Below are 47482 nucleotides of genomic sequence, written 5' to 3' on the forward strand. Positions count from 1 at the left end.
CGGGGTCTTATACGACCGGGTCGACCAATACGGCGACCAAGATGAACCTGTCGATTCGAGAGACACCGCAGACGATTAGCGTCATTACCCGCCAGCGCATGGATGACCAGCAACTGCATACCATGAGCGAAGTGCTGACACAGGCCCCCGGAATTACCATGTCCCAGGACGGCGGCGAGCGCTTCAATATCTATTCACGCGGCAGCCAGATCAATACTTACCAGATTGATGGGGTGACCACGACGCAGGAAAACCAGACACGCACCATGCCTGGCACCTTGTTGGACATGGCCCTGTACGACCACGTGGAAATTGTGCGTGGTGCTACCGGCCTGATGACCGGTGCAGGCGACCCCAGCGGCGTAGTCAACGTCATTCACAAGCGCCCGACTGCGTATTTTCAATCCTACGTGCAAGGCACAATCGGCTCTTGGGACTACAACCGCCTCGAAGCAGACGTCTCCGGTCCGCTGATCGACAGCGGCAAGCTGCGTGGCCGCTTCGTGGCTGCCAAGCAGGACAACAACACCTTCATGGACTGGTACAGCCAGGATAAGAACATTGCCTATGGCGTCATCGAAGCCGATGTTACCGATACCACCTTGGTGCGTTTCGGCGTCGACTATCAGACCTACAAGGCCACTGGCGCCCCTGGCGTACCCTTGATGTACAACAATGGCCAGCAAACCAACTTCTCGCGCTCGACCAGCGCCGGGGCACGCTGGGCCTACGATGACTATGAAACCTTCAACTACACCATCAATGTCGAACAGCAGCTTGCCAACGATTGGCAGTTGAAAGTGGCCGCAAACTACATGGACGTAGACCGGGACGTCGGCGTAGCCTACTACGCAACCAACAGCCTGACCTCTAGCCTGGACCCGGCAACCAACCGTGCTAACGCTGAGCGAGGGAAATCGTGGGCTGACCAGACCCAAAAAGGGGTGGACGTGACCCTGCAAGGGCCATTTCAAGCGTTTGGACAGACCCACGAGCTGATAATCGGCTACAACTACCAGCAATATGACAACACGCACTTTTCCTACACCGGCGGCACCCAAGGTTTCGATTTCGATACGTGGGATAACGAACTGCCGAAACCGGCCAGCTACACGCCACTGCTGGACTTCAACATCAACTCACGGCAAAGCGGTTACTTTGCGGCAACACGCCTCAACTTCACCGATGATCTCCACGTGATCCTGGGGGCGCGCGGCAGCAACTACGAATACAACTATTACTCTAAGGTGCTCAATGCCATCCCCGAACGGGACCCTACCGTGTATGGAATGCGCGAACGTGGCGTGGTCACACCCTATGCCGGCATCGTCTACGACGTGACGCCTGAGCAATCGGTTTATGTCAGCTACACCGACATTTTCAAACCGCAATCGAACCGGGACATCGACAACAAACCACTGGATCCCGTGGAAGGCACCAACTACGAGGCCGGTTGGAAGGGTGAGTTCTTCGACCGCCGCCTCAATGCCAACGCCGCGATCTACTACATCAAGCGTGACAATCTGGGTGTTGCCACGGGCGAGACGATTCCAGGTACCAGCGACATCGCCTATAAAGCTGTCAGTGGTGCCGAAACCAAAGGTGTCGACCTGGAGCTTTCCGGCGAGGTACTGCCAGGCTGGAGCGTACAATCCAGCTACAGCTGGACCCGTACCGAAGACTCCGATGGCAACCGCCAGCTGACCCAGTTGCCCACAGACACGTTGCGTTTCTGGACTACCTACCGCCTGCCTGGCGAATGGGACAAGCTCACCGTCGGCGGTGGCGTCAACTGGAACTCGGGTACGTCACTGTACTTTAGCCGCTACCAGACTCGGGCTAAACAGGATGACTACTATGTGGCCAGCCTGATGGCACGCTACCAAGTCACCGATCACCTCAGCACCACCCTCAATATCAACAACCTGTTCGACGAAAAGTACTATGCGGGCTTTGCTGGCAACTACGGGCACTACGGTGCACCGCGTAACGCCATGTTGAACCTGCGCTACGATTTCTGATCCAGCGCCCCAAAAGCTCAAGCGCAAAGGGGCAACCGTCCGGAAGCTTTGACACCACCCCATGTCTATCCGGAAAATAGCCCCCTTGTCTTGAGGATCATCGGAAATGGCTCTGCTTGGGCGTTACAACAGTTTGCAAATCGTGAAACACGTGGACTTCGGTCTGTACCTGGACGGCGGCGCCGATGGCGAGATCCTGCTGCCCGGGCGCTATATCCCGAAAAACGCCGAGACCGAGGTCGATGACTGGCTGAACGTGTTCATCTACCTGGACAGCGAAGACCAGCTGATCGCCACCACCGAGAAGCCCAAGGTGCAGGTGGGCGAGTTCGCCAGCCTCAAGGTCAAGGACATCAACGGTGCCGGTATCTTCCTTGACTGGGGCCTGTCCAAGGACCTGCTGATGCCGTACTCGGAAGAGGCACGGCCGCTGAAGATCGGCGATTACTGCGTGGTGCACGTGTACCTCGACAAGCGCACCCGCCGCATCACCGCCACCTCGCGTCTGGACCGCTACCTCGACGTTACCCCGGCCGACTACAAGGTTGGCCAGCCGGTCGAGTTGCTGGTGGCCGGCGAAACGCCGATGGGCTTCAAGGCCATCATCAACAACCGCCACTGGGGTTTGATCCACAAGAACGAGGTGTTCAAGTTCCTGCGCTCGGGCATGCACGAGAAGGGCTTCATCAAGGAAGTGCGCCCGGACGGCAAGATCTCGCTGAGCCTGCAGCCGGTCGGCGCGGCCCTGGCAGACACCCTGCAAGAGCAGATCATGGCGCGCCTGGAGGCCGAAGGCGGGGTGTTGGGTGTGTGTGACAAGAGCGATCCTGCGTTGATCAGCAAGCTGTTCAACGTCAGTAAGGGCAACTTCAAGAAGGCCATTGGCGGGTTGTTCAAGCAGGGCCTGATCGTCATCCATGACGATCGGATCGAAAAGGCCTGATCAGGCCTGCACGAAGGTACGGAAGTCCAGCTGCTCGCCACCGGGACGGGTGTCGCGCAGCAGCGAGTCGCGGTCGGCGCTGAGGGCCAGGCTGATGGTCGAGCGGCGCTTGCCGGGGTTGCGCACTTCCATTTGCTCCTGGTGAGCTTTGAGGAAGTTGGTAGGCACCTTCAGGTGCTGCAGCTCATCGCTTTCCGGGTTGTGCAGTAGCAGGTTGACCCAGTCGGGCTGGCCCTTGCGCAGCAGCGCCACCGGCACTTCGAACCACCACAGGTTGCGCTTGCGGTCGAGGATGGCGAACAGGGTATTGCTGCTGGTCAGCACCGGCCGGGCCAGTGCTTCGTTGCGCCGGGCAATGGCGGCGGGTTTGTCGAGTTTCATGCAGGTTCCTGCGGGTTGACGCTATGAAGGCCTGCATTGTGAGGGGTGGCACCGGGCGGGGCAAGGCTTGTAACGTGCGGTGCGTATGCGGGCCCTTTCGCGGGCAAGCCTGCGAAAGGGCCGGTACTTCACCGGCGAACCGGCGGGCTCAATTCAGACGTTGCCCCATCGGCAGTGGTCACCGTCGCAGTAAAGCTGCGCAACTCGCCCATATTCTCCAACACCTGCGCAAACCGCGCCTCGCCCTGCGGGTCGCTGTTCACCAGCACGTCCCCAAGGTACTGCTGCGCCTCGGTGCCATCGGCCTCGGCATTGCCAAAGAACTCCACCCGCAGCAGGCTCGACGCCGGCCCCTGCACTTCTCCACGCAACACATTGCCTTCCAGCGCTAACAGCCGTGGTGCCTGCTGGTTATGGTTGGGTAGCGGCTGGCAAGGCTTGGGCTCGCCCTTGGCATCGCAGATGATCGCCTGGTCTTGCTTGGCAAGGTCGGCCCCCACCCCACGCGACCCCACATACAGCGCATGCGCCTGGGCCGGCACGCCAAACACGATGGCGCCGGTGCGCTGGTCGGGCACGCATGACCCGCCGGCCTCGCAGCGGCGGATGTCCTGGCTGTTACCCCAGATGCGGTTGGCGCTCAGGCGCGTGGCGGTAATGTCCGGCTCCGGGCGCAGGGCCACGCCGATGCGGTTGCCGTGGATCAGATTGCCGTCGAGGATGTTGCCCTCGCCGGTGACGCTGACACCGATCGAGTTACCGCTGAAGGTATTGGCCGCCAGGTAATTGCGCTTGCCCCAGTTGATCTGCAGGCCGTCGGAGTAGTTTTCGAACCGGTTGCGCACCACGCTGTTGTCGTTGCCCAGCAGAATCTCGATGCCTTGGGAGGGCTCAGGGTTGGCTGCGGTGGAGCGGAACAGGTTGTCGGCCACCAGGTTGAACGCCGCACCGCGGGTCAGCTCCAGGCCGTCGCCGTTGTCGATCAGCTGGTTGCGCAGCACCTTGTTGTTGTTCGTGGTGGTGGCGGTGGGGTTACCGGCGCCGTCGTCGCCGGTCAGCATGATGCCCGCGCCGCCCTTGTTGGCGACGATGCGGTTGTCTTCGATCACGTTGTAGCTTGCGCGGTTGACCAGGATGCCGATGCAGAAATTGCGCACTTCCAGGCCGCTCAGGTGCACGCCCTGGGTGTCACGCAGCACCAGCCCGGGGTTGGTGGTGGTGCGCACGTTGGTGCCGAACTGGCCGGGCAGGGCGCCGGGGCAGGTGTGTACGCCCTGGTCCTTGATGTAGGCCGAGCCGTCGATGGCGATGTATTGGCCGTTTTGTGCCCAGGGCAGGCCGGTGATACGTACCGGGCCTTTGATTTCCGGCAGTGCGCGGCTGGGGCGGATGACATAGGGCGGCTTGCCCACGGCCGCAATATCGATGCGGTAGTGACCTGGGTTCTGGTTGCTGGTTTCGATGGCCCAGCGCAGCGAGCCGGGTTGGCCGTCGTCGGCATAACGCTCGACACGCAGGGTTTCGGGGCTGGCCGGTGCGGCGGCCAGGGTGGGCAAGGGGAGCAGTGGCAGCAAGGCCACCAGCGCAGGCATCAAACGCATGGGTGTGGGTATCCGAAAACATTGTTCTTATCGAGTGTCCGCCTGCTTCGGGCGGACGTTTGCGGGGATTCTAGGGCAGCCGTACTGACTGCGCAGGGGCGCGGTGGCGATTGGGTGCGGTATTCGCCCGCAGATTTACCGCTCGGCTTATGGAAGGAAAATTCGTTGAAACTCCTGATGAAGGCGTTGGGTCCACCTACTGTCGACACGGTCCACGTGTCTCCATTTGCAGGAGTTTTGCCATGAGCGGTACCAAAGACAAAGCGAAAGGCCTGGCCAACGAAGCGATCGGCAACGTGAAGCAGGGAGTCGGCAAGGTGACCGACAACGACAAGCTGCGGGCCGAGGGCAAGGCACAGGAACTCAAAGGCGAGGCGCAGCAAATCAAGGGCAATGTGAAGGATGCGGTGAAAAAGCCTTGATTCGAGGTGGTTTGTGCCGCCCCCTTCGCGGGCAAGCCCGCAAAGGGGGCGGCACTGTCGTAAGCAAATTCTTCAATCATGGCCGGGAGCAGCACAGCAACGACAGGGTCTATTAGACTTGCCTGTTGTAATGATCAAGCGGCGAAAGGAGACGCTATGATTTTCCCCGACCTGCGCGGCCTGCCCCTGCACCGCGTGCTGGTACGCACCGTCAAGGAATTCCTCGACGACGAGATGTCCACCTATGCCTCAGCGCTGGCGTATCAGGCGCTGTTCTCGCTGTTCCCCTTCCTGTTGTTTCTGATTGCCCTGATCGGCTTTCTGCACTTGCCGGACTTCTTCTCCTGGCTGCGCTTGCAGTCGGAACTGGTGTTACCGCCCCAGGCGCTGGAGCAGGTCAACCCGGTAATCGACCAGCTGCAGCAGTCCAAGGGCGGGCTGTTGTCGGTAGGTATCGTGATTGCCTTGTGGACTGCCTCTGCCGGCGTGCGCTTGATGATGAGCGCCATGAACGCCGCCTACGACGTGCCTGAAGGCCGCCCGGTGTGGAAGCGCATCCCGCTGTCCATTTTCTACACCGTGGGCCTGGCCGGTATGCTGCTGGCGGCCGCGGCACTGATGGTGCTGGGCCCTCAGGTGATGGAGTGGATCGCTGCCCAGATCGGTATGCAGGAGTTCATCGTCACCCTGTGGACCATCCTGCGCTGGCCGGTGATCATCATCCTGTTGATGGTGGCGGTGGCGCTGATCTACTACGTGATGCCCGACGTGAAACAGAAGTTTCGCTTCATCACCCCAGGCTCGGTGCTGGCGGTGGTGGTGTGGATCGTGGCCTCACTGGGCTTTGCCTATTACGTGAAGACCTTTGCCGACTACAACGCCATGTACGGCAGCATTGGTGCAATCATCGTGCTGTTGCTGTATTTCTATATCTCGGCCGCCGTGCTGCTGCTCGGCGCCGAAATGAATGCGGTGATCGAGCACATGTCAGCCGAAGGCAAGAACCCGGGCGAAAAAGACTTCGACGGGGAAAAGCCCAAGGAAACCTTGACGGTACTGGGCCACGAGCACCCGAACCCGAGCGAGCCTCATACCGTCGAGCCGAACCCCCGATGATCCGTGACATTCTCAAGATGGGCGATGAACGCCTGCTGCGCATCGCCCCGCCAGTGCCTGAGCACATGCTCGGCACTGCCGAACTGCAGCAACTGATCGACGACATGTTCGAAACCATGCGCCATGTGGGCGGTGTGGGCCTGGCCGCGCCGCAGATCGGCATCGACCTGCAACTGGTGATTTTCGGCTTCGAGCGCAGCGAGCGTTACCCCGATGCCGAGGCGGTGCCGCAGACCATTTTGCTGAACCCGGTCATCACCCCGACCTCCAGCGAGGTCGAGGACGGTTGGGAAGGTTGCCTCTCGGTGCCCGGCCTGCGTGGCGTGGTGCCGCGCTTCAAGCATATCTGCTACGAAGGCATCGACCCCCAGGGCAACCCGATCAACCGCTTTGCCGACGGCTTCCATGCGCGGGTCGTGCAGCACGAGTGCGACCACTTGATTGGCCGACTGTACCCCTCGCGTATCCAGGACTTTGCCAAGTTTGGTTACACCGAGGTGCTGTTCCCTGGGCTTGAGGTCAGCGACGACTGACCCCGCTGCAAGGCGACAAGGCATTTGCTGCGCTGGTAGCGTTGCAGGCGGCCGGCCAAGGCTTCTGGCAGTTGTTGAGCCAGGTCGAAACCCAGGCGCTGATAGAAGGGGACAAGGTCGGGATGGCAGAACAGCCAGACAGGCCTGCGAGCCTGTACCAGCGCCGCCTCCACCAACCGTGCTGCCACCCCCTGACTGCGCTGCTGTGGGTCGACGAACAGGCCGGTCAGCCAGAAACCCTCACCCACCGCACTCAGGCTCAGCCCGGCAATGATGCCTGGGGCCCTTGCTACCCACAGTTCGGCGTCGCTTGCCGCGCGCATGCGTGAGCCGTGCTGGCGATAAAAGTGGTCCAGTAAACGGCGTTCTATGTCCGAAAGTTTCGAACAGGACATTTTTTCAGAAATGGCGAGCCCTACCCTGAAACGTGGCCAGAGGCTCTGGCCTGATGATTTGCGGCCACTTTGTCGCAGATTGTTGCAAAACCGGCAAGGGTGAATATCCGACTCTGGGGTTCAACTATTGCTGGCCGGGAGTAGAATTTTATTCGTCCCCCCTGGCAGTACGAAGCGGGATCGGTACTTCGTGCCATCTTCACCGTAGATGGCAACTTCTCCGCGCCGGATACGGCAATAGAAGTCAATCGATCAGCTTGAATGCTCAAAAGGCAAACCCACATGAAACCATTACTGATTCTTGCATTGGTCGGTATGTCCTCGTTCGCCCTTGCCGATGAGGTCACACCCGTCTCCAGCCAGCCTGTGGCCCAGCAGTACGACTACTCCATGAACCTGGACATCAAGCGGGTGATCAACTTGTCGACCATCCCCAATGTCTGCGAGGTGGTACCTGCGACCATGACTTACGAAGACCACCAGGGCCAGGTGCACACCATCCAGTACCGAGCCATGGGTGAGGGTTGCCAGCAGGGCTGATCGACAAATATCCATTCTACTAGGTGATGGCTCCATCGCCGGCAAGCCAGCTTGCCGGCGATGGAGCCATCACCTTTCAGAATTTTCTACAAGCCATGTCGATTCCTTCAGACATCGTTCGACAATAGGTGAAGGTACGCTCCACGCCGTGCCCAAACCCATTGTCCTGTCGGAGGAACCCCGATGAGCACCGCAGCCGAAACCGAGATCCGCCAACTGATCGAGCGCTGGATGCAGGCCGTGCGCGATCGCGACATCCCCAACATCACCGCCCCCTATGCCGATGACATTGTCGCCTTCGATGCCATCCAGTCCCTGCAATTCAAAGGCAAGGCCCCCTACACCGCGCACTGGGAAATGTGCATGAACATGTGCACGGGCCCCATGGTCTTCGAGCTTGCCGAACTCACCGTGCACGCCGCTGGCGACCTGGCCCTGGCCCATTGGCTAAACCGCTGCGGGCCGGGGGATGACGAAAGCCAGTGCGGCTTCATGCGCGCCACCGTGGGCTATCGTCGTCAAGGTGGCCAGTGGCAGGTGATCCACGAGCACTGGTCGGCACCGTTCGACATGGAAACGCAAAAAGCCCTGTTCGATCTCAAGCCCTGAGCCGTTATCGCCAAACGCACTTTGCCAATGCTCTGGAGGTGACCATGAAATACCTGTGCCTGGTCTATTGTGACGAGGGGTTGTTGCACAGCCTTCCCGACAGCCCGGAAGACGCCGAATGCATGGCTTACGCCGAAACCATTCACGGTTCTGGGCGCATGCTGGCGGCCGAGGCGTTGAAGCCGGTGCAAACGGCGACCACGGTGCGCGTGCGCAAGGGGCACATGAGCCTGACCGATGGCCCCTTCGCCGAAACCAAGGAGCAACTGGCCGGCTTTTACCTGGTGGAGGCCCGCGACCTCAACGAAGCACTGAATATCGCCAAGGGCATCCCTGCCGCGCGGGTTGGCAGTGTTGAGGTGCGCCCGGTGCGCGAACTGCAACCCTGATAGCCAAGGAGAACAACCAGCATGAGCCTTGCACCCACTGCGCAAGCGCAACACGAGTTGTCCATCAGCCGCCTGATCGACGCACCACCGGCCAAGGTATTCCGTGCCTGGACCGACCCCCAGTGGCTGATGCAGTGGTGGGGGCCGCACGGCATGACCACCCCGGAGTGCGAGATGCAGTTATGGGCCGGCGGCCTGTTTCGCACCCTGATGCGGGCCCCGGATGGCAGCGAGTACCCGAACCAGGGCGTATTTCTGGAAATTGCCGCGCCGCGCCGGTTGGTGTTCACCGATGCCTTCGGCCCCGGTTGGGTGCCGTCGGACAAGGCCTTCATGACTGCCGTGATCAGCTTTGACGAGGAACAAGGCAAAACTCGCTATACCGCCCGTGCCTGGCACTGGACTGCCGCTGACTGCCGTGCCCACGAGGAAATGGGCTTCCACCAGGGCTGGGGAGAAAGCCTGGACCGCCTGGTGGAGGTGGTGACCCAGCGGATGCCCGACTGATGACGGCACTGGCGCAGGTGCGCGCCGAAGTCGAGGCGGTGTACCGGCGTGAGTCGCGGCGCATCCTGGCGACGTTGATCCGCTTGCTGGGTGACTTCGACCTGGCCGAGGAGGCCATGCATGATGCCTTCTTCATCGCCGTCGAGCGCTGGCAGCGCGACGGCATACCCGATAACCCAAGGGCATGGCTGGTTTCCACCGGGCGCTTCAAAGCTATTGATGCGTTGCGCCGACGCGCCCGTTTCGACCGCTCCCAGGCAGACCTGAGCATGCTGCTCGAAGGCCAGGCGCAGGATCCCAGTGACGACGAACTGCTGGCCGATGACCGCCTGCGGCTGATCTTTACCTGCTGCCACCCGGCACTGTCGGCTGACGCCCAGGTGCCATTGACCCTGCGCGAAGTGTGCGACCTGACCACCGAGCAGATCGCCCGTGCCTTCCTGCAAAGCCCGGCCACCATTGCCCAGCGCATCGTCCGCGCCAAGGCCAAGATCCGCGAGGCCGGCATCCCTTATCAAGTGCCGGAACTGAACGAACTGCGCGAGCGCCTGGATAGCGTGTTACGGGTGATCTACCTGGTGTTCAACGAGGGCTATTCGGCGTCATCGGGCGAGGCACTGCTGCAGCAGGACCTCAGTGATGAAGCCATTCGCCTGGCGCGGTTGCTGGTGCAGTTGCTGCCCGACCCGGAAGCGGTCGGCCTGCTGGCCTTGATGTTGCTGCAGGCGTCCCGGCAGCAGGCACGTATCGATGCCCAGGGCAACCTGGTGGTGCTGGAACAGCAGGACCGCAGCCTGTGGGACCGGCCACGCATTGAAGAGGGCTGCGAACTGGTGCGCCAGGCCCTGCAGAGCCGGGCGTTTGGCGCCTATACCGTTCAGGCGGCGATTGCTGCCGTGCATGCCGAAGCGGCAACGGCTGAACAGACAGATTGGGCTGAGATCGTTGGGCTTTATGACGTGTTGCAGCGTCATTGGCCGTCGGCGGTGGTGGAGTTGAACCGGGCGGTGGCGCTGGCGAAGCGAGATGGGCCGGAGGTTGGCCTGCGGGTAGTCGAAGGGATTCTGGCGCGGGGTGAACTGCTGGACTATCACCTGGCGCATGCGGCGCGGGCCGAGCTGCATTATCAGCTGGGGCAAATGGAGGAGGCGCGTGCGGCCTGGCGGCAGGCACTGGCGTTGACCCGACAGGCGCCGGAGCGGCGGCATATCGAGCAGCGGTTGAAACTCATTGAATGATGTTGGCGATACCGGCCTCTTCGCGGGCTTGCCCGCGAAGAGGCCGGCATTGGCTAAATCAGTTTTCAGCTAGCCACGAAATTCGGCGGCGACACCAGTTCGACGGTCTGCTGCTTGCGCGGTGCCAGGATCTCGGCTTCACCCTGGACCACCAGCTCATCGTTCTGGTTGTACACATTGGTCGCGATGCGCACCTTGAACTTGGGCAACTTCTCGAGAATTTCCAGCCGCACGGTCAGGGTGTCGCCAATTTTCACCGGTTTCTGGAAGCTCATCTGCTGGCCCAGGTAGATGGTGCCAGGGCCAGGCAGGGTGCAGGCCACTGCAGCACTGATCAGCGCGCCGCTGAACATGCCATGGGCAATCCGCTCGCGGAACATGCTCTTTGCGGCGAACTCGGCATCCAGGTGAACCGGGTTGTGGTCACCGGACATCGCAGCGAACAGCTGGATGTCGCGTTCTTCGACGGACTTCTTGTACTCGGCTTTCTGGCCGACTTCGAGGGCTTCGTAAGGCGTGTTGGTGACCTGGGACATCGGTGCTTCCTTAAGCGTTGGGCGAGGGCGGCTATCATTCACTGCGCACAGGGCGGCCAAGGGCCAGCGCCTGTTCAAGCCAGCCGAGAATATCGGCGGTGACCTCGTCACGGTTGGTTTCGTTGAGTACTTCATGCCGCGCATCAGGATAGACGCGTAGCCGTACATGTCGATTGCCGGTCGCGCGCAGGGCGTCGGCCAGATGGGTAAGACGCTTGCCAGCACTGACCGGATCACATTCGCCACCAATTACCAGTATTGGCAGGTTGGGATCGATCTGCGCGAGGTTACTCGGCTGGCTGATCTGCGCCAACCCTTGCAGCAGGTCCAACCACAGCTGGTTGGTGCAGCGAAAGCCGCACAACGGGTCGTTGACGTACTGGTCGACCTCGCCGGGGTCGCGGCTGAGCCAGTCGAATGCTGTGCGGTTGGGCTTGAAGGCCTTGTTGAACGAACCAAACGACAACCACTCGATCAGTGCACTTTTACCCAACGGCCCTTGGCGCCAGGCCTCAAGCCGGGCAATCAGCCGTGCCACGCGGTACAGCGCCGACGGCTGGTAGTTGGAGCCGCTGAGGATCGCCCCGTGCAGGCTGCCACTGTGGTGCAACAGGTAGGCCTGGGCGATGTAGCTACCCATGCTGTGGCCAAGCAGGAACAGTGGCGTGCACGGGTATTGCTGGCCGATGTGCTGGGCCACGCGTCCGAGGTCGTTGACCACGGCATTCCAGCCATGATGGCGGGCGAACAGGCCGAGGCTGCCCTGTTCGGCGGTGCGCCCGTGGCCGCGTTGGTCGGCAGCGAACAGGGCAAAGCCGGCCTCACTCAGGGCATGCCCCAGGCGTTGGTAGCGCCCGGCATGCTCGGCCATGCCATGGGCCAGCAGCACCACGGCCTTTACTGGCGTGGCCGGCAGCCATTGGTGTACGTACAGGCTGCAGTGCTCGCTGGCGGGTAGCCAGAAGGCGTCGTGGGGCATGGCGGGTCCTTGTGCGCGCGGTTACCCGGACAGTGTATGCACAACCGGCCGGATTGCAGGAAGGGCACAAATAAGATTCACAATGTTAATGGCGGCACTTGGCGTATATGCCGCCTTGGGCTTACCTGCTAACGTCGGATCAACGCCTTTTTGCCAGCAGGCAATCGGGTAGAGGACAAAAGGACGCAGTGCAGGTCCAGGCAGAGGAACAATAATAAATGCAAGCCGAATTCTGGAATGACAAGCGCCCGGCGGGCGTGCCTTCCACCATCGACATCAACGCCTACGCCTCGGTCGTCGAGGTGTTCGAACGCTCCTGCAAGCGCTTTGCCGACCGCCCGGCGTTCAGCAATCTGGGCGTGACGCTGAGTTATGCCGAACTGGAGCGCCATTCGGCAGCCTTCACTGCCTGGTTGCAGCAGCACACCGACCTCAAGCCGGGTGACCGCATCGCGGTGCAGATGCCCAATGTGCTGCAGTACCCCATCGCCGTGTTCGGTGCCATGCGCGCCGGGCTGATCGTGGTCAACACCAACCCGCTGTACACCGAGCGCGAGATGCGCCACCAGTTCAAGGACAGCGGCGCCCGTGCGCTGGTGTACCTGAACATGTTCGGCAAGCGTGTGCAGGAAGTGCTGCCCGATACCGGTATCGAATACCTGATCGAGGCGAAGATGGGCGACCTGCTGCCCACCGCCAAGGGCTGGCTGGTCAACACCGTGGTCGACAAGCTGAAGAAGATGGTGCCGGCCTACAATTTGCCCCAGGCGGTGCCGTTCAAGCAGGTGCTGCGCGAGGGCCGTGGGCTGTCGCCCAAGCCCGTGCCGCTGAACCTCGACGACATCGCCGTGCTGCAGTACACCGGCGGCACCACCGGCCTGGCCAAGGGCGCCATGCTCACCCACGGCAACCTGGTGGCCAACATGCTGCAGGTGCTGGCGTGCTTCTCGCAGCACGGCCCCGATGGGCAGAAGCTGCTCAAGGACGGCCAGGAGGTGATGATCGCGCCCCTGCCGCTTTACCACATCTATGCCTTTACCGCGAACTGCATGTGCATGATGGTCACCGGCAACCACAACGTGCTGATTACCAACCCTCGGGATATTCCCGGCTTCATCAAGGAGCTGGGCAAGTGGCGATTCTCTGCGTTGCTGGGCCTCAACACCCTGTTTGTTGCGCTGATGGATCATCCTGGTTTCCGCCAGCTGGATTTCTCGGCGCTGAAAGTCACCAACTCCGGCGGTACGGCGCTGGTCAAGGCAACCGCCGAGCGCTGGGAAGCCCTTACCGGGTGCCGCATCGTCGAAGGCTACGGCCTGACCGAAACCTCGCCTGTGGCCAGCACCAACCCCTATGGTCAATTGGCGCGCCTGGGCACAGTGGGTATTCCGGTGGCGGGTACGGCATTCAAGGTCATTGATGATGACGGCAACGAAATGCCGCTGGGCGAGCGCGGCGAGTTGTGCATCAAGGGGCCACAGGTGATGAAGGGTTACTGGCAGCAGCCCGAGGCCACGGCCCAGGCCCTGGATGCCGAAGGCTGGTTCAAGACCGGTGACATCGCGGTGATCGACCCGGACGGCTTCACCCGCATCGTCGATCGCAAGAAGGACATGATCATCGTCTCGGGTTTCAACGTGTACCCCAACGAGATCGAGGACGTGGTGATGGGCCACCCCAAGGTCGCCAACTGTGCAGCCATCGGCGTGCCGGACGACCGCTCCGGCGAGGCGGTGAAGCTGTTCGTGGTGCCGCGCGAGGGCGGGCTGAGCGTGGATGAGCTCAAGGCCTACTGCAAGGCCAACTTCACCGGCTACAAAGTACCCAAGCACATCGTGCTGCGCGAGTCGTTGCCGATGACGCCGGTAGGCAAGATTCTGCGACGGGAGTTGCGCGACATCGCTTGAGGTAAGTGTTGGCTACTTTGCGAGCAAGCCCGCTCCTACGTCGGTCTTTGTAGGAGCGGGCTTGCCCGCGATTGCCTCGAACAGCTCTAACAGGCCAATTACAGCCTGATCTGCGACATTTTGGTTAAAAACTCTAAAAATGACCTGTATTGCTCATTGAGTCATTTTTGTGACCGCAAGGCCTGTTTTGGCCTCTAGGCGACCCCAGGCAAAGCTGTTACTCTCGGCCCGCTTTCAGATGATCCGGTTTGCAACGAACCGTCATCTCATATCAATAATAAGCGCATCGACGCGTGAATCGAACTTCGCTGTTGCTGAAGGAGTGGGCTTCCATGATCGAAAATTTTTGGAAGGATAAGTACCCAGCCGGGATTACGGCGGAAATCAATCCTGACGAATTCCCCAATATCCAGGCAGTACTCAAGCAATCCTGCCAACGCTTTGCCGACAAACCGGCCTTTAGCAACCTGGGCAAGACTATCACTTATGGCGAGTTGTATGCGCTGTCGGGGGCGTTTGCCGCCTGGCTGCAGCAGCATACCGACCTCAAGCCGGGTGACCGCATTGCCGTGCAACTGCCCAATGTCCTGCAATACCCGGTCGCGGTCTTCGGCGCCATGCGTGCCGGGCTGATCGTGGTCAATACCAACCCGCTGTATACCGCGCGGGAGATGGAACACCAGTTCAACGACTCCGGCGCCAAGGCCCTGGTGTGCCTGGCCAACATGGCCCACCTGGCCGAAAAGGTGGTACCCAAGACCCAGGTCAAACACGTCATCGTCACTGAAGTGGCCGACCTGCTGCCGCCGCTTAAGCGCCTGTTGATCAACAGCGTGATCAAGTACGTGAAGAAGATGGTGCCGGCCTACAGCCTGCCACAAGCCGTGCGCTTCAACGACGCCCTGGCGTTGGGCAAGGGCCAGCCGGTTACCGAGGCCAACCCGCAGGCCAACGATGTGGCCGTGCTGCAATACACCGGCGGTACGACCGGCGTGGCCAAAGGCGCCATGCTGACCCATCGCAACCTGGTGGCCAACATGCTGCAGTGCCGGGCGCTGATGGGCTCGAACCTGCACGAAGGCTGCGAGATCCTCATCACCCCGCTGCCGCTGTACCACATCTATGCCTTTACCTTCCATTGCATGGCGATGATGCTGATCGGCAACCACAACGTGCTGATCAGCAACCCGCGTGACCTGCCGGCCATGGTCAAGGAACTGGGCAAGTGGAAGTTCAGCGGTTTTGTCGGCCTCAACACACTGTTCGTTGCCCTGTGCAACAACGAGGCGTTCCGTGCCCTGGACTTCTCGGCGCTGAAAATCACCCTGTCGGGTGGTATGGCCCTGCAACTGAGCGTGGCCGAGCGCTGGAAGGCCGTTACTGGTTGCGCCATCTGCGAAGGTTACGGCATGACCGAAACCAGCCCGGTGGCGGCAGTGAACCCGGCGGAGGCCAACCAGGTGGGCACCATCGGTATTCCGGTGCCATCGACCCTGTGCAAGATCATCGACGACGCCGGCAACGAGCTACCGCTGGGCGAAGTGGGCGAGCTGTGTGTGAAGGGCCCGCAGGTGATGAAGGGCTACTGGCAGCGCGAAGACGCCACTGCCGAGATTCTCGACAGCGAAGGCTGGCTGAAGACCGGTGACATCGCCCTGATCCAGGCGGACGGTTACATGCGCATCGTCGACCGCAAGAAGGACATGATCCTGGTTTCTGGCTTCAACGTGTACCCCAACGAGCTGGAAGACGTGCTGGCGGCCCTGCCGGGCGTGCTGCAGTGTGCAGCCATTGGTGTGCCGGACGAGAAGTCGGGTGAAGTGATCAAGGTATTCATCGTGGTCAAGCCGGGCATGACCGTGACCAAGGAGCAGGTGATGGAGCACATGCGTGCCAACGTTACCGGCTACAAGGTGCCGCGCCAGATCGAGTTCCGCGACGCACTGCCGACCACCAACGTGGGCAAGATCCTGCGCCGCGAATTGCGCGATGAAGAACTGAAGAAGCAAGGCTTGAAGAAGATCGCCTGATCAGAAGCCTGCACGGCCAGTGTGGGAGCGGCGCAAGGCCGCTCTCACACTGGCCGAGATACTTCTAGAGAAGGTGAAATCAGCGCAGTTTTTCAAGCATCTGGTAGTACCACATCCCCGCCGCCAGCAGCGGGTTCCCCAACAAGTCCCCCATCGGCACCCGCACATGCTTGCACTGGGCAAAGGTGTCGAACTTCTCCAGCGTCCCGGTCAACGCCTCGGCCATGATCTCGCCCATGATGTGGCTGGTGGCAATGCCATGCCCTGAATAACCCTGGCAATACCACACGTTGTCCGACAGCTTGCCCAACTGCGGGATGCGGTTGACCACGATACCCATGGCGCAGCTCCACTGGAACTCGATCGGCACGCCTTTCAATGCCGGGAAGGTGCGCTCGATGCACGGGCGCAGTTCGCCTTCGATGTCCCGTGAGTCACGGCCGGAATAGTTGGCGCCACCGCCGAACAACAAGCGCTTGTCGGCGGTCAGGCGGTAGTAGTCGAGCACGAAGCGGCAGTCGTACACCGCCAGGTCCTGCGGGTTGATCTGTTCGGCCAACTCGCCCAGCGGCGCAGTGGTGACGATGCCGCCCATGGCCGGGAAGATCTTGCCCTTGAGCTGGCGCTTTTCCAGTTTGTGATACACGTCGCCGGCCAGCATCACCTGGCGTGCCTCGACCCTGCCGTGGGCGGTGACTACCGCCGGGCGCGGGCCATGGACGATGTCCAGCACTTCGGAGTTTTCGAAAATCAGTGCGCCCAGGCTGTGCGCAGCTCGGGCTTCACCCAGGCACAGGTTGAGCGGGTGCAGGTGCAAATTGCGCAGGTTTTTCAACGCGCCCAGGTACAACGGGCTTTGCAGGTGCTCGGCCACGGCAGCGCGGTCGAGCAGTTGCACCTGCTCGCCCATGCCACGGCGCCGGGCCTCGGCCTCGAATGCGCGCAGCTCGTTCATGTGCGAGGGCTTCATCGCCGCATGCAGATGGCCGTGCTTGAGGTCGCAATCGATGCCATAGCGCGCCACGCGCTGCTCGATTACCTGGTGCCCGCGCCAGCGCAAGCGCCAGATGAAGTCATCGACTTCGCTGCCCAGGTGGCTGCGCATCTGCGAGCGCATGGCCTCGTCGCCCGACAGGCTGCCGGTGACCTGGCCGCCATTGCGCCCGCTGGCGCCCCAGCCGATGCGGTTGGTTTCGACGATGGCGACCTTCAGGCCTCGCTCGGCCAGCTCTACCGCGGTGGCTACGCCAGTGAAGCCACCGCCGATGATGGCTACATCCACCTGTACGGTACCCTTGAGTTGGGGGTACTCGGTGTGGTCGTTGAGGGTGGCGGTGTAGTAGGACGGCGCGCGCTGCGCCGGGCCGTTGTTCAATGCTGCGTTCATGGGTGTTCCTTGTTAGGTAGGGGCTCAGGCCTGGTGCAGGTACCAGCGCCAGTCCTGTTCGCTGACTTCGGCCATGAACTGGCGGTACTCGGCGCGCTTGACCTTCAGGTACACGCCAAGGAAGTCTGCGCCCAATGCTTCACGGGCCCAATGGGAGTTTTGCAGGGCGTCGAGGGCGGTCAGCCAGTCGGTGGGCAGGTGTTCGGTGGCCTGGGCATAGCCGTTGCCTTCGACCGGTGCGCCAGGGTCCAGCTGTTCGCGGATGCCTCGGTGGCTGGCTGCAAGGATCGCGGCTGCAGCCAGGTAAGGGTTGGCATCGGCGCCGCAGATGCGGTGTTCCACATGTCGGCTGTTGGCCGGGCCGCCTGGCACGCGCAGGCTCACGGTGCGGTTGTCCACGCCCCAGGTCGGCGCCAGGGGCGCATAGCTGTTGGCCTGGAAGCGGCGGAACGAGTTGGCGTTGGGGCAGAACAGCAGCAGCGAGTCGCGCAGGTGGCGCAGCATGCCAGCCACCGCCTGGCGCAGCAACGGGGTGCCGGCTTTGTCTTCGCTGGCGAACAGGTTGTTGCCCGCGCTGTCGGCCAGGCTCAGGTGCATGTGCATGCCGGTGCCGGCCAGTTGCGCGAATGGCTTGGCCATGAAACAAGCCTGCATGCCGTGGGCATGGGCCACACCTTTCACCAGGCGCTTGTAGCGCACCGCCTGGTCCATCGCCTGCAGTGCATCGCCGTGCTCGAGGGTGATTTCCACCTGGCCGGGGGCGTACTCGGAGATGGCCGTGCGCGCAGGGATGCCCTGGGCCTTGCAGGCGGCGTACAGGTCGGCGAGAAACGGCTCGATCTGCTCCAGTTCGCGCAAGCCATAGACCTGAGTGCTGCGAGGGCGACCGCCATCGTTGTCCAGCGCCGGTTGCGGGCGGCCCTGGGCATCACGCTGCTGGTCGAGCAGGTAGAACTCCAGTTCGCAGGCCATCACCGGGTGATAGCCGTCGGCCTTCAATGCTTCGATGGTGCGCAGCAGCACATGGCGTGGGTCGGCGATGCTCGCCGGCAGGCCCTCGCTCGGGTGCATGCTCACCTGCACGGCGGCGGTAGGCACCCGGCGCCAGGGCAGGCGCACCAGGCTGCCGTCAAGCGGGTAGGCGCGGCAGTCGATATCGCCGACGTCCCACACAAGGCCTGAGTTTTCCACGTCGTCGCCGTTCAGGGTCAGGCCGAGGATGGTGCTGGGCAGTGGCCGGCCGGTCTGGTACACGGCCAGCAGTTCGTCGCGGTGCAGCAGCTTGCCGCGTGGTACGCCGTTGGCGTCGAGGATGAACAGCTCGAACAGCTCGATATCGGGGTTGTCGGCCAGGAAACGGGTAGCCTGCTCTACGGGTGCAAAGTGCATGATGGATTCGCTCACGAGCGCACAGGGCCTCCGCGCAAGCAGGCGGCCCAGTTGAGTCAAACGGCCAGGTGGAGGCCGGGTTTGGTCACAATGGCGTCAGCGAAGTGTCCGGTGGGCGTGCGTGGCGGCAGTGCCACAGGGCCCAGAAGGCGAGGATGACATGCACCAGCGGATTTTCCCCGGCACGTCTCCGGGCCTTCGCTAGCGAAGGGCGGCACGACGGTGGGGCGATGGGCTGGGCGGGAGTCATGCCTTTGATACTCACATGCGGCGTAAGGTTGATTAAAGCAGTGAATGGCAACCTTTACATCGTACCTGGCTAAACATTGCCTGGAAGGCCGCTCGTTCAATGTGGGAGCGGCCCTTTCGCGACTCAAGGCTGCTCCCACAGGGATCGTGCAGGCAGCAGAAAATCGGCAAATCTGCGACAATCGCCCGACTTACCGAATGCCGATCATGAAAAAGCAGGCTCACCTGCATCACTAAAAAGCCCCATGACTGACCACGCCATCGACAAACTGCTGCAAAACCTCGACCACGCCATGATTGCCGACCGTCATCGTCTGCGCCGGCAACTGCACGAACTGCGCAAGCGTCCCGATGAGGCAAAGCTGGCGCAGTGGGTGGAAAAGGTTCAGGCCTCCTGCGCCCAGGTCACCGCGCGCCAGCAAAGCGTGCCAACCGTGCGCTACGACGACAACCTGCCGATCGCCGCCAAGCGTGAGGAGATCAAGAAGGCCCTGGCCGAACACCAGGTGCTGGTGATTGCCGGTGAAACCGGCTCGGGCAAGACCACCCAGTTGCCGAAGATCTGCCTGGAACTGGGCCGTGGCAGCCATGGGTTGATCGCCCACACCCAGCCACGCCGGATCGCCGCGCGCAGCGTGGCGGCGCGGGTCGCCGAAGAGCTGGGCACACCCTTGGGCGGGCTGGTTGGCTACCAGGTGCGCTTCGAAGACCAGAGCGATGCCAACACCCTGGTCAAGCTGATGACCGATGGCATCCTGCTGGCTGAAACCCAGCATGACCGCTTCCTCGAGCGCTACGACACGATCATCGTCGACGAGGCCCACGAGCGCAGCCTGAACATCGACTTCCTGCTCGGCTACCTGAAGACGCTGCTGCATCGCCGGCCGGACCTGAAACTGATCATCACTTCGGCCACCATCGACCTGGAGCGCTTCTCCAAACACTTTGACGGCGCGCCGATCATCGAGGTGTCCGGGCGCACCTTCCCGGTGGAAACCTGGTACCGCCCGCTGACCAGCGAGCAGGACGAGGAAGGTAACCAGATCGAGGACGACCTCACCGTCGACCAGGCCATCCTCGCCACCCTGGATGAAGTGGCGCAGCATGAGCGCAGCGAGGGCAAAAGCCCCGGCGATGTGCTGATCTTCCTGCCGGGCGAGCGGGAAATCCGCGATGCCGCGGAGATCCTGCGCAAGGCGCAATTGCGCCACACCGAGATTCTGCCGCTGTACGCGCGGCTGTCGCCTGCCGAACAGCAGCGCATTTTCCAGCCGCACACCGGGCGCCGCGTGGTGCTGGCCACCAACGTCGCCGAAACCTCGCTGACCGTACCTGGCATCCGCTATGTGATCGACACCGGTACCGCGCGGATCAGCCGCTACAGCTACCGCGCCAAGGTCCAGCGCCTGCCCATCGAAGCGGTGTCGCAGGCCAGCGCCAACCAGCGCAAGGGCCGTTGCGGCCGGGTCGAACCGGGCATATGCGTGCGGCTGTACAGCGAAGAGGATTTCAACAGCCGGCCAGCGTTCACCGACCCAGAGATCCTGCGCACCAACCTGGCGGCGGTGATCCTGCAGATGCTGCACCTGCGCCTGGGCGCTATCGATGCCTTCCCGTTCATCGAGCCGCCGGATGGCAAGGCCATCAGCGACGGCTTCAACCTGCTGCAGGAGCTTTCGGCGGTCAACCGCGAGAACCAGCTGACGCCTATCGGCCGCCAGCTGGCGCGTTTGCCAATCGACCCAAGGTTGGGCCGCATGCTGCTCGAAGGCGCACGCCAGGGCAGCTTGCAGGAAGTGCTGATCGTCACCAGTGCGTTGTCGGTGCAGGACCCGCGCGAACGCCCGCCAGAGCGCCAGCAGGCCGCCGACCAGGCGCACGCACAGTGGAAAGACGTGGACTCCGACTTCGCCGCGCTGGTCAACCTGTGGCGTGGTTTTGAGGAACAGCGCCAGGCATTGACCGCCAACCCGCTGCGCAACTGGTGCCGCAAGCACTTCCTGAACTACTTGCGCCTGCGTGAGTGGCGCGATGCCCATCGTCAGCTGGCGCTGATCTGCCGCGACCTGCAGTTGACGGTGAACAAGGAACCGACCGACTACCAGAAGCTGCACAAGGCGATCCTTAGCGGGCTGCTCAGCCAGATCGGCCAGAAGACCGAAGAAGGCGACTACCAAGGCGCCCGCCAGCGGCGCTTCTGGGTGCACCCGTCGTCGGGCCTGGGGCGCAAGCGCCCGCAGTGGGTAATGGCTGCCGAGCTGGTCGAAACCACCAAGCTGTATGCACGCATGGTGGCCAAGATCGAACCGGACTGGATCGAGCCGCTGGCCGGTCACCTGATCAAGAAGAACCACTTCGAGCCGCACTGGGAGAAGAAGCGCGGGCAGGTGGTGGCCTATGAGCAGATCACCCTCTACGGGCTGATTCTGGTCGGCCGTCGGCCTGTGCATTACGGCCCGATCGACCCGGTCACCGCACGCGAGCTGTTCATCCGTGAAGGCCTGGTGGGCGGCGAGATTCAGTCACGGGCCAAGTGCCTGGCGGCCAACAAACGCCTGCTTGAAGAGCTCGACGAGCTGGAGGCCAAGGCTCGTCGGCGCGACATCCTGGCTGACGAAGAAACGCTTTATGCCTTCTACGAAGCGCGTCTGCCGGCGGAAATCCATCAGACCGCGACCTTCGACAGCTGGTACCGCATGGGCAGCCAGAAGGACGCCAACCTGTTGATCATGCGCGAGGAAGACGTGCTGGCCCGTGAGGCTAGCGAAGTGACCGCCGCGCAGTACCCTGACAGCCTGCAAGTGGGCGAGCTGCGCCTGCCGCTGAGTTACCACTTCGAGCCCGGCCACCCCCGCGATGGCGTTACCGTGCGGGTGCCGGCGCCGCTGCTGCCAAGCTTGCCGGGCGAGCGCCTGGAATGGTTGGTGCCAGGCCTGCTGGAGGCCAAGTGCGTGGCGCTGGTGCGCAACCTGCCCAAGGCCCTGCGCAAGAACTTCGTACCGGTGCCGGACTTCGTCAAGGCGTCGCTGGCGCGCATGACCTTCGGCCAAGGGGCACTGCCGCAGGCCCTGGGCCAGGAGCTGTTGCGCATGACCGGTGCGCGCGTGCCGGACGAGGCCTGGGACGAATCGGTCAACTTGGTCGAAGGCCATCTGCGCATGAACATCGAGGTGGTCGATGGCCAGGGCAAGTTCCTGGGCGAAGGCCGTGACCTGGCCGAACTGACCGCGCGCTTTGCTGCCGCCAGTCAGGCTGCCCTGGCCGTGCCGCGTGATGCGAAAAGCGAACAGCCGGTGCAGGCCAAGGCCTTCAGCGAAGTGAAGCAGACCGCTCAGCAGAAGATCGCCGGCCTGTCGATGACCGTGTACCCGGCGCTGGTGGAAGACAACGGCACTGTACGTGAAGGGCGCTTCTCGACCCAGGCCGAAGCCGAGTTCCAACACCGCCGAGCATTGCAACGGCTGTTGTTGCAGCAATTGGCCGAGCCGGCCAAGTTTCTGCGTGGCAAGCTGCCGGGGCTGACTGAACTGGGCCTGCTGTACCGTGAATTGGGCCGGGTCGAGGCGCTGGTCGAAGACATTCTGCTGGCCAGCCTGGACAGTTGCATCCTCGAAGGCGAGCAACCGTTGCCACGTGATGGTGCGGCCTTGGCCGGGCTGGCCGAGCGTAAGCGCGGTAGCTGGGCCGAGCATGCCGAGCGCCTGGCACGCCAGACGCTGGAGGTGTTGAAACTGTGGCATGGCCTGCAGAAGCGCTTCAAGGGCAAGATCGACCTGAGCCAGGCGGTGGCACTGAACGACATCAAGCAGCAGTTGGGCAACCTGGTTTACCCGGGCTTCGTGCGCGAAACGCCAGGGGCCTGGTTCAAGGAACTGCCGCGTTACCTCAAGGCGGTGGAGCTGCGCCTGGAGAAGCTGGGGTCGCAAGTGCAGAAGGACCGGGTGTGGAGCGGTGAGCTGGCCAACCTGTGGGCGCAGTACAAGGCCCGTGCCGACAAGCATGCCCAGGAAGGCAAGCGCGATGAGCAACTGGCCTTGTACCGCTGGTGGCTGGAGGAATATCGGGTGTCGCTGTTTGCCCAGCAGCTGGGGACCAAGGTGCCGATTTCCGACAAAAGATTGAGCAAACAATGGAGTCAGGTGGAAGGCTAAACTTCCACAGTTGTGGCAATATTGATGCAATTTTGGGCCGCTTTGCGGCCCTTCGCGGGCACGCCCGCTCCCACAGGTACAGCAGTGTTCTCGGGGGCGACGCGATCCTTGTAGGAGCGGGCTTGCCCGCGAACGAGGGCGCAGCCCTCGCCTTTAAATTGGTACTAAAGTGCCATTATCCTGTCATGTTTCCAGCCAGCGCCCTGTGGCGATGGCCTTTGACCAGAGGAACGACCGTGCATAACGTCGTGATCAGCGGCACCGGCCTGTACACCCCGGCCCAGAGCATTTCCAACGAAGAACTGGTGGCCTCCTTCAACGCCTGGTCGCAGCAATTCAACCAGGACAACGCCGCCGCCATCGAGCGTGGTGAAGTCGAAGCGGCGCCGCTGTCCGATGCGGCATTCATCGAAAAGGCCTCCGGCATCAAAAGCCGCTTTGTCATGGACAAGGCCGGTATCCTCGACCCGCAGCGTATGAAGCCACGCCTGCCAGAGCGCAGCAACGATGAGCCGTCGGTGCTCTGCGAAATGGCCGTGGCTGCTGCCCGCCAGGCCCTGGAGCGCGCTGGGCGCACCGCTGCCGATGTCGACGGGGTGATCGTCGCCTGCTCCAACCTGCAGCGCCCGTACCCGGCCATTGCCATCGAGGTGCAGCAGGCGCTGGGTATCCAGGGCTTTGCCTTCGACATGAACGTGGCGTGTTCGTCGGCCACCTTCGGCATCCAGACCGCCGCCAACAGCGTGGCCCTGGGCCAGGCCCGGGCAGTGCTGATGGTCAACCCGGAGGTGTGCACCGGCCACCTGAACTTCCGTGACCGTGACAGCCATTTCATTTTCGGTGATGCCGCCACCGCGGTACTGATCGAGCGTGCCGACCAGGCCACCTCGGCGCACCAGTTCGACATCGTCAGCAGCAAGCTGTGGACCGAGTTCTCCAACAACATCCGCAACAACTTCGGTTTCCTCAACCGTGCGGCGGAAGAGGGCGAAGGCGCAGCGGACAAGCTGTTCATCCAGGAAGGCCGCAAGGTGTTCCGCGAGGTGTGCCCGAAAGTGGCCGAGCTGATCGGTGAGCACCTGCAGGAAAACGGCCTGCAACCGAGCGATGTGAAGCGTTTCTGGCTGCACCAGGCCAACCTCAGCATGAACCACCTGATCGTCAAGAAACTGCTGGGACGTGAAGTGGCCGAGCAAGATGCACCGGTGATTCTGGACCGTTACGCCAATACCAGTTCGGCCGGGTCGGTGATTGCCTTCCACCTGTACCAGGATGACCTGGCCAAGGGCTCGCTGGGTGTGTTGAGCTCGTTTGGTGCGGGGTATTCGATTGGTAGCGTGATTCTGCGCAAGCGCTGATTGCTTGGGGCCGCTTTGCGGCCCATTCGCAGCACAGTTTCACAGGCAAAAAAAAGCGGGAAACGCCGGATGGGGTCGGCGTTTCCCGCTTCAGGTGAAGCAGAGGCGTTTGCAGCTTAGAACTTGGCTTCCAGGTCTACCTGCAGGGTGTCTACGTCAGCATCGCTGTTCGGCAGGTTGGAGTAGTCGGTCTTGGCCATCATGTAGGCCGCGCCCAGGGCGAAGTTCTTGTCGATTTCGTAACCCACTTTGAACTTGTGGCCACGGGAACCGGTGAAACCGTTGCCGAAGTCAGAGTCGGTGAACAGGCTGACGACACCGTTGCGCTGCACGTCGCGGTAGTTGTAGTCCAGGCTCCAGGCACCGATCTTGCTCTTCAGGCCGGCCAGCCATGCCTTGTCCTTGCCATCGGTGCTTTCGGTGTTCTTGACGAACTGGCCGTAAGCCGACAGAGGGATGGCGAAGCCGGTAAAGTCGACCTGACCGAAGCCTTCCACCAGGTTGAATTCGTCGGTGGTGTTGCCCAGCGAGCGCAGGGCTGCCGAGGCCTTGTCGTTGTCGTAGCCGTAGATGCTGCCACCAACGGTAACCTTGACGGTATCCGCCGCGTTGAACTTGGTACCCAGCTGGGCCGCATACAGCTGTGCGTCGTGCTTGAACTGCACGCCGTCGCCGTCGACGTTGTCCTTCAGGTTGTAGTGGCCGATGCTGCCGAACACTTCGGCCGGGCCGAGGTTGGTCTTGTAGGTGGCGGCCACACCTTCCGGGTTGATGTCGCTGTCCCAGATGATGTCGCCCATGCTCACCCATGGCTGCATCATCTTGCCGCCGATCAGGTGCAGGTTCGGCACGGCGGTCGGGTGCCAGTCGAGGTACGCCAGGTCGACCCACAGCGATTTCTTCTCGAAGTAGTTGTCCAGGCTCTGGTTGGTCGAGCGGGCGTCGGCGCTGCTGCCGGTGGCCACACGCACACCGGCGTCGACCTGCGGGTTGATCTCGCTGTAGAAGCCGACACGGGCACGTACGCGCTCACGGTCCTGGTTACCACTGCGGGAGATCGGGTTGTCGACGTTGACGTCTTCGTAGCGCAGGCGCACGTCACCCTTGATCTGGGTCTTGGCGGCCCATGCCACTTTTTGTTCAAAGGAGCTCATACGTTCGGACTGAGCTTTCTGGTCGGCCTTTTCCTTGGTTTCTTTTGCCAGGTCGCCCTGCAGTTCGTTGTACTGCGCCTGGTTGATCGAGCCATTGGCGCGGAGCATTTCGAGCAGCTTGGCGTCGACAGCAGCACTGGCCGGGGCGCTCAGAGCCAGCATCATGCCGGTGAGGCTCACTCCGGTAAGTGTAGAAACAAGACGCATAAGGTTCTCCCTACTGAAAAAAATGGGGGAGGCTCAAGCGCCTGCCCCTGCGTTGGCATGTCTTCGGAAAGGGCCTGAATAGACAGGTTCTGGGGTTCCGGAAAACAGGCGCAAGTATTGCGGGGGGCAATGACAGATTAATGTCTAATTAGTGGCACTGTTGTTAAGTAATTGAGAATAAAAGGATCAGCCTGGCGATCGTCATTTGAGTGGCGGGCATTCCTTGGGGATACTGAAGGCCTTCAGACAGCGAGCCGAAACCGTGACCAGCCTGTACAGCCTTGCCCATTTACGTGATCTTCCGGCGACCACCTGGGATGCCCTGGTGCCAGCCGGTCAACCGTTCCTGCGCCATGCATTTCTCAGTGCCATGGAGGACAGCGGCAGCGTGGCGCGCAACACCGGCTGGGCCGCCGAGCACCTGGTGCTGGAGCGTGACGGGCAGGTAAGGGCGCTGTTGCCGGCGTACCGCAAGTGGCACTCGTTTGGCGAGTACGTGTTCGATCATGGCTGGGCCGATGCCTGTGAGCGGGCCGGCATCGCCTACTACCCCAAGTTGCTCGGCGCGGTGCCGTTCAGCCCGGTCAGCGGGCCACGCCTGCTGGCGGCTGACCCGGCTGACGGCTTGCTGATGCTGCAGGCCCTGCCGGAGTATCTGGGCAAGGGCGGGCTATCCGGTGCGCACATCAATTTCACCGACCCGGCACTGGATGCGCAGCTGGCTGGCTTGCCTGGCTGGATGGAACGCCTGGGTTGCCAGTTTCACTGGCAAAACAGAGGGTATCGCGACTTCCAGGACTTTCTCGACAGCCTCAGCTCACGCAAGCGCAAACAGATGCGCAAGGAGCGCGAGCAGGTGGCGGGGCAGGGCATCGACTTTCGCTGGTACCGCGGCGATGAGCTGGACGAGGCGCAGTGGGATTTCGTCTTCCTGTGTTATGCCAACACCTATGCGGTGCGCCGCCGTGCACCTTACCTGACCCGCGATTTTTTCAGCCTGCTGGCCGAGCGCATGCCCGAGGCCGTGCGTGTGGTAATGGCGCGCCAGGGCGGGCGTGATGTGGCGATGGCCTTGAGCCTGGTAGGTGGCGACAGCCTGTTCGGCCGTTACTGGGGCTGCCTGGATGAGTTCGACCGGCTGCATTTCGAGACGTGTTTCTACCAGGGCATGGACTTTGCCATTGCCGAGGGCTATCAGCGTTTCGATGCCGGGGCACAGGGTGAGCACAAGCTGATTCGCGGGTTCGAGCCGGTGTTGACGCGCTCCTGGCATTACCTGCTGCACCCAGGACTACGGCGGGCGGTGGAGGAATTTCTGCAGCAGGAGCGGGAAGGGGTGAAGGGGTATGCCGAGGAGGCCAGGGAGATGTTGCCCTATCGTCGGGACTGAGTTGTTTCAGGCTGCCACCCATCCTGTGGGAGCCTAATCGACCCCGACAAAGCCCCCGGTCTGGTGGTGCCACAAGCGGGCATACAAGCCTTGTTGCTCCAGTAGCTCACTGTGGCTGCCACTTTCGACAATCCGCCCCTTGTCCAGCACCACCAGCCTATCCATGCGGGCAATGGTCGACAGCCGGTGGGCGATGGCAATCACTGTCTTGCCCTGCATCAGCGTCTCCAGGCTTTCCTGAATCGCTGCCTCCACTTCCGAGTCCAGCGCCGACGTGGCTTCGTCCATGATCAGGATCGGCGCATTCTTCAACAGCACCCGGGCGATGGCGATGCGCTGGCGCTGGCCACCCGACAACTTGACCCCGCGTTCACCTACATGGGCATCGAAGCCGGTGCGCCCCTGGGCGTCCGACAGCTGCGGGATGAACTCGTCGGCGCGGGCACGACGCACGGCTTCGAGCAACTCGGCCTCGCTGGCGCCGGGGCGGCCATATAGCAGGTTGTCGCGGATCGAGCGGTGCAGCAACGAGGTGTCCTGGGTGATCATGCCAATTTGTGCGCGCAGGCTGGCCTGGCTCACTTGGGCAATGTCCTGGCCATCGATGAGGATGCGCCCACCCTGCACGTCGTACAGGCGCAGCAGCAGGTTGACCAGGGTCGACTTGCCCGCCCCGGACGGGCCGATCAAGCCGATTTTCTCGCCTGGGCGAATGTTCAGGTCAAGCCCTTCGATAACGTAGGCGGCTTTGCCGTAGTGGAAATCGACGTCCTCGAATCGCACCGCGCCTCGGCTGACCTTGAGTGCCGGCGCATTGGGCAGGTCGGTGACCGTGACTGGCTGGGCGATGGTCTGCAGGCCGTCCTGGACCATGCCGATGTTCTCGAAGATGCCGTTGACCACCCACATGATCCAGCCCGACATGTTGACGATACGGATCACCAGGCCGGTGGCCAGGGCGATGGCGCCGACCGTGATCATTGATTGGCTCCACAGCCACAGCGCAAGCCCCGTGGTGGTGACCACCAGCAGGCCATTGAGGGTGGTGATGACCACGTCCATGCTGGTGACCACGCGCGATGCAAGCTGGGTTTTTTCGGTCTGTTCGCGGATCGCTTCGCGTGCGTATTGCTGTTCGTAATCGGTGTGGGCGAACAGCTTCAGGGTGGCGATGTTGGTGTAGCCATCGACGATGCGCCCCATCAGCTTGGAACGGGCGTCGGAGGAGATCACCGAGCGTTCCTTGACCCTTGGCACGAAGTAGAAGAGCGCGGCGATGTAGCCGACGATCCACAGCAGCAGCGGCAGCATCAGGCGCCAGTCGGCCTCGGCGAACAGCACCAGCGAGGTGATGGCGTAGATCAGCACGTGCCACAGCGCGTCCACGGCCTGCACAGCGGAGTCGCGCAGGGAGTTGCCGGTCTGCATGATGCGCTGGGCGATGCGCCCGGCAAAGTCGCTTTGGAAGAAGTTCAGGCTCTGCTTGAGCACATAGGTGTGGTTTTGCCAGCGGATCAGGCTGGTCATGCCGGGGTTGATGGTCTGGTGCACCAGCAGGTCGTGCAGGCCGAAAAACACCGGCCGCAGCAGCAGGATCACCACCAGCATCCAGATCAGCTCGCCACTGTGCTCGCTGAAGAAGTTGGCATTGGGCGTGCCCTGGGCCAGGTCGATGATGCGGCTGAGGTAGCTGAACATCGCCACCTCGATCAGGGAGGCGAACAGGCCGACCACCAGCAGGGCCAGGAAGCTAGGCCACACCTGGCGCAGGTAATACAGGTAGAACGGCCACACGGTAGTCGGCGGTGACTCGCTGGGGGCTTCGCGAAAAATGTCGATCAGTTGCTCGAAACGGCGGTACAGCATGGGTAACGGCACTCCTGTTCCATCCTGCCCTCAGGCGGTTTCACGTCCCTGTGAAGCCTGCGGTCAGTCGATGCGTTTGGCCGACTTGATGTACACCGGGTCCGCCGGTACATCGCGCATGCCTTTCTTGATGGTGGTCGGCGAATTGACGATCTGGTCGACCACTTCCATGCCCTTGGTCACCTTGCCGAATACGGCGTAGCCACGGTCACGCCCTGGGTTGAGGAAATCGTTGTCGGCCACGTTGATGAAGAACTGGCTGGTGGCGGAGTTCGGGTCCGAGGTGCGCGCCATCGACAGGGTGCCACGGGTGTTCAGCAGGCCATTGCTGGCTTCGTTCTTGATCGGGTCGTTGGTGTTCTTCTGCACCATCTGGTCAGTGAAGCCGCCGCCCTGCACCATGAAGCCCGGGATCACCCGGTGGAAAATCGTGTTGTTGTAGAAACCGCTGTCGACGTATTGCAGGAAATTCTTCGTGCTGACCGGTGCCTTCTCGGCGTTCAGCTCGATTTCGACCTGGCCGAAGCTGGTGTCCAGCAGAACGTGCGGGGTCTTGTCAGAGGCCATGACGCTGGTGGCGAAGGCGACCGAACAGGCGGTGAGCAGGAGTTTTTTCAGCATGGGCTCAAAGATCCTTGAGAGGTGGAGGCGGCTGCGAGGAACTGCAGCAGGGTCTGGTTGAAGACCTCGGGTTGATCGAGGGGGGTAGCGTGCCGGGAATCGTCGACGACGACCAGCCTGGCATTGGGCATAAGGGCGACGTAGCGTTCTTTCAGTTGTATCGGGGTGTAATCGTGGTCGGCGGCGATGACCAGGGTAGGACAGTGGATCTGCCCGATGCGTTCCTGCACGCCCCAGTCGACAATGGCGTCGAAACTCTTGAGGTAGGCGCGTTTGTCATTGCATGCCCAGCGCTGGGCCATCGTCTGCCGCAGGTTTGCTTGTCGGGGCTTGGGGAACAGCCGCTCGGCCAGGCCCTTGCCCACGGTTTCGACACTCAGGACACGCGCCAGGCCCCAGCGCTTGAACCACCATACCCAGTCACTGCGGGTGCGGCGCTTGACCTCGGGGGCACTGTTGACGATGCACAAGCTGCGCAGCCATTGCGGGTGGTCGACGGCAAACTGGAAGCCGATCATGCCACCCATGGACAGGCCGACGAAGTGTACGGGGCCTGTGTGCAGGTGTTCGAGCAAGGCCAGCAGGTCGGCACTGAAGGTGGCGATCTGGTAACCGTCGCGGGGTTTATCGGAACGGCCGTGGCCACGGATGTCCATGAGGATTACCCGGTAGTGGCGGCTGAGCGCCGGCACCTGCAACTCCCAGTCCTGGCAGCTTGAGCCCAGACCGTGCAGCAACACCAGGGGTTCGCCCTGGCCATATTCCTCGTAATGCAGTGCGCATCCTTCGTGTTCGAAATAGGCCATGGGCGCGGTCCTCTCAAGCTTGTGGGGGGGCTGCGAAGGGCACGTCCAGTGGCGCGGTGTCGAAATTGCGCAGCAGGTCGATGAGAATCTGCGTAGCCGGGCCCAGGGTCTTCTCTTTGCTCGAATAAAGGTAGAACAGCGGGTGACGGCTGCCACCCTGATCTAGCGGTAAAGGCTTGAGCACGCCTTCGCGCAGTTCGCGCTCGATCATGTGCCGGGGCAGCCAGGCAAAGCCCAGGCCGCTGCTGACGAAGGTGGCAGCGGTGCCCAGGCTGCCGACGGTCCAGCGTTGTTCGGCACCCAGCCAGCCGACGTCGCGTGGCTGGGCGCGGCCGGAGTCGCGGATCACCACCTGCAGTTGGCTTTCCAGGTCCTGGAAGGTCAGTTCGCGGCCCAGGCGGTGCAGGCTGTGTTCGGGGTGAGCGACGGCGACAAACTCGACCGCGCTCAGTTCGGCGCCCAGGTAGCCGCCGATGCTGTAACTGCTGATGGCCAGGTCGGCGATGCCTTCGTGCATCACTTCTTCTACGCCAGACAGCACTTCTTCACGCAGGCGCACCCGGCAGCCGCGGCTCTGTGGCATGAATGCGGCCAGCGCGCGCACCAGGCGGGCACTGGGGTAGGCGGCATCGACCACCAGGCGCACTTCGGCTTCCCAGCCCTGTTCCATGTGGTGGGCAAGGTCTTCGAGCTGGCTGGCCTGCTTGACCAGGTGGCGCGAGCGGCGCAGCAGCACATTGCCGGCCTCGGTCAGCACCGCCTTGCGGCCATCGATGCGCAACAGCGGCACACCCAGTTGCTCTTGCATGCGGGCCACGGTGTAGCTGACCGAGGACTGCGAGCGGTGCAACGCCTCGGCGGCCTGGGCAAACCCGCCGTGATCGACCACTGCTTGCAGGGTTCGCCACTGGTCTAGGGTTACGCGCGGCGCTTTCATCTTTCGCTCCTGTTGTCCTAAGCTGCGCTCTTTCAAGGAGAGCGGCCGATGAAGAAATGTTGTGCGGCAATACTGATGTGCCTGCCCCTCGCGGCCATGGCGTACCCCATCGATGTGGAGAAAGAGCTGACCGGGGTCAAGCTCGACTACACCGCCTATGACACGGCCTACGACATCGGCGCCATCACCCTCAACAACTATGGGCAGGTCCCGGTGGCGTGCAAGGTGACCTTTCGCAATGGCCCGGAGGCACCGCGCGTGCGACGGGTGAACGTACCGGCCGGTAAAAGCGTCGATGTCACCGCCAAATTCAATCGGCAGATCATCAAGCTGCGGATCGCCTTGAGCTGCAGCGCGGAACAAACTGATTAATCGATTGATTGAACCCACTTTTTACGCTTTTTTATCGATAGGTCAAGCCTTAATCTCACCTCCATCGAATCGCAACCCTATTTGCCGATGGAGGCACCCCATGTCCCGCGTACTGATCATCGAAAGCAGCGCCCGCCAGCAGGATTCCGTTTCCCGTCAGCTGACCGCTGATTTCATCCAGCAATGGCAGGCTGCTCACCCGGCCGATCAGATCACGGTGCGCGACCTGGCGGTCAACCCGGTGCCGCATCTGGATGCCAACCTGCTGGGTGGCTGGATGAAACCCGAAGAACAGCGCAGCGCCGCCGAATTGGATGCCCTGGCCCGATCCAACGAATTGACCGATGAGTTGCTGGCAGCCGACGTGCTGGTGATGGCCGCACCGATGTACAACTTCACCATCCCCAGCACCCTCAAGGCCTGGTTGGACCATGTGCTGCGCGCCGGCATCACCTTCAAGTACACGCCTACTGGCCCACAAGGCCTGCTGACCGGCAAGCGCGCCATCGTCCTGACTGCCCGCGGCGGTATCCATGCCGGTGCCAGCAGCGACCACCAGGAACCGTACCTGCGCCAGGTGATGGCCTTCATCGGTATTCATGATGTCGACTTCATCCATGCCGAAGGCCTGAACATGAGCGGCGAATTCCACGAGAAGGGCCTCAACCAGGCCAAGGCCAAGCTGGCGGCGGTAGCCTGAGATTCACTGAATTCCCAACCCTGACACCTGTTGTTGCTCCTTTGGGTGTATCTGCCCGGCCTGCATGGCCGGTTTTTTTTTGCCCGGCATTTTGTGCAGGCCAGTGCAGCCCCTACATTCCTCATGGTTGAACTCATTTGCCGCAACCCGCTAAGGTCGCGGCCTTGATTCACGAGAGGCAACCATGGGCTACCTGATAATCGTCGCGCTGATCCAGGCGTTTTCCTTCAGCCTGATCGGCGAGTACCTGGCCGGGCACGTCGACAGCTACTTCGCTGTGCTCGCACGGGTACTGTTGGCGGGCCTCGTGTTCCTGCCGCTGACCCGCTGGCGCCAGGTCGAGCCGCGCTTCATGCGCTCGATGCTGCTGATCGGCGCGCTGCAGTACGGCATCACCTACGTCTGCCTGTACCTGAGTTTCCGCGTGCTCACGGTGCCAGAGGTGCTGCTGTTCACCATTCTCACGCCGTTGCATGTGACCCTGATCGAAGACGCCATGAACCGGCGCTTCAACCCTTGGGCGCTGCTGGCCGCGCTGGTTGCGGTGGCGGGCGCCGGGGTGATCCGCTTCGACAGCATCAGCGGCGAGTTCTTCATCGGCTTCCTGTTGCTGCAGCTGGCCAACTTCACCTATGCCGCCGGCCAGGTGCTGTACCGCCACCTGGTTGCGCGCTACCCCAGCGACCTACCGCATTACGCCCGCTTTGGCTATTTCTACCTCGGCGCCTTGCTGGTGGTGCTACCGGCCTTTTTGTTGTTCGGCAACACGCAACACCTGCCGAGTACCGATGTGCAATGGCTGGTGCTGCTGTTCCTGGGCCTGTGCCCGACCGCGCTGGGGCTGTACTGGTGGAACAAGGGCGCATGCCTGGTTTCTGGCGGCACACTGGCGGTGATGAACAACCTGCATGTGCCGGTCGGGCTGCTGCTGAACCTGCTGATCTGGAACCAGCACGAGCCGCTGGGGCGGCTGTTCATCGGCGGCGGGATCATCCTGGCGTCGGTGTGGCTGAGCCGCCTGGGTGGCCGTGCGCAGGCGCCGATGGCCGGCAAGGCCTGACATGCACACCATCTTCGTCATCGTCGCACCGATTTTCGCCTTGATTCTGGTCGGCTACTTGTGCCGCAAAACCAACAAGCTGGGCGACAAGGCCGCCGCCGAAATCAACAAGATGGTGGTCTGGCTGTGCCTGCCGGCGTTGCTGTTCAAGGTGACGGCCACTGCCACCTGGAGCGAGATCTGGCACCCGGGGTTCATCGCAGCCTTCGGCGCGGGGGCCCTGGCCATGTTCGTGATCACCCTGCTGTGGCGCTTGACCAGTGGCCATGGCCTGGTGGCGTCGAGCATCGACGGGCTCAGTGCCGGGTATGCCAACACCGGCTATATAGGCATCCCGTTGTGCCTGCTGCTGTTCGGCCAGGCGGGCTTGCAGCCGGCGCTGATCTCCTCTTTGATCGTGGTGTGCCTGGTGTTTGCCATTTCCCTGACGCTGATCGAGGTCGGGCTGCAGGAAGAACGGCAAATCGGCCGCGCCATCGTGGTGGTTGGCAAGGCGCTGGCGAAGAATCCGTTGGTGATCTCGCCATTGGCGGGGGGCGGCCTGGGCGGTGTCTGGCTGGGGATTGGCAGAGCCGGTGATGCATTTTCTCGACATGCTGGCGTTGGCGACCACGCCGTGCGCGCTGGTGTCGTTGGGCGCCTTCCTGGCCGAAAAGCGCCCAGGTGCGCAGGCCAGCCCATGGCCGCTGGTGGTCATGAAACTGGTGGGGCAGCCGGCGCTGACCTGGGTGCTGGCGTACAAGGTGTTCAGCCTGCCGAGCATGTGGGCGGCTTCGGCGGTGCTGCTGGCAGCGCTGCCGACCGGGACCGGCCCGTTCATGCTGGCGGAGTATTACAACCGTGAGGCGGGGCTGATTTCGCGCACGATCCTGCTGTCGACGGTGGCGTCGCTGGTGACCTTGACCGGGTTGCTGTACCTGTTGGGGTATGCGGGGTAGCGGCTGCTGTACTATGGCCGCGCGGCGCAGGCTGTGATAATGGGGGCAATCACAGGGGCCTTATCATGCTGACCATCTCCAACAATGTGCATCTGCCGGATGCCGACATCGAACTGACCTACATCCGTGCGCAAGGCGCGGGTGGGCAGAATGTCAACAAGGTGTCCAGCGCCGTGCACCTGCGCTTCGACATTCCGGCCTCGTCACTGCCCGAGTTCTACAAGGAACGGCTGTTGGCGCTGCGTGACAATCGCATCACCGGCGACGGCGTGTTGATCATCAAGGCCCAACAGTACCGCACCCAGGACCAAAACCGCGCTGACGCCCTGGCGCGTCTTGCCGAGTTGATCATCGCGGCCGCCAAGACCGAGAAGAAACGCCGCCCCACCAAGCCCACCCTCGGCTCGAAGACCCGCCGCCTTGAAGGGAAAGCCAGGCGGAGCACTGTTAAGGCGGGCAGGGGCAAGGTGGACTTCTAGTGCAGCCCCGGTAATCTCAAGCTTCGCTCAGCTGTTCCAGGCGATGCTGGACAGGCTCTTGCGCCAAACGCCCGCTCAACCCCACCCGCATGTCATTGCCGCTCGGCTGCTGATACAGGCTCAAGCCAAACTCTGGCAACACCGCCAGCAGGTAGTCGAAGATATCCCCCTGGATCCGCTCATACTCCGCCCATGCCGTGGTGGTGGTGAAGCAGTAGATTTCCAGCGGCACGCCTTCGGCGGTGGTCTGCATCTGCCGCACCATGCAGGTCATGTTCGGGTGAACGTTGGGGTGGTTCTTCAGGTAAGCCAGGGCAAACGCGCGGAAGGTGCCGATGTTGGTCAGCTTGCGGCGATTGGCCGACAGCTCGGCGACAGGCCCCAGGGCTTCGTTCCAGTTCTGCAGCTCCTGGCGCTTGCCTGCCAGGTAATCGCCAAGCAACTGAACCTGGCTCAGGCGCTGTTCCTCTTCGCGGGTAAGGAAGCGCACGCCGGCGGCATCGATGAACAGGCTGCGTTTGATTCGCCGGCCCCCGGATTGCTGCATGCCGCGATAGTTGCGGAACGACTCGCTCATCAGGCGCCAGGTGGGGATGGAAACGATGGTCTTGTCGAAGTTCTGCACCTTCACCGTGTGCAGGGTGATATCCACCACGTCACCATCGGCACCTACCTGCGGCATTTCGATCCAGTCACCCACATGCAGCATGTCGTTGCTGGTCAACTGCACGCTGGCGACAAACGACAGCAGGGTGTCCTTGTACACCAACAGCAGCACCGCCGACATGGCACCCAGACCCGACAGCAGCAGCAACGGCGAACGGTCGATCAGGGTGGCGACGATGACGATCGAGGCGAAGATCCACAACATCATCTTGGCCAGTTGCACGTAGCCCTTGATCGAGCGGGTGCGGGCGTGTTCGGTGCGAGCATAGATGTCGAGCAGGGCATCCAGCAGGCACGACAGCGCCATGGTCATGAACAGCAGGGTAAACGCCAGGGCGACATTGCCGAGGAAGTGCTGGGCGGTATCTGACAGCTCCGGCACCAGCTTCAGGCCGAACTGCAGTACCAGCGACGGGGTGGTTTGCGCCAGGCGGTGGAACACCTTGTTGTGGCGCAGGTCGTCCAGCCACTTCAGCGCTGGCTGGCGGGCCAGCAGGCGCGCGCCGTGCAGCATGAGGAAGCGCGCCAGGCGGCCGACCACCAGAGAAATCAGCAGCAACACCGCCAAGCCGATGGCAGCGTGCAACATGGGATGTTGGTCGAGGGTGCCCCACAGGTCGAGGGAGTCACGCCAGATTCTTTGTATATCCATGGGCTTGCGTACAGTCTTGTTGCGAAACGAAGCATCATTAGAGCGCGGATGGCGACAAAGTTGCCAAAAGAAATTCGGCTAAGGCGGCAGAAAACGTTACCCTATGCAACTGAATATCCCGCACTTGCCTGAGGTTACCTCCGTGTTCTCCCAATTCGCCCTGCATGAACGCCTGCTTAAAGCCGTGGCCGAGCTTAAATTTGTCGAGCCAACCCCGGTGCAGGCCGCGGCCATCCCCCTGGCCCTGCAAGGGCGTGACCTGCGCGTGACCGCGCAGACCGGCAGCGGCAAGACCGCGGCTTTCGTGCTGCCGCTGCTCAACCGTCTGGTCGACCTGAGCGGCCCGCGTGTCGAAATCCGCGCGCTGATCCTGCTGCCGACCCGCGAACTGGCCCAGCAAACCCTCAAGCAGGTACAGCTGTTCTCGCAGTTCACCTACATCAAGTCGGGCCTGGTCACCGGCGGCGAAGACTTCAAGGAACAGGCCGCCATGCTGCGCAAAGTGCCGGACGTGCTGATCGGCACCCCGGGCCGCCTGCTTGAGCAACTGAATGCCGGCAACCTCGACCTGTCCCATGTGAAGGTGCTGATCCTCGACGAAGCCGACCGCATGCTCGACATGGGCTTCGCCGAAGACATGGAGCGCCTGTGCAAGGAGTGCGAGAACCGCGAGCAGACCCTGCTGTTCTCCGCCACTACCGGTGGCGCGGCCCTGCGCGACATCATCGGCAAAGTGCTGAAAGACCCTGAGCACCTGATGCTCAACAGTGTTTCGCAACTGGCCGAAGGCACCCGCCAGCAGATCATCACCGCCGACCACGACCAGCACAAAGAGCAGATCGCCCAGTGGCTGCTGGCCAACGAAACCTTCGACAAGGCGATTATCTTCACCAACACCCGCGCCATGGCCGACCGCATCTACGGTCACCTGGTGGCCAAGGACGTGAAAGCCTTCGTGCTGCATGGCGAGAAAGACCAGAAGGACCGCAAGTTGGCCATCGAGCGCTTCAAACAGGGCAGCTCCAAGGTACTGGTAGCCACCGACGTGGCAGCCCGTGGCCTGGACATCGACGGCCTGGACCTGGTGATCAACTTCGACATGCCACGCAGCGGTGACGAGTACGTACACCGTGTGGGCCGCACTGGCCGTGCCGGTGGTGAAGGCCTGGCGATCTCGCTGATCACCCACAACGACTGGAACCTGATGTCGAGCATCGAGCGCTACCTCAAGCAGCAGTTCGAGCGCCGGGTGATCAAGGAAGTGAAGGGCACTTACAGCGGGCCGAAGAAGGTCAAGGCTTCGGGCAAGGCTGTTGGGGCCAAGAAGAAGAAAGTTGACAAGAAGACCGGTGACAAGAAGGCTGCCGCCAAGCGCAAGCCAACCGCCAAGCCGAGGGCCAACGCACCGCTGGCCAGCGCTGATGGCCTGGCGCCGCTCAAGAAGCGTAAGCCTGCTGCCGAGTAAATTTCAGTAGGTGTACTGGCTTCTTCGCGGGCAAGCCAGCTCCCACAAGAACATCACGGGTTCTGATGGCTGTGTTGTTCCTGTGGGGGCGGGTTTGCCTGCGAGAGGGGCGCAGGCGGCCACTAATCGGCCTTCTTCTCTGCCGTTTTCAATTCCTTGATCCGCTGATCGATCAGCTGACACTTGTCGGGCAAGTCCTTGCTCGCCGTCTCCAAATCCATCCCCTGAAGCTCGTCATTGATCTCCTTGGCCTTCTGTGGGTTCTGTTCGGTCAATTGCGTGACCAACCCGGCAAGCTCTTCACGTTTTTGCGTTGCTTCTTCCGGTGTGCAGGCCCAGGCGGGCAGGGCGCAGAGCAGGGCTGTGGCGCAGGCAATGGGCAGTAGCGGTTTCATCCTTTCTACCTCCAGCGGTGGCTATGCGCGGTGGAGGGCTAAAGGGGCGTGGTAGTTCAGCGTTAACGACCGATGGCGGAAACAGTCACTCAGCCAGCAAGGTGGGGGCGCGCCGTCATGTCTATGCCTAATGCCTTCATTACGGTCAGGAACGACTTCAGGGTCGGGTTGCCGTGCTCGCTGAAAGAGCGGTAGAGCTGTTCGCGAGACAGGCCAGTTTCTTTGGCCAGTTCGCTCATGCCCTTTGCACGGGCCACCACGCCAACCGCTTTGGCAACATAGCCGGCATCGCCAGTCTCAAGTGCGTCGGTCATGAACTGCGCGATTGCTTCGGGCGTTGTGAGGTACTCGGCGGGGTCGAATTCGGAAAAGGTTTCAGTCATTTTGCATCCTCCACGAACGCAGAATCTGGTGGGCTGCCTTGATGTCACGCTGTTGGCTGCTTTTGTCGCCGCCACATAACAGAATGACGAAAGTGTTGCCCGTCTGATGGAAGTACACCCGGTAGCCAGGCCCGTAGTGAATCCTGAGTTCACTGACGCCATGGCCAACCGGAGATACGTCGCCAGGTAAACCCTCCATTAACCGGTTGATCCGAGAAATGATGCGGGCTCTGGCGCTGCTGTCCCGCAGGCCGGTCACCCAATGTCTGAAACTGCTGGATTCGATTTTCTTCATCGAGTGAATGTAGTTTATAAACTACAGGCGGCAAGTCAGCAAATGGTTTCTGCCTGTTGCCGCCTAAGCGGCTTCTAGCAATGGCATTTCTTCCAGCGTTCATTTTTCGGAACACCGTCCTCACCGGCAGGTCCCAACCTGTGTACCCCTTCCGTCTACAGCAGGAGCCCATCACCATGAGCATCGCCTACGACTGGGACCTGATCGAACGCTTGCTGCACGAAGTGCAGAATGGCGCCGGTCACAGCTTCACGCCCCGCCCTTATGCCGAGCAGCATGCCGCAGCGCTGGCCGCCAAGGGTGAGCCACTGGGCGACTTGGACCACCTGAAAACCCGCGCCTGCGAGTATGAAAAGCTGCTGTTCGAGCGTGGCTTTATCGAGAGCCGGCACGAAGACGACGGCGGCAATGGAGAAAACTTCGTGCTGACCGAACGCGGTTCGCGCTTGATGAGCCTGATCGACAGCAGCATCCCCGGCTTCGAGCACCCGCGCCAAGTGCTGGATGAGCAGGAAGATGCCTTGGACGAAGCGACGTTCGAACGGGTATCTGCGAAGGCACAGATTGCTTGATGTCGTTTTAAGGCTGGCAAGTGCGGCGCTGGAAACCCGATAATCGGTAGCTTCTGAACGCTGCCGAGCCTTGCCCATGCCCACGACGATCCCAGAGGCCCGCTTATGAGCGCGGTCCGCAAGAACCCAGACGCCTTTGCATTCCAGGTGATGCTGGGGCTGTGCCTGATCTGGGGTTGCCAGCAGGTGCTGATCAAGACCGCTGCTGTCGACATCGCCCCGGTGATGCAGGCTGCGCTGCGCAACGGTATCGCTGCCGTGCTGGTGGGCCTGATGCTGTGCTGGCGTGGCGGTTGGGAGCAGGTCGGCAGCACCTGGCGCGCCGGGCTAGTGGCAGGCGGGTTGTTCGGCGTGGAGTTCCTGTTCATTGCAGAGGGCCTGAAACTGACTTCGGCGGCGCATATGTCGGTGTTCCTCTATACCGCCCCCGTGTTTACCGCATTGGGCCTGCATTTCCGGCTGCCCAGCGAACGCTTGCGGCTGTTGCAGTGGTTGGGGATTCTACTGGCCTTCAGTGGAATTGCCATGGCGTTTGCAGGCGGCATGTCGTTCGAGCAGATGGATGGCCGAATGCTGCTGGGCGACGCCTTTGGCGTGATCGCCGGGCTGGCCTGGGGCGCGACCACGGTGGTGGTGCGCTGCTCACGGCTTTCAGAGGCGCCAGCCACCTTGACCCTGTTCTATCAGTTGGCGGTCGGTTTTGCCGGGCTGCTGCTGATTGCCCTGCTCAGCGGGCAGATCGGCGCGGTGTCGCTGACGCCGCTGGCGATGGGCAGCGTGCTGTTCCAAGGGATTGTGGTGTCGTTCATCAGCTATCTCACCTGGTTCTGGTTGCTGCGCAAATACCTGGCGTCGAACTTGGCGGTGTTTTCGTTCATTACCCCGCTGTTCGGGGTGACGTTTGGTGTATTGCTGCTCGATGAGCCACTGAGCGTGAATTTTGTGGTTGGGGCGTTGATGGTGCTGCTGGGGGTGATTCTGGTGAGTGCCGAGCCTTGGGTTAAGCAGCAGTTGCGGCGGTTTGTAGGCTAGTACGGGCCATTCGCACTAGCCCCCCGGCCACTACCAACCCGGCTGCAGCCAGCATCAGCGCCGGCTGTAGCCCGCCGCTGTAATGGCTGCTGAGCGCCGCCAGCAACGGCCCGCTCAACTGCCCCAGGGCAAAGCACGCGGTCAGCAGCCCGGCATTGCGCTGGGTGGCATGTGGTGCCAGCTCCCGCGAGCGCTGCATCACCAATTGCATGCAGGCCAGGAATGGCCCGCCGCACAGCACTACACCCAGCGCCAACCCGATGCCTCCGCCCATCAGGCAGGCCAGCACGCCCAGCCCTTGCAACCACAGGGTGGCCGCGAGCCAGCGCGCGGTGCTACTGCCACGGCGCAGGCTCACCAACAGCACACCCAGCGCCGCCGCCAGGCCGAACGCCGGCCAGAACAGGTCGGCCAGCCACTGCCCGCGAAATTGCTGATTGGCCATCTGTGAGAGGAAGGTGGCCGGCAGGATGTAACCCACGCCATACAGCGCATACACCAGCCCCAGGCGGCCAATGCCGCCGCTGCGGGTCGGGCCTTGCTGCTCTGGCGACGGAGCTGGCGCGGCTTGCAGAGACCGTGGCAGCCAGGGCCGCACGGCCAGCAGCATCACCAGTGCAGCCACGGCATAGATCAGCCACAGTGCTGCCGAGCCCAGCCCCAACAGATGCGCCACCAGTGCCAACAGCCCCGTCACGGCGATGCCCAGGCCGGGCCCTGCAAACACCAGGGCACCTAGCCGTTGGCGGTTGTGGGCATTGGCCACCTGTTGGCTGAGGCTGGTGATCATCACCAGCACCCAGGCACTGGCCACGCCGGTGCCAAAGCGCAGCAGCAGGTGGCCCCAGAAGCCTTCGGCAGCCCAGGAGGCCAGTGTCAACAGCACGCACAACCAAAGCCCGCCATGCAGGCGCAGACGCACCTGGCCTGGCGAGCGAGCGAACATGGCGTCCACCGCGCCTATGAAATAGCCCAGGTAGTTGGCCGCCGCCACCAGCCCTGCGACTGTCAGGTCGAACTGGCCTTCGGCAATCAGTTGTGGCAATTGCGGGGTGAGGGCGAAACGGCCGATGCCCATGGCCATCATCAGCGCCACGGCGCTGGCCAGCAGTTGAATGAGTGGCGACATGACAGGTCTCCTGCACGGATGTAAGCGATGGTTGGCAGGTTAGGGCGGTTTCATTTTCAATAAAATTGAATAATTATGATCAAGTTGTTCTGTTTTGGAGAATGCTGTGGAGTTCAGCCAACTGCGTATCTTTCAAGCCGTAGCCGAGGAAGGCTCGGTCACCCGTGCCGCCGAACGTTTGCACCGGGTGCCATCGAACCTCTCGACACGTTTGCGCCAGCTTGAGGAGCAACTGGGTGTCGAGCTGTTCCTGCGCGAACGCCAGCGTTTGCAGCTGTCGCCTGCGGGCAAGGTGCTTCTGGACTATGCCCACCGCATGTCGGCCCTGCGCGACGAGGCGCTGGCTGCCGTGCGAGGCGGTGAGCCGGCCGGGGACTTCGTGCTTGGGACCATGTACAGCACGGCGGCGACCCATCTGCCGGCATTGCTGGCGCGTTATCACCAGGCATACCCGGCAGTGAACCTGCAAGTGCGCGCCGCACCCAGCGGCGAGCTGCTCGAAGGCCTGCTCAGCCACCGCCTGGATGCCGCTCTGGTGGATGGGCCGCTGAACCTGGCCGGGCTGGATGGCGTGCCGCTGTGCGATGAGCAACTGGTGCTGATCACCAGCCCCGAGCACCCGGCGGTGCATACTGCCAAGGACGTGGCAGGCAAGGCGGTGTTCACCTTCCGTCAGGGCTGCTCGTACCGCATGCGTCTTGAGGCGTGGTATGCCCATGCCCATACGCCGATGGGCCGGGTGATGGAGATCGAGTCGTACCAGAGCATGCTGGCCTGTGTAATCGCCGGTGCGGGTGTGGCGATGATGGCCCAGTCGATGCTCGACAGCCTGCCCGGGCGCGACCGGGTGAGGGTACACCCGCTGCAGGCGCCGTTCGACCAGGCGGTTACCTGGCTTATGTGGCGTCAAGGGATGCGCGGGGCTAATCTGCAGGCATGGATCGACCTGCAACAAAGCGAAACGATTAGCCAGTCGTCGGAATGCGCCGCCACGGCTTGATCCGCGTCAAAATGGCCCTTATCTGTAGGAGCATAGGCATGCGTAATACAGGACATCGGGCTATGATCTGTATGAAGCATCGCAGGATTGATTCGCCGTGAGGTTGACCCGTCAAGGGGGCATTATGAATAAACCACTGTCAAACTGGCTCCACGACCTGGCGGTCGCCTTGGGGCTGATTCCACCACCCTTGCAGCCGGTGCCGATCCCGACTGATGAAGAGCAGCGCAAGCGCCAACCGCGTCGTCGCTGATTAAAGACAAAGGCCGCTGCACCTGGGTGGGTGCAGCGGCCTTTTAGTGTCTGCTGATTGTCTATTGCCAGTGCAGGCGATATCTATCAGGCCAGATTCACTGCACCGACTGGTTTGCGCGACATCAGGCTAACCACCACAAAACTCACCAAGCCAATCGCCAGGCTGTAGTAGATCGGTGTATTGGCCTCCAGCCCGTCCTTGAACATGAACAGCAGCGCAGTGGCAAAGCCCAGCGACATGCTGGCAATCGCACCGGCAGTGGTCGCACGTTTCCAGAAGATTGCCCCGATCAGCGGGATCAGCATGCCGCCGACCAGCAGGTTGTAGGCCAGGGTCAGGGCGTTGATCACATCGTTCACCATCAGCGCGATGCCCAGCACCACCAGGCCGGTGAGCAGGGTGAACAGGCGGCTGAGCCCCAGGCTCGATTGCTTGCCGCCACGCAGCTTGGGCAGCAGGTCTTCGGTCACAGTGGTCGAAGCGGCCAGCAGGCCGGCACTGGCGGTGGACATCATGGCTGCCAGTGCTGCGGCCATCAGCAGGCCACGGATGCCATCGGGCAGGGTGCTCTTGATCATCTCGGCAAAGGCGTTGTTCGGGTTGGCCAGGTCGGGCATCAGCACATGTGCCGCCATGCCGATGGCAGCGCAAGCCAGGCCGTACACCACACAGTACACACCGGCGACGGTGCCGGCACGCTGGCAGACCTTTTCATCGCGAGCAGTGAATACACGCTGCCAGATGTCCTGGCCGATGAGAATGCCGAAGAAGTAGATCAGGAAGTAGGTAACGATGGTGTCCCAGCCAATGGTGGTCAGCTGGAAGCTGGCCGCTGGCAATTTGGCCACCAGGGTGTCCCAGCCACCGGCCTTGTACAGGCACACCGGCAGCAGGATGAACATCAGGCCGACGGTCTTGATCACGAACTGGACGATGTCGGTCAGGGTCAGCGACCACATGCCGCCAATGGTCGAATACAGCACCACCACACCGCCGCCGAGCAGCAGCGAAGCCCAGAACGGCAAGTCCAGCAGCACTTGCAATACGGTGGCCATGGCCAGGGTCGAGGTGACGCCGATCATCAGCGCGTAAGCCAGCATGATCACGGCGCTGGCCTGACGTGCGGTAGGGTTGTAGCGTTGCTCAAGCACCTGGGTCACGGTGAAGATGCGCAGGCGCAGCAACGGTTTGGCCAGGAACAGGTTGATGGCGATGATGCCCAGGCCCAGGGCTGCGCACAGCCAGAAACCGGAAATGCCGTGAACGTAGCCCAGGCGCACAGTGCCAACGGTAGAAGCGCCACCGAGCACGGTGGTGGCCATGGTACCCATGTACAGCACCGGGCCGAGGTTGCGCCCGGCTACCAGGTAGTCTTCATGGGTTTTCGCGCGTCGCATGCCGTACCAGCCCAGCCCGAGCATGCCGGCGGTGTAGATCATTACAACAATGATGTCCAAGGCCATTGGGGGTCTCCCGATTATCTTTATTATGGCGAGATCGACCACGCGGGCGGGTTCACGGCGCCCGGCGGTCTTGTCGTGTTGTTGGCGGGCCTCTGTGGCCCTCCCTCATGGCTCCTGCCGGGGTATTGCAAGTACTGCCAGCTCTTTTGTAGGAGCGGCCTTGTGTCGCGATTGGGCCGCAGAGCGGCCCCGGCAATCTATGCATCACGGCCACAAACCGGGGGCCGCTTTGCGGCCCGATCGCGACACAAGGCCGCTCCTACAAAGGGCCGTCGGTCAGCGGCGCACGACGCCTGGTAGCACGCAGAGCATTTCGAACAGCAGGTTGGCACCGAGCAGCGAGGTGTTGCCGGTGGTGTCGTAAGGCGGGGAGACTTCGACGAGGTCACAGCCGATCAGGTCCAGGCCGTGGCAGCCGCGAATGATCTCCATCGCCTGGATGGTGGTCAAGCCGCCGATTTCCGGGGTACCGGTGCCGGGCGCCCAGGCCGGGTCGATGCCGTCGATGTCGAACGACAGGTACACTGGGCCGCCGCCGACTTTTTCCCGCACTTCGGCCATCAAAGGTTCCAGCGACTTGTGCCAGCATTCTTCGGCCTGGACCACACGGAAGCCCTGGCGGCGGCTCCAGTTGAAGTCGTCGGCGGTATAGCCCTGGGCGCGCAGGCCGATCTGTACCACGCGGTCGCAATCGAGCAGGCCTTCTTCCACGGCGCGGCGGAAGGTGGTGCCGTGGGCGATCTTCTCGCCGAACATGTGGTCGTTGACGTCGGCGTGGGCGTCGATGTGTACCAGGCCGATCTTGCCGTGCTTCTTGTGCAGCGCACGCAGGATCGGCAGGGTGATGGTGTGGTCGCCACCCAGGGTCATGGGGATGACGTTGTGCTCGACGATCTCGTCATACGCCTCTTCGATGATGCGCACGGCGTCCAGCAGGTTGAAGGTGTTGATTGCCACGTCACCGATGTCGGCTACCGACAGCGAGTCGAACGGGGCGGCACCGGTGGCCATGTTGTAGGGGCGGATCATCACCGACTCGGCGCGGATCTGCCGTGGGCCGAAGCGGGTGCCGGAGCGCAGCGAGGTTCCGATGTCCAACGGTACGCCGATGAAGGCGGCATCCAGGCCTTTGGCGCTTTGCAGGTGGGGGAGACGGAGCATGGTGGCGATGCCGCCGAAACGCGGCATTTCGTTGCCGCCCAGTGGTTGGTGGAGAGTCTTGTCCACGGTGGGCCTCATCAGTCGGTCGATTGTTCTGTTTGTTCGAACCTGTGCCGCCGCGCGCCTTTCAAGTGTGGTTTTGCCGGCGGGCAGGGACATTTCGGCCAAGTCTGCTCAAGGTAGTGCCCGGGAAGAATCGCTACCGACAAATACTTAGTTCAGGATTTTCTGAACTAAAGGCTGGCGCAGCGGTTAAACTGCGCGCAAATACCCTCGTGGAACCGTTGCACCATGGCCTCGACCCTGCCCGACCTGAAACTGCTGCGCATCTTCATCAGCGTGGTGCGCCACCAGGGCTTTGCCAACGCCCAGCGCGAACTGAACCTGTCCACCTCGGCCATCAGCACCTACATGAGCCAGCTGGAGGGTGCTTTGGGTATCGTGCTGTGCCACCGTGGGGGGGGGGGCTTCAGCCTGACCAGCAAGGGCGAGCTGTTCCATCAGGAAACCCTGCGCCTGCTGGCCGAGCTGGACGGCTTCGAGCAGTATGCCGCCGCCCTCAAAGGCGAGTTGCGCGGCACCCTCAATCTTGGGGTGATCGACTCCACGGTCGGCGACCGTGCCTTGCCGCTGGCCGAGGCCATCGGGGCCTATAGCCAGGAACACCCGGCGGTGCACCTGCATCTGTCGGTGTCCAGCCCTTACGAGCTGCAACTGGGTGTGCAGGACAACCGCCTGGACCTGGCCATCGGCGCGTTTTCTTCGCGCATGAGCGGGCTGCTTTACCAGCCGCTGTACCGTGAACAGCATTGGTTGTACTGCAGCAGCCGCCATCCGCTGTACACCGAGCGGCGCATTCCCGAGCAGGTGGTGACCCAGCAGCGCATGGTCGGGCGCGGCTACTGGAGCCAGGCCGAACTGGCCCGGCATGGCTTCAAGCACAGCGCGGCAACAGTGGAAAGTATGGAGGCGCAGTTGATCCTGATCCTTTCCGGCGCCTACATCGGCTACTTGCCCGAGCACTACGCCCAGGCCTGGGTCGACAAGGGCGACTTGCGCGTGCTGTCGCCGTCGACCTTCGGTTACCAGGCCCCGTTCTCGCTGATCATTCGCCGTGGGCGTAGCCGTGAACCGTTGATCCAGACCTTCCGTGACCTGCTGAAAAGCCAACTCAACGTGGGCTGAGATGCGACGTATTCATGCATTCCGTCGGGAGGCGTTAAATTCTGGCAAAAGCTGACCGCTATCCTGATAGCGCTCTGCTACACATCAACTTGCGCTGATGATTTTCCCTTCATTTCATCCTGCAAGGATCGCCCAAGATGCGCATGAATTTGCCCGTCACTGAGCACGAAAGAACCTTCTCCAGCGATCAACGCCTGATTTCCACCACGGACCTCAACAGCCGCATCACCTACTGCAATGACGCCTTTGTGGCGATCAGCGGTTTTACCTACGACGAGCTGGTCGGCCAACCGCACAACCTGGTGCGCCACCCAGATATGCCACCGGCGGTGTTCGGCCATATGTGGGAGACGATCAAGCAGGGCAAGCCGTGGATGGGGGTGGTCAAGAACCGGGCGAAGAATGGCGATTACTACTGGGTCAGCGCCTACGTCACGGCGATTTACGAACAAGGCCGCATCAGTGGCTACGAGTCAGTACGCTCGGTGCCCACAAGGGACCAGATTCGCCGTGCCGAAGCGCTGTACGCTCGCTTGCGCGATGGGCGCGGGCCGGTGCCGTGGGCGGCTCGCCTGGGGCACGGTCTGGGCCATGGCTGGCCACTGATCGGCGCAGGC

The 47482-nt window shown here is 62.1% G+C and carries 45 protein-coding genes and 1 pseudogene; 27 read left to right on the forward strand and 19 right to left on the reverse strand.

What is annotated here, in order from left to right; genetic code table 11:
• Positions 1 to 2021, forward strand: a 2021-nt coding sequence (locus tag APH35_RS21290) for a TonB-dependent siderophore receptor (protein WP_060515453.1), incomplete at its 5' end; no start/stop codon positions are given.
• 106 nt (positions 2022 to 2127) lie between these two features.
• Positions 2128 to 2964, forward strand: coding sequence for a CvfB family protein (locus tag APH35_RS21295; RefSeq protein ID WP_012273644.1), 837 nt, complete (start codon positions 2128 to 2130; stop codon positions 2962 to 2964).
• Here APH35_RS21295 and APH35_RS21300 read toward each other — a convergent pair whose 3' ends face one another.
• Together APH35_RS21300 and APH35_RS21305 are read right to left on the reverse strand one after the other, a co-directional pair.
• Positions 2965 to 3345, reverse strand: coding sequence for a hypothetical protein (locus tag APH35_RS21300; RefSeq protein WP_012273643.1), 381 nt, complete (start codon positions 3343 to 3345; stop codon positions 2965 to 2967).
• A 128-nt stretch (positions 3346 to 3473) separates the two neighbouring features.
• The gene (locus APH35_RS21305; protein WP_060515442.1) at positions 3474 to 4946 is read right to left on the reverse strand and encodes a right-handed parallel beta-helix repeat-containing protein; all 1473 of its coding nucleotides are present in this window, start codon (positions 4944 to 4946) and stop codon (positions 3474 to 3476) included.
• A gap of 242 nt (positions 4947 to 5188) precedes the next feature.
• Here APH35_RS21305 and APH35_RS21310 point away from each other — a divergent pair, with 242 nt between their 5' ends.
• From APH35_RS21310 to def, 3 genes are all read left to right on the forward strand, one after another.
• Positions 5189 to 5368: a CsbD family protein gene (locus APH35_RS21310; protein WP_003254639.1), complete on the forward strand. Its 180-nt coding sequence runs from the start codon at positions 5189 to 5191 to the stop codon at positions 5366 to 5368.
• A gap of 156 nt (positions 5369 to 5524) precedes the next feature.
• On the forward strand, positions 5525 to 6484 hold the full coding sequence (locus APH35_RS21315; protein WP_012273641.1) for a YihY/virulence factor BrkB family protein: 960 nt from the start codon (positions 5525 to 5527) through the stop codon (positions 6482 to 6484).
• Positions 6481 to 7017, forward strand: coding sequence for a peptide deformylase (gene def, locus APH35_RS21320; protein ID WP_012273640.1), 537 nt, complete (start codon positions 6481 to 6483; stop codon positions 7015 to 7017). The genes APH35_RS21315 and def overlap by 4 nt, the downstream gene beginning before the upstream one ends.
• Here def and APH35_RS28520 read toward each other — a convergent pair.
• Positions 6972 to 7340 carry a GNAT family N-acetyltransferase gene (locus APH35_RS28520; RefSeq protein WP_012273639.1) on the reverse strand — a complete coding sequence of 123 codons (369 nt, stop codon included), beginning with the start codon at positions 7338 to 7340 and terminating at the stop codon, positions 6972 to 6974. The genes def and APH35_RS28520 overlap by 46 nt on opposite strands.
• Before the next feature lie 354 nt (positions 7341 to 7694).
• Here APH35_RS28520 and APH35_RS21330 point away from each other — a divergent pair, with 354 nt between their 5' ends.
• The 5 genes from APH35_RS21330 (at position 7695) to APH35_RS21350 (ending at position 10695) form a co-directional block, all read left to right on the forward strand.
• A complete protein-coding gene (locus APH35_RS21330) occupies positions 7695 to 7952 on the forward strand; it encodes a DUF2790 domain-containing protein (RefSeq protein ID WP_060494661.1) in 258 nt (85 codons plus the stop codon).
• Positions 7953 to 8135: 183 nt separating this feature from the next.
• On the forward strand, positions 8136 to 8561 hold the full coding sequence (locus tag APH35_RS21335; RefSeq protein ID WP_012273637.1) for a YybH family protein: 426 nt from the start codon (positions 8136 to 8138) through the stop codon (positions 8559 to 8561).
• Between the two features lie 44 nt (positions 8562 to 8605).
• The gene (locus APH35_RS21340; RefSeq protein WP_012273636.1) at positions 8606 to 8950 is read left to right on the forward strand and encodes a YciI family protein; all 345 of its coding nucleotides are present in this window, start codon (positions 8606 to 8608) and stop codon (positions 8948 to 8950) included.
• Between the two features lie 21 nt (positions 8951 to 8971).
• A complete protein-coding gene (locus tag APH35_RS21345) occupies positions 8972 to 9457 on the forward strand; it encodes an SRPBCC family protein (protein WP_012273635.1) in 486 nt (161 codons plus the stop codon).
• A complete protein-coding gene (locus tag APH35_RS21350) occupies positions 9457 to 10695 on the forward strand; it encodes an RNA polymerase sigma factor (RefSeq protein WP_012273634.1) in 1239 nt (412 codons plus the stop codon). Before APH35_RS21345 ends, APH35_RS21350 begins: the two co-directional genes overlap by 1 nt.
• Before the next feature lie 65 nt (positions 10696 to 10760).
• Here the strand turns inward: APH35_RS21350 and APH35_RS21355 are convergent, their stop codons facing one another.
• A complete protein-coding gene (locus APH35_RS21355; RefSeq protein ID WP_012273633.1) occupies positions 10761 to 11231 on the reverse strand; it encodes a MaoC family dehydratase in 471 nt (156 codons plus the stop codon).
• A gap of 34 nt (positions 11232 to 11265) precedes the next feature.
• Complete coding sequence (locus tag APH35_RS21360; protein WP_060515444.1) at positions 11266 to 12210, reverse strand: alpha/beta hydrolase; 945 nt, start codon at positions 12208 to 12210, stop codon at positions 11266 to 11268.
• Positions 12211 to 12428: 218 nt separating this feature from the next.
• Between APH35_RS21360 and fadD2 the strand changes: the two genes are divergently transcribed.
• Positions 12429 to 14117, forward strand: a complete 1689-nt coding sequence (fadD2, locus tag APH35_RS21365; RefSeq protein ID WP_060515445.1) for a long-chain-fatty-acid--CoA ligase FadD2 — start codon at positions 12429 to 12431, stop codon at positions 14115 to 14117.
• A gap of 332 nt (positions 14118 to 14449) precedes the next feature.
• A complete protein-coding gene (gene fadD1, locus APH35_RS21370; protein ID WP_012273630.1) occupies positions 14450 to 16147 on the forward strand; it encodes a long-chain-fatty-acid--CoA ligase FadD1 in 1698 nt (565 codons plus the stop codon).
• A 79-nt stretch (positions 16148 to 16226) separates the two neighbouring features.
• Here the strand turns inward: fadD1 and APH35_RS21375 are convergent, their stop codons facing one another.
• Both APH35_RS21375 and APH35_RS21380 read right to left on the reverse strand, forming a co-directional pair.
• On the reverse strand, positions 16227 to 17534 hold the full coding sequence (locus APH35_RS21375) for an NAD(P)/FAD-dependent oxidoreductase (RefSeq protein WP_012273629.1): 1308 nt from the start codon (positions 17532 to 17534) through the stop codon (positions 16227 to 16229).
• Between the two features lie 24 nt (positions 17535 to 17558).
• Positions 17559 to 18923, reverse strand: coding sequence for a glutamine synthetase family protein (locus tag APH35_RS21380; RefSeq protein ID WP_012273628.1), 1365 nt, complete (start codon positions 18921 to 18923; stop codon positions 17559 to 17561).
• 494 nt (positions 18924 to 19417) lie between these two features.
• Between APH35_RS21380 and hrpA the strand changes: the two genes are divergently transcribed.
• Positions 19418 to 23323, forward strand: coding sequence for an ATP-dependent RNA helicase HrpA (hrpA, locus tag APH35_RS21385; RefSeq protein ID WP_060492953.1), 3906 nt, complete (start codon positions 19418 to 19420; stop codon positions 23321 to 23323).
• A gap of 236 nt (positions 23324 to 23559) precedes the next feature.
• Positions 23560 to 24681, forward strand: coding sequence for a beta-ketoacyl-ACP synthase III (locus APH35_RS21390; protein ID WP_012273626.1), 1122 nt, complete (start codon positions 23560 to 23562; stop codon positions 24679 to 24681).
• 116 nt (positions 24682 to 24797) lie between these two features.
• On the opposite strand, the gene APH35_RS21395 is transcribed toward APH35_RS21390, so the two are convergent.
• Entirely contained in the window at positions 24798 to 26042 is a 1245-nt protein-coding gene (locus APH35_RS21395; protein ID WP_012273625.1) for a putative porin, read from the reverse strand.
• A gap of 262 nt (positions 26043 to 26304) precedes the next feature.
• Between APH35_RS21395 and APH35_RS21400 the strand changes: the two genes are divergently transcribed.
• Positions 26305 to 27432: a GNAT family N-acetyltransferase gene (locus tag APH35_RS21400; RefSeq protein WP_060492956.1), complete on the forward strand. Its 1128-nt coding sequence runs from the start codon at positions 26305 to 26307 to the stop codon at positions 27430 to 27432.
• A gap of 33 nt (positions 27433 to 27465) precedes the next feature.
• Here APH35_RS21400 and APH35_RS21405 read toward each other — a convergent pair whose 3' ends face one another.
• The 4 genes from APH35_RS21405 to APH35_RS21420 all read right to left on the reverse strand — a co-directional run bounded on the left by APH35_RS21405 (position 27466) and on the right by APH35_RS21420 (position 31662).
• Complete coding sequence (locus APH35_RS21405; RefSeq protein WP_012273623.1) at positions 27466 to 29298, reverse strand: ABC transporter ATP-binding protein; 1833 nt, start codon at positions 29296 to 29298, stop codon at positions 27466 to 27468.
• A 63-nt stretch (positions 29299 to 29361) separates the two neighbouring features.
• The gene (locus APH35_RS21410) at positions 29362 to 29919 is read right to left on the reverse strand and encodes a peptidylprolyl isomerase A (protein ID WP_012273622.1); all 558 of its coding nucleotides are present in this window, start codon (positions 29917 to 29919) and stop codon (positions 29362 to 29364) included.
• Complete coding sequence (locus tag APH35_RS21415) at positions 29913 to 30725, reverse strand: alpha/beta fold hydrolase (RefSeq protein ID WP_060515446.1); 813 nt, start codon at positions 30723 to 30725, stop codon at positions 29913 to 29915. The genes APH35_RS21410 and APH35_RS21415 overlap by 7 nt, the downstream gene beginning before the upstream one ends.
• Before the next feature lie 13 nt (positions 30726 to 30738).
• Positions 30739 to 31662, reverse strand: a complete 924-nt coding sequence (locus APH35_RS21420) for a LysR family transcriptional regulator (protein WP_012273620.1) — start codon at positions 31660 to 31662, stop codon at positions 30739 to 30741.
• Between the two features lie 48 nt (positions 31663 to 31710).
• Here APH35_RS21420 and APH35_RS21425 point away from each other — a divergent pair, with 48 nt between their 5' ends.
• The 5 genes and pseudogenes from APH35_RS21425 to arfB all read left to right on the forward strand — a co-directional run bounded on the left by APH35_RS21425 (position 31711) and on the right by arfB (position 35211).
• On the forward strand, positions 31711 to 32034 hold the full coding sequence (locus tag APH35_RS21425) for a hypothetical protein (protein ID WP_060515447.1): 324 nt from the start codon (positions 31711 to 31713) through the stop codon (positions 32032 to 32034).
• A 100-nt stretch (positions 32035 to 32134) separates the two neighbouring features.
• On the forward strand, positions 32135 to 32734 hold the full coding sequence (locus tag APH35_RS21430; RefSeq protein ID WP_060492949.1) for an FMN-dependent NADH-azoreductase: 600 nt from the start codon (positions 32135 to 32137) through the stop codon (positions 32732 to 32734).
• A gap of 184 nt (positions 32735 to 32918) precedes the next feature.
• Entirely contained in the window at positions 32919 to 33794 is an 876-nt protein-coding gene (locus tag APH35_RS21435; RefSeq protein WP_012273617.1) for a carboxylate/amino acid/amine transporter, read from the forward strand.
• A gap of 1 nt (position 33795) precedes the next feature.
• Positions 33796 to 34732 (forward strand): annotated as a pseudogene (locus tag APH35_RS21440) (AEC family transporter).
• 65 nt (positions 34733 to 34797) lie between these two features.
• A complete protein-coding gene (gene arfB / locus APH35_RS21445) occupies positions 34798 to 35211 on the forward strand; it encodes an alternative ribosome rescue aminoacyl-tRNA hydrolase ArfB (protein WP_012273615.1) in 414 nt (137 codons plus the stop codon).
• A 16-nt stretch (positions 35212 to 35227) separates the two neighbouring features.
• Here the strand turns inward: arfB and APH35_RS21450 are convergent, their stop codons facing one another.
• Positions 35228 to 36529, reverse strand: coding sequence for a mechanosensitive ion channel family protein (locus tag APH35_RS21450; protein ID WP_012273614.1), 1302 nt, complete (start codon positions 36527 to 36529; stop codon positions 35228 to 35230).
• A 103-nt stretch (positions 36530 to 36632) separates the two neighbouring features.
• Between APH35_RS21450 and APH35_RS21455 the strand changes: the two genes are divergently transcribed.
• Positions 36633 to 37994: a DEAD/DEAH box helicase gene (locus APH35_RS21455; protein WP_060515448.1), complete on the forward strand. Its 1362-nt coding sequence runs from the start codon at positions 36633 to 36635 to the stop codon at positions 37992 to 37994.
• A 122-nt stretch (positions 37995 to 38116) separates the two neighbouring features.
• On the opposite strand, the gene APH35_RS21460 is transcribed toward APH35_RS21455, so the two are convergent.
• From APH35_RS21460 to APH35_RS21470, 3 genes are all read right to left on the reverse strand, one after another.
• Positions 38117 to 38389, reverse strand: coding sequence for a hypothetical protein (locus APH35_RS21460; RefSeq protein ID WP_012273612.1), 273 nt, complete (start codon positions 38387 to 38389; stop codon positions 38117 to 38119).
• A gap of 89 nt (positions 38390 to 38478) precedes the next feature.
• Positions 38479 to 38772 carry an addiction module antidote protein gene (locus APH35_RS21465; RefSeq protein ID WP_012273611.1) on the reverse strand — a complete coding sequence of 98 codons (294 nt, stop codon included), beginning with the start codon at positions 38770 to 38772 and terminating at the stop codon, positions 38479 to 38481.
• Positions 38765 to 39067: a type II toxin-antitoxin system RelE/ParE family toxin gene (locus APH35_RS21470; protein WP_060515449.1), complete on the reverse strand. Its 303-nt coding sequence runs from the start codon at positions 39065 to 39067 to the stop codon at positions 38765 to 38767. Before APH35_RS21470 ends, APH35_RS21465 begins: the two co-directional genes overlap by 8 nt.
• 176 nt (positions 39068 to 39243) lie before the next feature.
• Here APH35_RS21470 and APH35_RS21475 point away from each other — a divergent pair, with 176 nt between their 5' ends.
• Together APH35_RS21475 and APH35_RS21480 are read left to right on the forward strand one after the other, a co-directional pair.
• Positions 39244 to 39639, forward strand: a complete 396-nt coding sequence (locus APH35_RS21475) for a hypothetical protein (protein WP_012273609.1) — start codon at positions 39244 to 39246, stop codon at positions 39637 to 39639.
• 105 nt (positions 39640 to 39744) lie between these two features.
• Positions 39745 to 40671, forward strand: a complete 927-nt coding sequence (locus tag APH35_RS21480; protein ID WP_060515450.1) for a DMT family transporter — start codon at positions 39745 to 39747, stop codon at positions 40669 to 40671.
• Here APH35_RS21480 and APH35_RS21485 read toward each other — a convergent pair.
• Positions 40640 to 41800, reverse strand: coding sequence for an MFS transporter (locus tag APH35_RS21485; protein WP_060515451.1), 1161 nt, complete (start codon positions 41798 to 41800; stop codon positions 40640 to 40642). The two genes, APH35_RS21480 and APH35_RS21485, sit on opposite strands and share 32 nt — an antisense overlap.
• Positions 41801 to 41906: 106 nt before the next feature.
• On the opposite strand from APH35_RS21485, the gene ptrR reads away from it, so the two are divergent.
• Together ptrR and APH35_RS29480 are read left to right on the forward strand one after the other, a co-directional pair.
• A complete protein-coding gene (gene ptrR / locus APH35_RS21490; RefSeq protein WP_012273606.1) occupies positions 41907 to 42800 on the forward strand; it encodes a putrescine utilization regulator PtrR in 894 nt (297 codons plus the stop codon).
• Between the two features lie 124 nt (positions 42801 to 42924).
• Entirely contained in the window at positions 42925 to 43053 is a 129-nt protein-coding gene (locus tag APH35_RS29480) for a PA1414 family protein (protein WP_009683677.1), read from the forward strand.
• A gap of 86 nt (positions 43054 to 43139) precedes the next feature.
• Here the strand turns inward: APH35_RS29480 and APH35_RS21495 are convergent, their stop codons facing one another.
• Both APH35_RS21495 and speB read right to left on the reverse strand, forming a co-directional pair.
• Complete coding sequence (locus APH35_RS21495) at positions 43140 to 44519, reverse strand: sodium:solute symporter (RefSeq protein WP_012273605.1); 1380 nt, start codon at positions 44517 to 44519, stop codon at positions 43140 to 43142.
• Between the two features lie 276 nt (positions 44520 to 44795).
• Positions 44796 to 45746, reverse strand: a complete 951-nt coding sequence (speB, locus tag APH35_RS21500; protein ID WP_041166556.1) for an agmatinase — start codon at positions 45744 to 45746, stop codon at positions 44796 to 44798.
• Between the two features lie 225 nt (positions 45747 to 45971).
• Here speB and APH35_RS21505 point away from each other — a divergent pair, with 225 nt between their 5' ends.
• Positions 45972 to 46865, forward strand: a complete 894-nt coding sequence (locus tag APH35_RS21505; protein ID WP_060515452.1) for a LysR family transcriptional regulator — start codon at positions 45972 to 45974, stop codon at positions 46863 to 46865.
• 137 nt (positions 46866 to 47002) lie between these two features.
• Positions 47003 to 47482: PAS domain-containing protein (locus APH35_RS21510; RefSeq protein WP_156341234.1), on the forward strand; the 480-nt coding region annotated here is incomplete at its 3' end.

It is taken from the genome of Pseudomonas sp. NBRC 111132 (genome assembly GCF_001320565.1).
GTDB lineage: Bacteria > Pseudomonadota > Gammaproteobacteria > Pseudomonadales > Pseudomonadaceae > Aquipseudomonas > Aquipseudomonas putida_P.

Bases quoted from the DNA above. Each gene is read 5' to 3' on its own strand.
- APH35_RS21295 (WP_012273644.1), top strand. From the start codon at position 2,128: ATGGCTCTGCTTGGGCGTTACAACAGTTTGCAAATCGTGAAACACGTG.
- APH35_RS21300 (WP_012273643.1), bottom strand. From the start codon at position 3,345: ATGAAACTCGACAAACCCGCCGCCATTGCCCGGCGCAACGAAGCACTG.
- APH35_RS21305 (WP_060515442.1), bottom strand. From the start codon at position 4,946: ATGCGTTTGATGCCTGCGCTGGTGGCCTTGCTGCCACTGCTCCCCTTG.
- APH35_RS21310 (WP_003254639.1), top strand. From the start codon at position 5,189: ATGAGCGGTACCAAAGACAAAGCGAAAGGCCTGGCCAACGAAGCGATC.
- APH35_RS21315 (WP_012273641.1), top strand. From the start codon at position 5,525: ATGATTTTCCCCGACCTGCGCGGCCTGCCCCTGCACCGCGTGCTGGTA.
- def (WP_012273640.1), top strand. From the start codon at position 6,481: ATGATCCGTGACATTCTCAAGATGGGCGATGAACGCCTGCTGCGCATC.
- APH35_RS28520 (WP_012273639.1), bottom strand. From the start codon at position 7,340: ATGCGCGCGGCAAGCGACGCCGAACTGTGGGTAGCAAGGGCCCCAGGC.
- APH35_RS21330 (WP_060494661.1), top strand. From the start codon at position 7,695: ATGAAACCATTACTGATTCTTGCATTGGTCGGTATGTCCTCGTTCGCC.
- APH35_RS21335 (WP_012273637.1), top strand. From the start codon at position 8,136: ATGAGCACCGCAGCCGAAACCGAGATCCGCCAACTGATCGAGCGCTGG.
- APH35_RS21340 (WP_012273636.1), top strand. From the start codon at position 8,606: ATGAAATACCTGTGCCTGGTCTATTGTGACGAGGGGTTGTTGCACAGC.
- APH35_RS21345 (WP_012273635.1), top strand. From the start codon at position 8,972: ATGAGCCTTGCACCCACTGCGCAAGCGCAACACGAGTTGTCCATCAGC.
- APH35_RS21350 (WP_012273634.1), top strand. From the start codon at position 9,457: ATGACGGCACTGGCGCAGGTGCGCGCCGAAGTCGAGGCGGTGTACCGG.
- APH35_RS21355 (WP_012273633.1), bottom strand. From the start codon at position 11,231: ATGTCCCAGGTCACCAACACGCCTTACGAAGCCCTCGAAGTCGGCCAG.
- APH35_RS21360 (WP_060515444.1), bottom strand. From the start codon at position 12,210: ATGCCCCACGACGCCTTCTGGCTACCCGCCAGCGAGCACTGCAGCCTG.
- fadD2 (WP_060515445.1), top strand. From the start codon at position 12,429: ATGCAAGCCGAATTCTGGAATGACAAGCGCCCGGCGGGCGTGCCTTCC.
- fadD1 (WP_012273630.1), top strand. From the start codon at position 14,450: ATGATCGAAAATTTTTGGAAGGATAAGTACCCAGCCGGGATTACGGCG.
- APH35_RS21375 (WP_012273629.1), bottom strand. From the start codon at position 17,534: ATGAACGCAGCATTGAACAACGGCCCGGCGCAGCGCGCGCCGTCCTAC.
- APH35_RS21380 (WP_012273628.1), bottom strand. From the start codon at position 18,923: ATGCACTTTGCACCCGTAGAGCAGGCTACCCGTTTCCTGGCCGACAAC.
- hrpA (WP_060492953.1), top strand. From the start codon at position 19,418: ATGACTGACCACGCCATCGACAAACTGCTGCAAAACCTCGACCACGCC.
- APH35_RS21395 (WP_012273625.1), bottom strand. From the start codon at position 26,042: ATGCGTCTTGTTTCTACACTTACCGGAGTGAGCCTCACCGGCATGATG.
- APH35_RS21405 (WP_012273623.1), bottom strand. From the start codon at position 29,298: ATGCTGTACCGCCGTTTCGAGCAACTGATCGACATTTTTCGCGAAGCC.
- APH35_RS21410 (WP_012273622.1), bottom strand. From the start codon at position 29,919: ATGCTGAAAAAACTCCTGCTCACCGCCTGTTCGGTCGCCTTCGCCACC.
- APH35_RS21415 (WP_060515446.1), bottom strand. From the start codon at position 30,725: ATGGCCTATTTCGAACACGAAGGATGCGCACTGCATTACGAGGAATAT.
- APH35_RS21420 (WP_012273620.1), bottom strand. From the start codon at position 31,662: ATGAAAGCGCCGCGCGTAACCCTAGACCAGTGGCGAACCCTGCAAGCA.
- APH35_RS21425 (WP_060515447.1), top strand. From the start codon at position 31,711: ATGAAGAAATGTTGTGCGGCAATACTGATGTGCCTGCCCCTCGCGGCC.
- APH35_RS21430 (WP_060492949.1), top strand. From the start codon at position 32,135: ATGTCCCGCGTACTGATCATCGAAAGCAGCGCCCGCCAGCAGGATTCC.
- APH35_RS21435 (WP_012273617.1), top strand. From the start codon at position 32,919: ATGGGCTACCTGATAATCGTCGCGCTGATCCAGGCGTTTTCCTTCAGC.
- arfB (WP_012273615.1), top strand. From the start codon at position 34,798: ATGCTGACCATCTCCAACAATGTGCATCTGCCGGATGCCGACATCGAA.
- APH35_RS21450 (WP_012273614.1), bottom strand. From the start codon at position 36,529: ATGGATATACAAAGAATCTGGCGTGACTCCCTCGACCTGTGGGGCACC.
- APH35_RS21455 (WP_060515448.1), top strand. From the start codon at position 36,633: ATGCAACTGAATATCCCGCACTTGCCTGAGGTTACCTCCGTGTTCTCC.
- APH35_RS21460 (WP_012273612.1), bottom strand. From the start codon at position 38,389: ATGAAACCGCTACTGCCCATTGCCTGCGCCACAGCCCTGCTCTGCGCC.
- APH35_RS21465 (WP_012273611.1), bottom strand. From the start codon at position 38,772: ATGACTGAAACCTTTTCCGAATTCGACCCCGCCGAGTACCTCACAACG.
- APH35_RS21470 (WP_060515449.1), bottom strand. From the start codon at position 39,067: ATGAAGAAAATCGAATCCAGCAGTTTCAGACATTGGGTGACCGGCCTG.
- APH35_RS21475 (WP_012273609.1), top strand. From the start codon at position 39,244: ATGAGCATCGCCTACGACTGGGACCTGATCGAACGCTTGCTGCACGAA.
- APH35_RS21480 (WP_060515450.1), top strand. From the start codon at position 39,745: ATGAGCGCGGTCCGCAAGAACCCAGACGCCTTTGCATTCCAGGTGATG.
- APH35_RS21485 (WP_060515451.1), bottom strand. From the start codon at position 41,800: ATGTCGCCACTCATTCAACTGCTGGCCAGCGCCGTGGCGCTGATGATG.
- APH35_RS29480 (WP_009683677.1), top strand. From the start codon at position 42,925: ATGAATAAACCACTGTCAAACTGGCTCCACGACCTGGCGGTCGCCTTG.
- APH35_RS21495 (WP_012273605.1), bottom strand. From the start codon at position 44,519: ATGGCCTTGGACATCATTGTTGTAATGATCTACACCGCCGGCATGCTC.
- APH35_RS21505 (WP_060515452.1), top strand. From the start codon at position 45,972: ATGGCCTCGACCCTGCCCGACCTGAAACTGCTGCGCATCTTCATCAGC.